Genomic DNA, 56781 nt, shown 5'->3' with positions numbered 1-56781 from the left:
CGGCGCCCTCCCCGACGACGTCCGCACCTCCGCCGAGCCGCCCGCCTTCCCCCCGATCGGCCAGTGCTTCGGACCCGAGGACGGGCCCGCTCCCGCTCCCGACGCCGACCAGCAGCCCATCGCCGAGCGGCTGATGCTCAAGCTCGACCCGTCGACCGTCGGCTGGGCGCTCGGACAGCCCTCCGGCAAGGGCGAGATGCGGGCCTGGTTCGGGCTCGCCGACGGCCGGGACGCCGACCCGCTCTCCCTGCTCCTCGCGGTGGACGCCCTGCCGCCCACCGCCTTCGACCTCGGCATCGCCGGCTGGGTCCCGACGATCGAGCTGACCGTCCACATCCGCTGCCGCCCGGCCCCCGGTCCCGTGCGCGTCTCCCTCACCACCCGCAACCTCGCGGGCGGGTTCCTGGAGGAGGACGGCGAAGTGTGGGACAGCGAGGGCCGGTTGGTGGCGCAGTCACGGCAACTGGCGCGCGTGCGCCTCGCGTGACGGTGCTCCCGGCCGACCGCGGTCCCGGGGCGATGTCTTGAGCCGGGCTTTGCCTGATTGACAGGAGACGGACAGAGGGGTCCCAAGGAAGGCCCAAACGCCGTTGGTTGAGTGGCGGTCTCAGGCCTTCCTCATCCTCTCTGGAGCTGTCTCTCATGAAGCGTGTGCCGACGATGCCGGTACGTCTCCTCCCCGCGGCCGCCCTGCTGGCGCTCACGCCGCTCGCCCTGGTGGCCTGCGGATCGGGCGACTCGACCTCCTCCGGCGACGGCACGTCCGGACAGGAGGCGTGTCAGCGGCCCAGCGGGATGCCCAGCGGAATGCCGAGTGGGATGCCCAGCGGAATGCCGGGCGGTGCGCCGTCGGGCGCGCCCACGGGGGCCGCCGCCTCGGGGGTTCCGACGGGTGCCCCCACCGGCACCCCGACGGGCGTGCCGACCGGCGTTCCCTCAAGCGTGCCGAGCGGCGGTCCCGGCGGGGGCGGACAGGGCGGTCCCGGCGGGGGACAGGGCGACGGCTGCGGCGGCGGGCCGGGTGGCGGTCAGGCCGGCGGACAGACCGGTGGCGGTCAGGGGCAGTCGACGCAGCAGGCGCAGCAGCAGGGCTGAGGCACGAGCGCGGGCGCGTTCACGAGGGCAGGGCGGGCACGGCGGGCAGGGCAGGCAGGGCAGGAACTCGGGGGCGGGCGGCCGCCCTGCCCGTTTGCGCATCCCCGCCCGAATCCCGCGCATCCCCGCCCGTATCCCGCGTATCCCGCGTGTCCCGCCGTCTCAGGAGTCGAGCCAGTGCCGGCGGCCGATGCTGATGAGCCGCATCTGGCGGGTCGCGAGCCGGACGACCCGGTCCAGGTCCCCGTCCGGGGCCCTGCCGGACTCCTGGGCCTCCCGTGCCTCCAGGAAGAGCGAGCCGGTGACGATCATCTGGTCGACGTAGAGGTGCGAGAGCATCAGCAGATCGTCCTCGCTCCACCCCTCGGCCTCGGCGTCCTTGGCCAGTTCCGTCCGCACCTCCTCGGCGAAGCGGCCGAGTTGATCCCGGATCGCCTCCCGGACCGGCTGGACACCGCCGTGTCGTTCCCGGGCGATGAACCGGACGTGCGCGGGGTACGCGTCGACGTGACGGGCGATCAGGTCGACGGCCCGTGCGATGCGTTCGTCGCTGGAGTCGGCCGCGGTCACCGTGGCCCCGATCGTGGCGTGCAGACTGCCCAGCGCCTCCTCGACCAGGGCCACGCCCAGGTCCGCGATGGAGCGGAAGTGCCGGTAGAAGGCGGTCGGGGCGACTCCGACGGCGCGGGTGACCTCGCGCAGGCCGAGGCTGCTCAGGCTCTGGTCCTCCAGCAGCCCCAGTGCGGCATCCAGGAGTGCCTGCCGGGTCTTCTGCTTCTGGGCCTGTCGGATGCCGAGGGTGTGACTCATGTCATCCAGTTAACAACTGTTCTCTGTAAATGCAAAGCGCGAGACGCGCTAGACTGGGTAGTCAGTGAACAACTGTAACTACAACTGTTCACCGGAACGTCACGAGAGACGGACGCGACAACCGTCCCAAAGGGGGATCCATCCCATGCTGTTCCTCGTCGCCGCACTTCTGCTGCTCGGCGTCGTCATGGGCACCGTGGCCCACGCGCCGCTCGGCTTCAGCCTCGCCGCCGCCGCCGTGATCGCCGCCTGGCTCGGCATCTTCGCGCTGCGCGAGCGCCACGGCCGCCGCCGCACCACGACCCGCTGACGGAAGGAACGATCGACATGCAGCTCACCGCACCGGCCACGCGCCCCACGGGCGTCCGGGACACCGACGGCATGGCCGTCGCGTCCTTCATCCTGGGCCTCGTCGGCCTCCTGGTCCTCAACGTCTTCCTCGGCCCGATCGCCATCGTCCTGGCCTCGGTGGCCCTGTGGCGGGGCACCGGGCGCCGGGGCCGCGCCGCCCTGGGCCTCACGCTGGGTGTGGCGGACCTCCTGGTCCTGGCGTTCTTCATGCAGGCGGACTCGACGGTGTCCTGGAGCTTCTAGGATCCCGGGCGGTTCGCGGTTCGCGGTTCACGGTTCACGGTTTGCGGTTCACGAGTCGCGGTCCGCGACCGCTGACCGGGCGGTGGCGGTGACGTGCCCCTCACGGGGCCGCCGGTGAAGCGGCGGCCCCGTGAGGGGGCGCGGCCGGACGGTGTCAGGCCCAGGGTGAATGCGCCGTGACCACCCATCGGGACCCCGCACACCGGGCCCCGTAGAATCGGCTCACCATGGCATACCTCGACCACGCCGCGACCACGCCCATGCTCCCGGAGGCGGCAGAGGCACTCGTCGCCCACCTGGGCGTCACCGGCAACGCCTCCTCCCTGCACGCGGCCGGCCGCCGGGCCCGCCGTACGGTCGAGGAAGCCCGCGAGACCCTCGCCGAAGCCCTCGGCGCCCGCCCCAGCGAGGTCGTCTTCACCTCCGGCGGCACCGAGGCCGACAACCTCGCGGTCAAGGGCCTGTACTGGTCCCGCCGCGACGCCGACCCCGCCCGCACCCGTGTCCTCGCCAGTCCCGTCGAGCACCACGCCGTCCTGGACGCCGTGCACTGGCTGGGCGAGCACGAGGGGGCGACGGTCGAGTACCTCCCCGTGGACGCCCACGGCAGGGTCCACCCCGACGCACTGCGCGAGGCCCTCGCCCGCAACCCCGACGACGTGGCCCTGGCCACGGTCATGTGGGCGAACAACGAGATCGGCACGGTGATGCCGGTCCGCGAACTCGCCGAGGTGGCCGCCGAGTTCGGCATCCCCCTGCACGCCGACGCCGTCCAGGCCTTCGGTCAGGTCCCCGTCGACTTCGCCGCCTCCGGCCTCGCCGCGATGACCGTCTCCGGCCACAAGATCGGCGGCCCCTACGGCATCGGCGCCCTCCTCCTGGGCCGCGAGCACACCCCCGTGCCCGTCCTGCACGGCGGCGGCCAGGAGCGGCAGGTCCGCTCCGGCACCCTCGACGTCCCCGCGATCGCCTCCTTCGCGGTCGCCGGCCGCCTCGCGGCCGAGCGGCGCGAGTGGTTCGCCGGGGAGATCGGCGCCCTGCGCGACGCCCTGGTCACCGCCGTCCGTACGGCCGTCCCCGACGCGATCCTCGGCGGCGACCCGGCACCGCAGGGCCGCCTCCCGGCCAACGCCCACTTCACCTTCCCGGGCTGCGAGGGCGACTCCCTGCTGCTGCTCCTGGACGCCCAGGGCATCGAGTGCTCCACCGGCTCCGCCTGCACCGCCGGCGTCGCCCAGCCCAGCCACGTACTGCTGGCCACCGGCACCGACCCGGACCTGGCCCGCGGCACCCTGCGCTTCTCCCTCGGCCACACCTCCACCGAGGCCGACGTGGAGGCGGTCGCCAAGGCCATCGGACCGGCCGTGGAACGGGCCCGCGCGGCCGGACTCACCTGAGCGAAGGTCACGCCGTGGCCGCGTGGGCCTCCCGCACCAGCCGCAGGTACCGGTCCCAGTCCCAGTGCTCACCGGGGTCGGTGTGGTCCGTCCCCGGCACCTCCACGTGCCCGATGATGTGCTCGCGGTCGACGGGTATGCCGTACCGCCGGCAGATCCCGGCCGCCAGCCGGGCCGAGGCGGCGTACATCGCGTCGGTGAAGTCCTCCGGGCGGTCCACGAAGCCCTCGTGCTCTATGCCGACACTGCGCTCGTTGTACGCGCGGTTGCCCGCGTGGAACGCCACGTCCAGCTCGCGGATCATCTGCGTGACCCGGCCGTCCTTGCCGACGATGTAGTGGGCCGCCGCCCGGTGGGCCGGGTCCTGGAAGACCTTCACCGCGCTCGCCAGACTGCCCTGGGTGACATGGACGACCACCATGTCCACCTCGTAGTCGTCAGGACGGTCCGCCCAGCGGAAGTTGCCCGTCGAGGCCGCCAGCCACCGCGCGCCGCGGAAATCGACAGCGCCCTGCACCCGCGCCTTCTCCACCCCCGGCATCCGCCACCACAGCCTCGCCAGCTCGTCCCGCGCCAGCACGCCCGTGCCCACCGCGGCGGCCACCCCGCCGACCAGCAGCGCACGCCGCCCGATCCGCCGGTCCCCGTCCTTCCTCCGCGCCCCCGACCCCACCCCGGCACCCGCCTCCGCACCCGTCCCCGAACCCGACGAACCCGTCCCCGAGCCCGTCCCCGAATCCGACTCCGCACCCATCTCCGCCCCGCCTTCCTCGCCCCTCGAGATCCACAACGGATACTCGCGGGCCCCGGTTCCCGGCGCCCCGTACCCTGGAAGGGTTATGACTGAGACCTCGCCGCGCCCCCTCCGCGTCCTCGCCGCCATGTCCGGCGGGGTGGACTCCGCCGTCGCCGCCGCCCGTGCCGCGGAAGCCGGCCACGACGTCACCGGTGTCCACCTCGCGCTCTCCGCGAACCCGCAGTCCTTCCGCACGGGCGCGCGGGGCTGTTGCACGATCGAGGACTCCCGCGACGCCCGCCGCGCCGCCGACGTCATCGGCATCCCGTTCTACGTCTGGGACCTCGCCGACCGCTTCCGCGAGGACGTCGTCGAGGACTTCGTCGCCGAGTACGAGGCCGGCCGCACCCCCAACCCCTGCCTGCGCTGCAACGAGAAGATCAAGTTCGCCGCCCTCCTCGACAAGGCCCTGGCCCTCGGCTTCGACGCCGTGTGCACCGGCCACTACGCCCAGGTGATCGTCCGCGAGGACGGCAGCCGCGAACTGCACCGCGCCTCCGACATGGCCAAGGACCAGTCGTACGTCCTCGGCGTCCTGGACGAGAAGCAGCTCGCCCACGCCCTGTTCCCCCTCGGCGACACGGTCACGACGAAGGACGAGATCCGCGCGGAGGCCGAGCGCCGCGGGCTCGCGGTCGCCAAGAAGCCCGACTCGCACGACATCTGCTTCATCGCCGACGGCGACACCCAGGGCTTCCTCGCCAAGCGCCTCGGCAGGGCGGAGGGCGACATCGTCGACGAGACCGGCACCAAGGTCGGCAGCCACGAGGGCGCGTACGGCTTCACCATCGGCCAGCGCAAGGGCCTGCGCATCGGCACCCCGGCCCCCGACGGCAAGCCGCGCTACGTCCTCGACATCTCACCCGTGAACAACACGGTGACGGTCGGCCCCGCGGCCGCCCTCGACGTCACCGCCCTCACCGCGATCAAGCCCCGCTGGTGCGGCACCGCACCCACCGCCCCCGGCACCTACACGGCCCAGCTCCGCGCGCACGGCGGCGAGACCGAGGTGAGGGCCGAACTCGTCGACGGCACCCTGGAGGTCACCTTCACCGAGCCGGTCCGCGGCGTGGCCCCCGGCCAGGCGATCGTGCTGTACGACGGCACGCGCGTGGTGGGCTCGGCGACGATCGCCTCCACGGTGCGGGCGAAGGCGGGCGTGGCCTGAGCAGCCCACGGCCGCACGTCCGGGGCCGCGCGACAGCGCGCCGGATGCCCTGCCGCAGTCGGCCCACCGGCAGGGCGACCTGCTGAGCGAAGCCGGAACCCGAGCCGGAGCCGCTGCGCCGAGGCGCGGCTCAGCCTCCGAGCCCCGCCTTCACACCCCGCACCAGCGCTCCCAGCACAGCCCGGTCCGTGTTCAGCACACGGGCCGGGCTCTCGCTCTCCCGGAGAGCTATGCCCTCGGGGCTCGGCGCGGCTATCTCGACGCAGGCATTGCCCGAGGCCTCCGAGTACGAGGACTTGATCCACTTCAACCTGGTCAATGGGCTCCTCTTACCGCTCTCTGGCAATCTCAAGGATGCGGTTCCTCGACTCATCCGGATTCAACGCCACCTGTTCGACCAAGTCCAGCCGCCGACGGAAGTTGGACAGCTGAGTCGGTGAGTCGAAGAAGACCGCACCGATGGGTGAGTCCACCTCGACCGTGTCGAGACGGGAGTTCGCGGCAGCGGCGTACATCATCGTGTCCCCGGCCATGGGAAAACCTTCGGCCGCGAGTGGAATCACCAGCAGCCGGACGTTGGGGCGTTCGCTCTCCTCCAGGAGACGGCTCAACTGGGCCTTGGCCACTTTGTCACCGCCGATCCGAAGGTGGAGGGCGGCCTCGTAGATCAAGCCCACGTACGGTACGGCGAGGTTGCCTGCCACCACGTCATGCCGTGCCAGGCGATGGGCCACACGCAGCTCAACCTCCAGTCGTGGCAATGCGGGGACGAAGAGGTCGAACAATGCGCGGGCGTGCTCCTCGGTCTGGAACAGGCCGGGGATGTGTGCAGTCTGAAGAGTGCGCAGGCTTGTGGCGTGGTGTTCGAGCTCGGACACGTCCAGAAAGTCCGGCGGGATCTTGCCGCGGTACTCGTCCCACCAGCCCCTCGTGCGTCCTCCCGTCATGTCGGCAAGGGCGTCGATCAATGTGCTGTCGTCGCACTCGTAGATGCTTGCCAGTCGGCGTAGGCGTTCCTCGCTGATGCCGAAGCGGCCCGACTCGATGTTGGAGATCATCGTGCGGTCCACTCCCAGCCGCTCGGCGGCGACGGGGGCGGACATACCGGCAGAGTCACGAAGCCGACGAAGCTCAGCGCCGAAGCGTCGCTGACGAATTGTGGGTGCGTGTCGTGGGGCCATAGCTCAACTCCTTCTTCGCGCGCACAGTTTGGCGATCCAGAAGAGCCGCCGTCCATGGAAACCCTAGAGGTAATCCGTTTTAGTGAACGAGGTAGCACCCGTTTTAGCATCGTGGTTAACCTGTGACTCAGGCCACTCCCTCCTGCCCACTCTGGCGGAAGTGCACCGGACCTCACCGCCCATCCGGAAGGCGGCAGGTGTCCCGGCAGAGACACCGCGCAGGGCACGGAACGGGAGCGCGCTGCCACGCCGTGCGCGACTCACATCCGCGCACTCACCACACGACCTCGCACCAGCGGAGGTGCTGCATGACACGTCCCCCCACAGTCCTCACCCCTCACGCCGATGATCCCGAACCCCTTCCCCATCCAGCGCCCCTCCCCTTCACCGCCCCCTGGAGCTACGAGCTCCACTTCCCCTGCGACCCCCGCGCCCCCGGCATCGCCCGCCTCACCCTCCGGGCCGTCCTCACCGCACACGGCCTCGCCGAACTCGTCGAGCGGGCGGAACTGCTGACGTCCGAACTCGCCACGAACTCGGTACGGCACACCAAGGGGCCCGCGTTCGTCCGCCTGCACTGGCTGGACCCCGTACTCCGTGTCAGCGTCTGGGACATGGCCCCCGACCTGCCGCCGATGGTCTCGTCCCCGGTCGTACCGACGTGCGCCGACGGAGGGCGAGGCCTGCTGATCCTCGACCTCCTCGCGGACCGCTGGGGCGGCTGCGGCACGGGCGAGGGCCCGTACGGCCCCGCAGGCAAGACGATCTGGTTCGAACTCGCCCTCACCCCAGGGCTTCCGCCCACCCTCGCGGCCTGACGCCGAGAGCCGTCGAGAGCCTGCGAGCGGAAGGCGACAACGTCTCGACGGCAAGCGAGAGGCGGAGCCGTGCACTACACACGCCAAGGAGCGCCCGGTCATGCCGACAGCAGACGGTGAGGCCCTGTCGCCCGGCGAGGAACAGCCGTTCCAGGCCTGCATCACGGGCCCGGACACGACGGCCGGCACCCTGCACGACCTCGCCGCCCTCGACGGACGGAATCCCCGGGAGCTGGCCATTGAACACGCGGCGGGAAGCCTTGTGATCCCCGAGAGCACAGTGGGCGACGCGATCGGAGACTGGGGCCTCTTCGACGGCCCTCCCCACCTCGCGAGCCGAGTTCGCGAACATCTGCGGGGTGGGGAGGCCGTGTGACTGGTCCTATAAGCCCTCGTCGGGGCCATCCCTATGGGTACAGGGAGCGGCCCTTGAGGTTGACCTTCGCGGTCCGCGAGTAGGGACCATCCCCGCGGGTGCGGGGAGCCGTCTGCGGTGTAAGGGATGACGAGGAAGGTGACGGGGCCATCCCCGCGTGTGCGGGGAGCAGTGCAGCGGCATGTGGTGCATGTCGACGGTGACGGGATCATCCCCACGGATGCGGGGAGCAGACACCGCCCACGGTGTTCGGAACGCTGCGGTCGGGGCTATCCCCGCGGGTGCGGGGAGCAGGCCGTACCTAATCAGGCATGGCGTCGCAATGTGGGACCATCCCCGCGGGTGCGGGGAGCAGGCATCAACCTGGAAACCCCCAGGTCAGAGCCGGGGACCATCCCCGCGGGTGCGGGGAGCAGACTGTACGACCTGGGGTTTTATCTCGGGGTGGGCTGGTTTTGGAGGACTTTCGCGGAAACCGGCAATTGCCTCAAAGCGGTATCGGTGCTCATTGGCCTCGTCCGAAGCGGCGGCGTTTGGCCGCCTTGCTCCAGCCTGAAGGCGTAGGCGTCGGGCCGTTCGATTCTGAGGGCGGTTTCGGGGCGGGGCGATGGATCAGCGTGACGCCCTCGTGGTCGATCGGGTGCCATGCGTGGTCGTGGGTGAGGAAAGTGAAGCCCTGCTCGTTGTTCGTGGTGTGTGCCAGCAGGGCGCGGCCTTGGCCGGCGTACTGCTGGACCTCGTTCCAGAGTGCTTCGCGGATGCGGGCCGATGGATTGCCCACGAATACGCCGGCGGAGATCTCGAGCAGCCAGCGCGTCAGGAAACCGCGTAGCCCTACGGGGCAGTTGGTGAGGACGATGACGGTCACCAGCTCACCCGCTCGTAGTCGTCACGCCCGTCGTCGTGGTTGAGCCCGGAGGGCACCTCGCGGCCGCCGTCGCTCTGGAGCGTGACCACGTCCCGGTCGTCGCCTGTGCCGCTCCGGTCGTCCCCTGCGGGCAGGAGCAGGCGTTTGATGTCGTCGACGCAGCGGTCGAGCAGACGAGTCTCGTGGATGCGGTCCCGCAGGGCGCGACGTGTTCGGGAGCCGACGTCCTCCGCGCCCTGTGCCGCGACGTCGAACGCCAGGGGGATGCCGATCTCGGTCTTGTAGAGGTCGGCGATGTCGAGCACGAAGGAGAGTTCGTGACCGGAGTGCACGAAGCCGAGGGCCGGACTGCACCCCAGGGAGGCGACGACGGCGTGGGCCGTCCCGTACATGCACTGGGCGGCCGCGGTGATGGCCTGGTTGACCGGGTCGCCGCTGCCGAAGTCGCCGGGGACGTACTGGCGGCCCCGCCACGGGACGCCGGTACGGGCGGCCTCGGCCCGGTAGCAGGCCTTGACGCGGCGTCCCTCGCGGCCCAGGAGCTCGTGGCGGGTCAGACCGGCGGGGTCCTCGTCGGGGAAGCGCATCCGGTACATCGTCCGGGCCACGGCCAGTCGGGTTCGCGCGTTGGCCCACTGCCTGGCCTGCGCCTCCATGAGGGTGGAGGAGCGGCTGAGCGCGCGGCCCGCCGCGTAGTGGCGTACACCGTGCTCGCCGACCCAGCACACGGCCGCGCCCGTCTCCGCGAGGACGCTCATCGCCTGGTGGGTGATGCGCGTTCCGGGCCCCAGAAGAAGGGTGCCGATGGTCGCGGAGGGGATGTGGGTGGTGCCCTCCGCGTCCTGCGCCGTGATGGCGTTGGCGTCCCGGTGGACGGTGCACCGCTCCAGGTAGATGAAGGAGACGCGCTCGGCGGCGCGGGTGAGATGCCGTGGGGTCAGCGCCGTGCGCTGCGAGACCGTGGTCATGGTGCCTGCTGTGCGCGCGGGGTGAGCGGCGCGAGGGTGATGAGGCCGCAGCCGTAGGCCTTCGCGCGGCCGATGCCCTGGGTGAGGGTGCGGCGCAGCGCGTCCGGGTCCGTGACTTCGAGCCGACCGTCGAAGGTCATGGTGACCAGGGTGACCGGCTTGCCCCGCCGGTTGCCGCTCGCGCTGCGCGACTTGTCGAAGGAGAGGTTCTGCTGGGCACCGACGGACAGTTCGTACCGGTCGCCGTGGTGCTCGTGCTTGCCCTGGTGGGTGGTGCCGCCGGGCAGCAGACGCTCGGCGCCGGGCTTTTCCAGGATGCGGAAGCCGCAGGAGTCCTGGCGTTGCAGCAGCCAGTCCATCTGGTGGACGGGCGTGAGGTGGGCGGTGATCTTGCGGGGTTCGCCGTCGGTGCGGCGGATCGTGTGGACGGGGTTGGCGGTCAGCCGGAAGGCCCATCGGTCGCCCGTGGCCAGCCGTTCCAGGAGCGGGCCGTACGGCCGGGTCTGCCAGCCGGGCTCCTGTGGGCCGGCCACGGCCGGCCAGCCGGCCTGCTCGACCAGGTGGGTCAGGTCGGGGCGGTCGGGGCTGACGATGTAGAGCAGCACCTCGGCGCGCGCCTGGTGGTCCAGGCGCCACAGCACGCGCGGCGCGTCCGGGCTCGGGACATCACCGGGCAGCAGGCCGGGGAACGAGGACATGACCGCCGCGTGCATGGTCTGCGGCGACGACAGCAGACGGCGGGCGCCGGGCCGCGCGGTGTTCACGCGGAAGCGGGAGAGGAACATCAGCTGCTCTCATCCTCCAGAGCATCGAATGGGTCGTGCCGTGCCACGTTCACCACCGCAGCTTCCGGCTGGGGAACGGGCACGGTGCCGGTCACGACGGTGCGCAGGGCGTGGCGGCGGTGCGCGGCGGCGAAGCTGAGCGGCTGATCGCGCAGGACGTCGGCGGTGCCGCGCTCGTCGGCCGCCGCCTCGCGCAGCACGGTCAGCCCGTCTGGGCGCTGGTTGCGCAGCCTTCTGCGGTACCAGGCGGACGCCTGCCACGGCACGCTCTCCAGCACCGACTCCAGCCGGGTGTCCTGGTACAGGCCCAACTCGAGCGGTGCGGCCGGCGGGCAGGAGCGCCGGCCCAGGAACGGCGGATACACCGGTGTCCGCACCGCGGCGTCCAGTTCGGCGAGCAGCATGTGCTCGCCCTCGAGAGCGGCGACGAAGACGGCGTCCGCGAGGTAGAAACGTTCTGACAGTGGCATCGACTTACCGGTGACACCGTGATGCGCGGTCTGGAAGTCCCTTACACGGGTGCCGGGTTGGTCGATCCGTACGCCGAACCGCAGTGCGGCCAGAGGCGCGAGGCGCGCGTCGTCGCCCCGCTGAATGCCGGCGGCGCCGGCGAGGAGTCCGACGACACCGCTCTTGGTGGGTGCGGACTCGGTGGTCCGGCGGGTGAAACGCGAGGATGCGCCCCACGACTGCAGGGGCCCGGCCAGGCGCAGGAGGAGCACACTGCTCATGCCGGCTCGTCCAGCCGTTCCGCGACCGCCCGGCCGACGGCGGTGACGAGGTCGCCCAGGGCGTCGACCTCGGTGCCCACGTCGGCGAGCTTGAGCGTGTTGGGGCCGACACGCAGCACCCAGGTGAGTGTGGACTCCGCGTCGCCGTAGGCACGTTCGATGTCGGGGATGTAGGCGGCGAGCCGGTCGCAGGCGTCGCGCACGTGGCCGCCCTGGTCGCCGCGGACGGGGTCCTCGAAGGCGGCGACGAAGCTGATCGGCCGGGTCGTGCGCAGCTTGACGACGACGGCGTCGGGCAGGGTGTGGTGCCCGAACGTATTGATCTTCCCGGTGGGCAGCGAGGCGACGAAGCCGTGCACGAACGCCTCGACGGCACGGCGCACCGGCTCGGTGCGCGGCTCGTCGTCACGCAGGCCCTGGCCGAGGTTGGCGGCGAGCTGGTGCACGCCGAGGGCGGCGTACCGGTACAGGGTCGCCGAGTTGAAGTCGACCGTGCCGATCATGCCGGCGCCGGTTTCCTCGTCGGTGTTCCGGTCGTCGACGGCGGTGTAGTAGTCGGACTCGTTCTCCACCCGGTGCACGCTGATGGCGTGCGCGACCTGCACGGCCGCGTCCACGCTGTAGTCGGCGGCGTCGGCAACCATCCGTCCGAACAACGCGATGTCGACGGAGTGCCGGCTGTCCGCGATCTCTTTGACCTTCTCCTTGTTCTTCTTCTCCTTCAAGAACGCCGCGATGTCGGCGGCACCCTCGACGGCGAGGCGAGCCAGGCCATCGAGCTGCCGTGCGCTCAGGAAGACCAGGTACTTCGCCTCCGGCGCCGCGGCGACTCCCGTCTCCTTCGCCGCGTCGGCCTTCCGCTTGGGCACCTCGGTCTTCAGCCCGGCTGCCCTCACCGTCTCGTCCGCGAGGGCGAGCGCCGTCTCCTCCCCGAGAGACGGGTCGAGAGCGATGATCCGTTCGGCGAGCACCTCCACGACCTTCTTAGTCCGCACGCCGAGCTCACCGGGCTCCAGCAGGTGCTCGTCGTCGAAATAGGTGCGGGTCGCCCGCTTCCACGCCTGACTGGAGACCCGCGCACGCGGTACGCCTCCGTACAGGGCCGTCTTCGGCGCGCCCGTGTCGTCGCGGTTGATGTTGCTGGGCGGGACGGTCTGCAGGGCGTGCACGTCCAGGAAGATGCGGGTCACGAGGCGTCCTTGTCGCTGTCGAGGGGCCGGGCGGGGTGGGTGTCGGTGGCGGCACTGTCGCCGGAGGCTTGCTCGGCCGGCTGCTGCCAGGAGTGGAAGGAGCGGCCCCACTCGCGGCGGACGATGTCGCCGCCGCCGGGCGTCTGCCACGTGTAGAGCTGCCCGGCGAGCAGGCCGTAGTCGAGCGGAACGTCCTGGCGGCGCAACAGCACGACCAGCTCACGCAACCGCTGGGACAGGCTGGTCAGGTCGGCCGCGGTGCCGGCGCGTACCAGCCGCTTGCGCACCGCTTCGTCGATGTCGTTCGGCGGCATCAGGCGCCGCACCGCCGCACCCAGCCCGGCCGGCCGCTGCGGGGTGTGCGGACGGTGCATACGCGCACCGCGGGACTGCTGGTGTACCGCCCACAGGGTGAGGGCTGCGTGCAGTGCATTCTCCGCACGTACCAACTCCGCCTCGCCCAGAGGTCGCACGCCCTCCGGACGGATGTGCAGCGGGCCGGTGTCGACCAGTGTCCACAGGTCCGGAAGCGCACTGGGCTCGCGGCCTGCGCCGCGGCGCAACCGGGCAAGGGCCGCGACGTCCCCGGGACGGTCCTTCAGATAGCCCTCCTGCCATCCGGTGATCCGCGTCGAGGCAAGATCGGCGACTCTTGAGCGGACGGTCGACGGGGCTGAGACGGTGGTCATGCGGGCACCTCCGAGTCGGTCACCAAGGGATCGGGCGTCGCGGGGCCGGGACCGCCCGGCGGGCCGCCTTCGGCAGGGCCGTCGCCGGGCTGCTCATCCCGCCTGCCGTGCGGATCTCCCAGCGCTCTGGACAGCCGCCCACGGAACCATTTGTCGGCCAGGCCCGCGTTCAGCCACTGCGTGCCCTTCTTGCCGGCGACGGTCCGGCCCTGCCAGGCGGCATCACCGGCCTGGCCGATGAGACGGTCGCCGATGCGGCTGACGATCCGGTGCACCTCGCGCTGCCAGGCGCGGCGCGCCTCGAACGGGTCACCGACCTCCGCGAGGGCGACCAGCCACGCCCGGTAGGGGTTCTCCAGCTCGGTGAAACCCACCTCACGGGCTGCCGATCGCGGCCCGTCCCCCTCGATCCCGGCCGCCCGCGCCAGGTCAGTGGCGAGGTCACCCAGGGCCCGCACGGCGAGGTCGGCGTCCTCGGCCGCGCTGATCGCCTGCCGCGCACAGACGCGGTCCTGCCGGTGCAGCAGCACCACCGGCATCGTGACGTGGTCGTCGACGACCTCGTCGATCACCGACTGCTGCGTCCCGTACCGGGCCCCGACGACCCGGGCCCTGACCAGAGAACCGCGCGGCAGCGCTCCCTCGGTGACCAGGCGAGCCACCCAGTCCAGAACACCGGGCCGCAGATAGGCGGCGGCCTCCGTACCCTGTGCGGTCTCGGAGCGGTCGGCGACGAGCGAGGCGACACCCCGCCAGGCAGACCGCGCCGGATCGTGCTCACGGGGCAGATAGACCGGCGACCGACGCAGCTTCTTCTCCTGCGTCGGGCTGCGCCGCCACGCGGTCATCGGTTCGCGCCGGTGCATGTTCCGGGAGGCGAGCGGGTCACCGTAACCGAGGACGACGCCGGTGACGCCCTCCTCGTCGTGGTGGAGGCGCAGCCGGCGCGTCTGCCACGTGTACAGGTCACGCACACCGGTGGGAGTGCGTTCGGCCCCTCCCGGTGGACACGGCGCGCGCCGCCAGGCCGGCCGGTCACCCGGCGTCCACTCCAACGTGTCGGTGTCGGCGGCCACCAGATTCAGCAGCAACGTCTCCCGCAGCGTGTCACCCTCGGCAAAGACACCGCCCAACGCCCCGGCCCAGCCGGTACCCAGCGGGTACACCTTGCCGCCCTTCACGCGGTCGTCCCCGACCACACCGGACTTGATCCCGGAGGTGTCGTAGGCGTGGGAGTGCACGACCCAGCGGGCCGCCTCGGCGAAGGAGAGCCGCTCCGCTGTCGGCATCCGGGCGGTGAAGAACGGCTCCCCGTTGGGGACGTCGGCCACGATCCGGGCGAGGGAGAACACCTCGTCCTTCGCCGTCCGCAGCCCGGCCGTCTGAAAGAACGGCGTGACGGGGTGGAGCAGATCGAACCGCTCACGGTGGGAGTCCAGATACGCCCCGACCCCGTCGAAGCACTCGGGATCCGCCCACAGCTCGCCCCACCGCTCGAGGTCCTCGGGACCGTCCAGGGCATCGTGGGCGATGGCCAGCAGCAGCCGCATCAGGGCGAACTCCTGCGTCGGCAGATCCCCCACGACGCGCCGCACTTCGTCGGCCTGAGCGAACACCTGACGCAGCGACAACTCCGTCTGGGTGCCGTCCCGCATGAGGACCCCGACCCACGGCTGGTCGGTCAGATCGAATAAGGGGACACAGGGCGCGCTGCTTCCAGTGGGTTCAGGCACGGGTCACCTCCAGGCCGTCCAACGGGCTGTATCGGAGTGAAAATCCTGCCAGCAGGGTCTGACAGTCCTCGTCGAGCGCGAGAATCAGCTGGTCGGACAGCCACGGGCTGTCCTTGCACTGCCACGCCGGTACGTACAGCTGCTCCAGCTCCGTGATCGCGCGGTCCAGCGTCTCGGCGTAGGAGAACTGCATCGGCAGCCGCAGCCCGCAACTCGCCGCCGTACGCGCCGCGAACGGCGTCGGCACCTGGTCCTGCGGCAGGACGAGCCCACCGCACTGTCGGCCCTTCCGGTCCGGGCTCAGCCAGGGCAGCGTCGTCAGACTGCCGTCGGCACGGCGTTGCACCACGACCACTTCCAGGCTCTCCCGGCTGTCACGGACCTGAGCCCGCCCGGTCCGGGTGTCGTCCGCGTCACCGACCCCGGCCGCCACCCACCCGAACAACGCCCGCCCCGGCCGTCCCACGTCACCGAGACGGAACACGGCGGCCCGCTCGGCCTGACCGGCCCGAAAGCGGTCGAACCTCGCCCGGGCGTCTTCGAAGGACTCGGCCCAGGACGGCGGTCCCACTGGGGCTTCCCCGTAGGCGCCCTGCACCAGCGGGCTGATGTCCGAAGGCAGCCGCACGGGGCGTGCCGACCCGCCATCGAGGTGCGGTCCGAGCACCGCTGCGGATCGCAGCAGCGCATAGGCCCCGTACACGGCGACCGACCCCCGCACCGGGACGGGCACATCGGACTGCCAGTCCACACCGGTCAGCAGGCATCTGGCCGTACGCAGCCGCGCGGGCCGCCCTTCCTGGTTCTCGCCGCGCCAGTGGCGGTGCAAGCGGCCCATCCGCTGCAACAACAGGTCCACCGGGCACAAGTCGCTGACCAGCAGGTCGAAGTCGACGTCCAGGGACTGCTCGGCCACCTGACTCGCCACGACGATGTGCCGCCCGGAGGGCCGCCCGGTCGCCCTGCCGGGCGGACCGAACCGTCTGAGGAGATCGCTGTCCTTGGCCGCACGGTCGACATCGACGAAGCACGAGTGCGCCACCGTGACCGCGTCCTCGCCGAACCTGTCCCGCAACACCCGGGCGGCCTCCAACACCCGTCCGACCGTGTTCCGCACGACGAGGGCACACCCGCCGTCCGCCAGCTCCGCCTCGAGCCTGTCCGCGAGGACGTCCAGACCGTCGGACAGCCGCTCCACCCGGACATCCACAGCCCGGGCCGACGCCTCCGGGCACCGCACCACCGGCACCCCACCCGGAGCGACCGCGGTCAGCAACGGGTACTCCCCGTCCACCCATACGCTCTCCGCCCCGGTGACGGTCACTCCGGCGTACGCCTCGACCATCTCGCGGCGACGGGCCGCAGGAAGGGTCGCGGACAGCACGACCACCGGAACGCGGTAGGCGCCCAGCCAGGCCAGTACCCGGTCGAGGTAGACGCTCATGTAGGTGTCGTAGGCGTGTGCCTCGTCGATCACGACGACTTTTCCGGCCACCGCCAGATGACGCAGCGCCAAGTGGCGACTCTTCAAGCCCGCGAACAGCAACTGGTCGACGGTACCGGCCACGAACGACGCCAGCATCGCCTTCTTGCGGCCCCGCAGCCACGAGTGCGCCACCAGCTCGCCGCTCGCGACCCGCCCGTCCCCGCCCGGCCGCGGCACGGGAGCCACAGCATCCACGTCGACCGCGGCCACCCGCCCGCCACGGGCCAGCAGACCGGCGAACTCCTCGTTGAGAGCCGCCTTGGCATGCGCCAAGTGCACGGAACGCCGAGAACCGCCGCCACCGGGCAGCCGCTCCAGCCACTCCAGCAACCGCGGGAACATCGCATTGCCCGTCGCCATCGTGGGCAGAGCGAAGAACACCCCACCCGCTCCGGAGCGCGCAGCGAAGATCTCGGCCACAGCGAGCGCGGCCTCGGTCTTCCCCTCTCCCATCGGGGCCTCGACGACCATCAGCCCCGGCACCTCCATCGCACGGGCCAGCTCTACGGCCGCTTCCTGAACCGGGCGGACCTTCGTGCCTGCCGGAAGCCCGAACCGCGCCCGGAACAGTTCCTGCGCATCCCCGACCGGATCGTCCGCCCACCACGGCGCCGGTAGATCCAACCCCCGCCATGCAGCAGCCAAACGTTCCTCGCCCGTACGCGCCGCACCTTCCGGGAAGTACGGGAAAAGGTCGGGATTACTGGCGATCCAGTCCGAGACGATGACCACCGCGCTCAGCAGCACCTGGACGGTCTGGGGCAGTTTCACCGCTTTCCAGGATCCGCCGATCCTGTCCTGCACGCCGAAGTGCTCGGCACACGTATCCAGCAGCTCCGTCTGCGTCTGACGCCACACGCTGTTGCTGCGGCCCGGAGTCCGTAGCAACTCCTCATGCTCGTAGAGGGCCTTGACCTGGCTGTTCTCCGGCGGCACCCCATGGTGTCCGCCCACGGCGACAGCGAACTGGCCGCATTGCCTCGCTGCCCAGCCGTGCCGCTCCTCCAACCATTCGGCAAGCAGCACCTGACCCGCCAGTCCGTGTGGCGCCAACCGCCGGTCCGGCCCCATGGCCTGGCGGGAGCGCATCTCCAGGCCCGCGTCGCGCATGACGTCGGCGAGTTGGTCGACCTGGCAGGCGAAGGCGGGAGTGGCCTTGCCGATGTCGTGAACCCCCGCAAGCCAGACGACGAGCCTGCGCCCGTCCGACTCCCCACCGGGCAACACCTCGGAAATCAGCGTCCGCACGCCGGCCGGCAGCCACTCGTCCCACAGCAGGCCCGCGACAGCGGCGCTGTCCTCCATGTGCCGCCACAGGGGCAGCCACCCATCAGCATCCCGATCATGCTTCGCCCACACCGACCTCGCCGGCGCCCGAAGACGCGGCAACAGGCCAGAGCGGGAGGTCCCCCCACTGGTCATGGCAAAGACCTACAGCCAAATCACAAGGGAGCTGGCAGATTTCGGAAAATCAGCCTGCACTGTGGCCAACGTGAGGATGATGCGCTCCGCCGACTTGCCGAGCGCATGCGGTGATCTGTTCACCGCCCAGCGGACCGCTCTGAAATGTATGCTTATGCACCATGCGTCGGAATCAGTGAAAGTGTGGAAAACTCGCTTCCGCAAGCACCAAACCTGCAGCTCAAAGAGTCTGCTCCCCGCACCCGCGGGGATGGTCCCGGGTTCTTCGACGCGGACCGCGCCGCCGTCCGCTGCTCCCCGCACCCGCGGGGATGGTCCCATCCCCAAGGGACTCACCCACCGCACCACCCTCTGCTCCCCGCACCCGCGGGGATGGTCCCTCGGGGAAGTCCAGGCTGAAGTCCTCGGATGACTGCTCCCCGCACCCGCGGGGATGGTCCCTCCGCCCGACAGGAAGCGACCCGGGCGCTCGACTGCTCCCCGCACCCGCGGGGATGGTCCCTACTTGCAGGGCCGGCCGCTGTCGTCGGATCACTGCTCCCCGCACCCGCGGGGATGGTCCCTCCTGCGCCTTCACCTGCGGCGCCGCCTGGATCTGCTCCCCGCACCCGCGGTGATGGTCCCAAGCTCGACCCGTCGATCTACAACGACGTGATCTGCTCCCTGCATCTGCGGGGATAGCCTCCGCTGTCGGACGGGGGCGGCACTTGTCGCTGTTCTCCGCGGTCGCGGGGATGATCCCCAGTGCTTCGGTGGTAACGCCAAGAGCGCGTACTTCTCCTTTTCTGGGTGGATATGGGTAACCGGCGGGGAGTGCCTGGTTTGGGTGGAGTGCAGTTGGAGTGGCGAAGATCAAGGAGACGCTCGCTGGCTGAGGGCGTTGATCCTCCCGACCTCGTGTGCCGGGTCCGTGACACCTGCGGGGCCCGGTGTGCGGGTGGTCGGGGTAGCGGGGTGGGGTGTACACCGTCGGGGCGGGTTCTCGTGCCTGCCCCGACGGGGGCGTCCAACCTGATCGACGGGCACTGGGATGACTTACCAGCGCGAGCCGTCCGCCCTACGCCGTGAAGAACTCCGCCAGCACAGGCGCCAGTACGTTCGGGTCCACCATGTGGGTCTGGTCCTCCAGGGTGCGGTGGGTGCCCTCGGGCGCGGCCTCCGCGATCGCGCGGGCGGCCCGGCGCAGCCAGTCCGGGCTGGCCGAGCCGGCCATGGACAGCACCGGCACGGTGATCGAGGCCAGCCGTTCCCGGGGGACCAGGCCGTCGCCGAGTACGGCGTCGTCGTAGGCGAGGGTGGGGGCGATGGCCTCCATGGCGGTCCACATCGGGGACTGGCGGGCGCCCCGGATCATCTCCTCCGCCAGGCCCGTCAGGCGCAGGAACAGTTCCACGGCGTCCCCGCGGCGGCCCTGCCCGAGCGCCTCCGTCAGGTGTTCGGTGTACGCGGCGCGTTCCTCGGCGCCGCCCTCGGAGAAGTCCGCGAACGGCGCCTCGTACACCGCCACCCGGCTCACCGGCAGCCCGGCGGCCGCCGCCTCCAGGGCCAGCGCGCCGCCCGAGGAGACGCCGTACAGGGCCGCCTCCCCGCCCGCCGCCTCGATCAGCGCCGCCAGGTCCTCGACCTCGCGCTCCACCGCGTACGGCGCCGTGTCGCCGCTCTCGCCGCGGCCCCGGCGGTCGTACCAGTAGGCGGTGCAGTGCCGGGCGAGGAGTCCGGCCAGGGGCGCCACCGTGCCGCCCGTCGACATCGCCCCGCTCACCAGGATGGCCGCGGGGCCCTGCCCGGCGCGGGCGTACGCGAGGGAGGTGCCGTCACGGGAAAGGGTCTTCTTGTCCATGCCTGTGCAGACTGCCCCAGGACACGGGAGTTATCGGCCTACGACACTTCCGGTTCGTAGAAGCACAGGTGGTCCCTGATCTGTTCGACGTCCGGTTTCGGGTCGGGATACGCCCACACGAGGTCGGGCGCGTCCGGCAGCGACCAGTAGGACGCCGTGCCCTTGAACGGGCAGTAGGTGTGGGTGTCGGAGGGGGTGAGGAGGTCCAGGCGTACGTCCTCGGCGGGGAGGTAGTACCGCACCGGGCAGCCGGTCTCCCTGAGGATCAGGGGCCGGTCCGTCTCGGCCAGCACCTGGTCCCCGTGGACGACCCGCACGTGCCGGGTGCCCTGCTCGATCGTGATCGTGTGTCCGTCAGCCATGAAGGGGACAGCGCGCGCGGGCCGCCGGTTCTTCCCGCGTACCGTGACCGCATGCGTATCTGTGTCTTCCTCTCCGCCGCCGACCTCGACGACCGCTACACCCGGCCCGCCCGCGAGTTCGCCGAACTGCTCGGCAAGGGCGGGCACACCCTCGTGTGGGGCGGCTCCGACGTGGGGCTGATGAAGGTGGTCGCCGACGGTGTGCAGGAGGCGGGCGGCCGGCTGTGCGGGGTCTCCGTGGGCTTCCTCGCGGCCAAGGCCCGGCCCGGCGCCGACGAGATGGTCGTCGCCGGTGACCTGGCCGAGCGCAAGCGGCTGCTCCTGGCGAAGGCCGACGCGGTGGTCATCATGGTCGGCGGGACCGGAACGCTGGACGAGGCCACCGAGATCCTGGAGCTGAAGAAGCACGGCCACACCGACATGCCCGTCGTCCTGCTGAACACCGCCGGCTTCTACGACGGCCTCAAGGAACAGTTCCGGCGCATGGAATCCGAGGGATTCCTGCCGCGGCCCCTCACGGACCTGGTGTTCTTCGCGGAGGAGCCGGTCGCGGCGCTCGCCTACCTCGAGGAGAGCCAGGGCGTCCGCTGAACCGGCGGTGATGCGAGCATGGCGGGCATGGCTACTCATGTGATCACCGGGGCGGGCTCCGGCATCGGCGCGGCCGTCGCCCGCCGGCTCCACGCGCGCGGGGACGACCTCGTGCTGCACGCGCGGGACGCGGGGCGGGCGAAGGAACTGGCGGCGGACTTCCCGGGGGCGCGGACCCTGGTCGGCGACCTCGCGGACCCCGACAGGCTCAGCTGGGCCTTCTCCCACCAGTCGCTGCCGGAGCGGGTGGACTCGCTGCTGCACATCGCCGGCGTCGTCGACCTCGGGCCGGTCGGTGAGCTGACCCCCAAGTCGTGGCGCCATCAGCTCAACGTCAACCTGATCGCCCCCGCCGAACTCACCCGGCACTTCCTGCCGCAGCTGCGGGCGGCCCGCGGGCACGTGGTGTTCGTCAACTCCGGGGCGGGGCTGCGGGCGAGCGCCGACTGGTCGGCCTACGCCGCCTCCAAGCACGGGCTGAAGGCGCTGGCGGACTCACTGCGCGCGGAGGAGCACGGGAACGGGGTGCGGGTGACGTCCGTGTACCCCGGCCGTACGGCCAGTCCCATGCAGGCCAGGGTCCACCAGCAGGAGGGGAGGGCCTACGACCCCGGGGAGTGGATCGATCCCGAGTCGGTCGCGACGACGATCCTCATGGCGGTCGATCTCCCGCGGGACGCGGAGGTCAACGACCTGACGGTGCGGCCGGGCCGGTAGCGGGCGTCTCCTCACCACGGGGTGCGTGGGAGCCACGGGGGTGCGTGGGGGCCACGGGGGTGCGTGGGGCCGCCCCCGGAGTACGTAGGCTTCCGCCCGTGAACGCACACTTCAGGTTCGGGCCCGCGACGGGGATCGGTTCGATGCCCGGCGGTGACGCCAGGGAGGCCGCCAGGACGGTCGCCGGGTCCTTCGAGGACTTCCCCTTCCTCGCCGAACTGCCCGCCAGAGGCCCCGGCGCCGACATGATCGGCCGCACCGCCGGCATGCTCGTCGAGTTGTACGCGCGCGTGGAGCCCAGCGGCTGGCGCCTCGGTGACCGTCCCGGCAGGGACACCCGGCGGGCCGTGTCCTGGCTGCGGGAGGACCTCGACGCCCTGGAGGAGGCCACCCAGGGCTTCGAGGGACAGCTGAAGGTGCAGGCCGTCGGCCCGTGGAGCCTCGCCGCCGCCCTGGAACTGCGGGGCGGCGAGGCCGTCCTCTCCGACCCCGGTGCCTGCCGCGACCTCGCCGCCTCCCTCGCGGAGGGCCTGCGCCTGCACCTCGCCGAGGTGCAGCGCCGGGTCCCGGGCGCCCAGGTCGTCCTCCAGCTCGACGAGCCCTCCCTCACCGCCGTACTGCGCGGCCGCGTCAGGTCCGCCAGCGGCTACCGCACCTACCGCGCCGTGGACCGCCAGGTCGTCGAGGCCACGCTCCGCGAGGCCGCGGGGGTCCACGACGGCGGCCCCGTCGTGGTGCACTCCTGCGCGCCGGACGTCCCGTTCGCCCTGCTGCGCCGGGCCGGTGCGACGGCCGTCTCGTTCGACTTCTCGCTCCTGACCGAGCGTGACGACGAGGCGATCGGCGAGGCGGTGGAGGCGGGCACCCGGCTGTTCGCCGGTGTCGTGCCGGGCACGGACACCGCGTTGTCGGACCCTGCCGGTAGCGTCATGGGTGTCAGGACGCTGTGGCGCAGGCTGGGACTGCGACCGGACCTCCTCGCGGAGGCCGTGACGGTCACTCCGGCGTGCGGCCTCGCGGGGGCTTCCCCCGCGTACGCGCGGCAGGCCCTCGCCCACTGCGTCCGGGCGGCGAGATCCCTCGCGGACAACCCAGAGTAACGGAAGGACGACACGGTGGCCGGCGACAGGCAAGCGGAGACGACGGTGCCCACGGAGGCACGGGAGCAGCACGCGCAGCTCGCTGAGCAGATCGAGGAGCACCGCTTCCGGTACTACGTGAAGGACGCCCCCGTCATCAGCGACGCGGAGTTCGACCGCCTGCTGCGCTCCCTGGAGGCGGTGGAGGAGCGGTACCCCGAGCTGCGCACCCCCGACTCGCCCACCCAGAAGGTCTCGGGCGCGTACGAGACGGAGTTCACCGCCGTCCAGCACCGCGAGCGCATGCTCTCGCTGGACAACGCCTTCGACGACCTGGAGCTGGCCGCCTGGGCCGAGCGCGTCCACAAGGACGTCGGCGCCTCCGCCCACCACTTCCTGTGCGAGCTGAAGGTCGACGGCCTCGCCGTCAACCTGACGTACGAGAACGGGCGGCTCACCCGCGCGGCCACCCGCGGCGACGGCCGCACGGGCGAGGACATCACGCCCAACGTGCGCACCATCGCGGACATCCCCGACCGGCTGACCGGCGACGGTGTCCCGTCCCTCGTCGAGATCCGCGGCGAGGTCTACTTCCCGATGGAGAAGTTCGAGGAGCTGAACGCCCGTCTGGTCGAGGCCGGCGACAAGCCCTTCGCCAACCCGCGCAACGCGGCGGCCGGTTCCCTGCGCCAGAAGGACCCGCGCGTCACCGCGGGCCGCCCCCTGCACATGGTGGTCCACGGCATCGGCGCCCTGGAGGGGTACGAGGGCCTCGCCCGCCTCTCCGAGGCGTACGACCTCCTCAAGTCCTGGGGTCTGCCCACCTCCCGGCACAACAAGGTGGTCGACGGCCTCGACGGCGTACGGGAGTTCATCGCGTACTACGGCGAGAACCGGCACTCCGTGGAGCACGAGATCGACGGTGTCGTCGTCAAGCTCGACGAGATCCGGCTCCAGGGGCGGCTCGGTTCCACGGCCCGTGCGCCGCGCTGGGCGATCGCCTACAAGTACGCGCCTGAGGAGGTCAACACCAAGCTCCTCAACATCCGGGTGGGCGTGGGCCGCACCGGCCGCGTCACGCCGTACGCGCAGGTCGAGCCGGTGACCGTGGCCGGTTCCGAGGTCGAGTTCGCGACCCTGCACAACCAGGACGTCGTCAAGGCCAAGGGCGTCCTCATCGGCGACACCGTGGTGCTGCGCAAGGCGGGTGACGTCATTCCGGAGATCCTCGGACCGGTCGCCGACCTGCGGGACGGCAGCGAGCGCGAGTTCGTGATGCCGTCCGAGTGCCCCGAGTGCGGCACACCGCTGCGGCCGATGAAGGAGACCGACGTCGACCTGCGGTGCCCCAACGCCCGTGCGTGTCCCGCCCAGTTGCGCGAACGGCTCTTCTACCTCGCGGGCCGCAAGGCCCTGGACATCGACCACTTCGGGTACGTCGCCGCCGCGGCCCTCACCAAGCCGCTGGAGCCCGGGGAACCGCCGCTCGCCGACGAGGGCGATCTGTTCGACCTCACCATCGAGCAGTTGCTGCCGATCAAGGCGTACGTCCTCGACCAGGACAGCGGTCTGCCCAAGCGGGACCCGAAGACCGGCGAGGAGAAGATCGCCACCGTCTTCGCCAACCAGCAGGGCGAGCCGAAGAAGAACGCGCTCGCGATGCTGGACACCATCGCGGCCGCCAAGGAGCGCCCGCTGGCCCGCGTCCTCACCGGCCTGTCCATCCGGCACGTGGGTCCGGTCGCGGCCGAGGCGCTGGCCCGCGAGTTCCGCTCCGTCGACCGCATCGAGCAGGCGACCGAGGAGGAGCTGGCCGGCACCGACGGCGTCGGCCCGATCATCGCGGCCTCCCTCAAGGAGTGGTTCGCCGAGGACTGGCACCGCGAGATCCTCCGCAAGTGGAAGGCCGCCGGCGTCCGCATGGAGGAGGAGGGCTCCGGCGAGGACGAGGGTCCGCGTCCGCTGGAGGGCCTCACCGTCGTGGTCACCGGCACCCTGGAGCACTTCACCCGGGACGGCGCCAAGGACGCCCTCCAGAGCCGCGGGGCGAAGGTGACCGGATCGGTGTCGAAGAAGACCTCGTTCGTCGTTGTGGGTGACAGCCCCGGATCGAAGTACGACAAGGCGATGCAGCTCAAGGTTCCGGTGCTGGACGAGGACGGCTTCACGGTCCTGCTCGAACAGGGGCCGGAGGCGGCCGCCGAAGTCGCCCTGCCCGCCGACGGGTCGTGAAAACCGGCGGCCGAAGACCACCCGATCGGCGCATACCGGATGCTTACGGGTGCCGGGGGCGCATTCGGGCAACCGTCGACGACCGCTGCCCGTGCGGGCCCTCCGCGGCCTACTGTTGAGAAGTGCGCCCGCCGTGCCCCGCCGGGGTCGGGGCATCACCCCGCTCCTGACGAGCGGGGGCAAGGGTCTTCCAACGCGGCGCCCGCGAAAGGCCGTCGGGCAGCGGACCGCGTGGCGTGGGCACCGCCGGCTGTGAGAGGGACGGGAATGGAACCGACCGAGAGCGCCGCCCCGGACACTGGGCTGCCCCGGCGCCGGGTCACCGACGCCTGGTGGGGCAGCCGGTGGGTGGCGTGGTCAGAGCGGCCCCCGGGTGAACCGGCCCGCGCCGGCGACCCGCTCACCCGGACGGACCTGCGCGCCCCCGCCCCGTTCCCGCCCGGCACCGGCCCCTCCGGACCGTACGGCGCCGACGCGGAACGGCACCTGTCCTGGCCCGCGCTCCCGGCGGCCGTCGTCGCGGTTGCCGGATTCGCCCTCGGCGCCGCCTTCTACCGGGCCTTCACCAGCAGCCACGCGCTGTTCCCGTCCGGCACCGTCGGCTGGTCGCTGGCCGTGCTGACCGGCGTCGTCGTCGGCCACCTCGTCCTGCTCGGCCGGGCCCGCTGGTGGGGCGGCACCGGCTCCGGAGCCGCCCTCACCCTCGCCGTCCTGCTGCTCTACGGCTGGCTGCCCGCCGGTCTGGTCAGCCTCACCGTCGTCGTCCTGGTCGGCATAGCCCGCCGCCACCGCTGGCGGCAGGGCACACTGCACGGCGCGGTGGACATCCTCGGCATCGGCGCGGGCGCCCTGCTGCTGGCCGCGTGCGGGCGGGTGCCGTCCGTCGAGCGGCCCTGGACCCCCGACACCTGGACGCTCTACACCGCGCCCCAGGTGATGCTGGTCGCCGTCGCCTACCTCGCCGTCACCCGCGTCCTGCTCTGGTACCTGCACAACCCCCGCGCCAGCAGCCTGCCCACCGCCGTCCGCACGGCCCTGCTCAGACAGGGCCTGGTCGCCGTCGCCCTGCTGGGCATAGCCCCGCTGGTGTGCGTCGTCGCCGTGGCCGAGCCGGTCCTGCTGCCGCTGTTCGCCATCCCGCTCATCGCCCTCGACTCCACACTGTGGATGGCCCGCGCCCGCGCCGAGGAGCAGTTGCGCGACCCGCTCACCGGACTGCCCAACCGGCAGTGGCTCGGGGAGCGGATCTGGACCGCCCTCGACGACGCCGAACGCATCGGCGCCCGCGCGGCGCTCATGCTGATCGACCTCGACCGGTTCCGGTCGGTCAACGACACGCTCGGCCATCTCGCCGGGGACCGGCTGCTGCTCCAGATAGCCGACCGGCTCCGCCTCGCCCTCCCGCGCGGGGCCGAGGTCGCGCGGCTCGGCGGCGACGAGTTCGCCGTCTTACTGCCCGTCGCCGACTCCACGACCTCCGCGACCCGCGTCGCCCGCGGACTCGTCGCCGACCTCGGCTCACCGCTCGACCTCGACGGGCTCACCCTCGTCCTGGAGGCCAGCGCCGGAGTCGCCGTCTTCCCCGACCACGCACTCGACGCGGAAGGGCTGCTGCGGCGGGCGGACGTGGCGATGTACCAGGCCAAACGGGACCGTACGGGCGTCGAGGTCTACGAGTCCAAGCGCGACTCCAACACACCCGACCGGCTCGGCCTGCTGGGCGACCTGCGCCGCGCGCTCGACGCGCACGAGGTCCAGCTCCACTACCAGCCCAAGGTCCGCTTCGACGGACAGGTCGCCGGACTCGAGGCGCTGGTGCGGTGGGTCCACCCCGAGCGGGGGAAGGTGCCGCCGGACGAGTTCATCGCGATCGCCGAGTCCTCCGGGCTGATGCCCCGCCTCACCGAGTACGTGCTGGACACGGCCCTCGCCCAGGTCGCCCGGTGGCGGGCCCAGGGCCTGCACGTGCCCGTCGCGGTCAACGTCTCCCCGCGCGACGTGCACACCCCCGGCTTCGCCGGCTCCGTCGCGGCGCGGCTCGCGCGGCACGGGGTGCCCGCGGCGGCGCTCCAGCTCGAGATCACGGAACACGTCCTCCTGGAGGACCCGCAGCGCGCCGCCGACACCCTCAACGCGCTCACCGGACACGGCGTGAAGATGTCCCTCGACGACTTCGGCACCGGCTACTCCTCACTGGTCCATCTACGGCGCCTGCCCGTGAGCGAGCTGAAGATCGACCGGTCCTTCGTGGCCCGGCTGGCGGTGGACACCGAGGACGCGGAGATCGTGCGCTGCACGGTCGACCTCGCGCATTCCCTCGGGCTGCTCGTGGTCGCGGAGGGCGTCGAGGACGACGAGACGTGGGAGCGGCTGCGCGACCTCGGCTGCGACGCTGTGCAGGGATGGCTGGTCGCGGCGGCGATGCCGCCTGAGGAGACCACGGCGTGGCTGCGGGCCCGCGGGTCGCGGGGCTGGCAGCGGCCCGCGGCGGCGGCGTTGCCCGCGGCGTCCGAGGAGTGATCCCACCGGCTTGTCCCTCCGGCCGATCGAGGGGCGGCCCGCTCCGGCCGTGACGTCCCGCCGCCGGCGTCCCCGCCCGGCCGCCGGCGCGCTCAGCCGCCGGCCCGTCCGCGTCCCGTTCCGCCAGGCCTCCGCGACGCCCTTCCCGGCCGAGTCCCGGCCTCCGCGGCCTCGCCCGGCCGAATCCCGGCCGGGTCCCGGTAGACCGTCGGCTGACCCTCGGCACCGGTCACCCCTCGCCCGGCCGAACCCCGGCCGCCCGTCGGCCTCCGTCCCCCCTCGCCCCGCCGACTGCTGCCGGCCTCCGTGATCCCGCCGCCCGGATCCCGGCCCCGTGCCGCTCCGGTCCGCCCCGGGCCGCAGTCCCGGGCCGTGCCCGCCGCGAAGTGGTCGGTCAGCAGCCGGAGCCTCTGTTCGTGGGCTCCCTCCGGGAGGCGACCGCTGCGCATCAGGGTGGTGAGGCCGTGGAGGCCGGCCCGGCAGGTCTGCGTCAGCGGGCCGGGGTCCTCGCCGTCCGGGCCCCGCGCACCGGCCGTTTCCCGCGCGGCGGGGCCCGCGACGGCCGCCGCGACGAGGGCCGCCCGGCGAACCGTTTAACGGGGACGCGCCGCCGCCCCATAGGATTGGGGCCCGAAGCACACTCACTCACCCAGAGGAACGCTGCATGCCTGGCATCACGCGCGAGGAGGTCGCCCACCTCGCCCGGCTGGCGCGTCTGGAGCTGAAGCCCGAAGAGCTCGACCACTTCGCGGGACAGCTGGACGACATCATCGGCGCGGTCGCCCGCGTCAGCGAGGTCGCCGACCAAGACGTACCGCCGACCTCGCACCCGCTCCCGCTGACCAACGTCATGCGCGCGGACGAGGTCCGTCCGTCGCTCACCCCCGAGCAGGCGCTCTCCGGCGCCCCGGCCCAGGAGCAGCAGCGTTTCAAGGTGCCGCAGATCCTGGGGGAGGACTAACCGCAATGACGGCCAAAAACATCGAACACTGCATCAAGCTCACCGCGGCCGAGATCGCCGCGAGGATCGCCTCCGGCGACCTCACGGCCGTCGAGGTCACCGAGGCCCACCTGGCCCGCATCGAGGCCGTCGACGAGAAGGTGCACGCCTTCCTGCACGTCGACCGCGAGGGCGCGCTGGCCCAGGCCCGCGCCGTCGACGAGAAGCGGGCCCGCGGCGAGAAGCTCGGCCCGCTCGCCGGCGTTCCCCTGGCGCTCAAGGACATCTTCACCACCGAGGGCATCCCGACGACCGTCGGCTCGAAGATCCTCGAGGGCTGGATCCCGCCGTACGACGCGACGCTCACCAAGCGGCTGAAGGCCGCCGACGTGGTGATCCTCGGCAAGACCAACATGGACGAGTTCGCCATGGGGTCCTCGACGGAGAACAGCGCGTTCGGCCCCACCGGCAACCCCTGGGACCTCACCCGCATCCCCGGCGGCTCCGGCGGCGGTTCCTCCGCCGCCCTCGCCTCCTACGAGGCCCCCCTCGCCATCGGCACCGACACCGGCGGCTCCATCCGCCAGCCGGCCGCCGTCACCGGCACGGTCGGCGTGAAGCCGACGTACGGCGCGGTGTCCCGTTTCGGCATGGTCGCCTTCTCCTCCTCCCTCGACCAGGGCGGGCCCTGCGCCCGCACGGTCCTGGACGCGGCCCTGCTGCACGAGGTGATTGCCGGGCACGACCCGCTGGACTCGACGTCGATCGACGCACCCGTCCCGCCGGTCGTCGAGGCCGCCCGCAACGGCAGCGTGGCGGGGATGCGCGTCGGCGTCGTCAAGCAGTTCCGCGGCGAGGGCTACCAGGCCGGCGTCATCCAGCGGTTCGACGAGTCCGTCGCGCTGCTGAAGGAACTGGGCGCCGAGATCGTCGAGCTGGACTGCCCGTCCTTCGACCTGGCCCTGTCGGCGTACTACCTGATCGCGCCCTCCGAGTGCTCCTCCAACCTGGCCCGCTTCGACGGCCTGCGCTACGGCGTGCGCACCGGCGACGACGGCACGCGCTCCGCCGAGGACGTGACCTCCCTCACCCGTGAGGCGGGCTTCGGCCCCGAGGTCAAGCGCCGCATCATGCTCGGCACGTACGCCCTGTCGAGCGGCTACTACGACGCCTACTACGGCTCGGCCCAGAAGGTCCGCACGCTCATCACGCGCGACTTCGAGAAGGCCTTCGAGCAGGTCGACGTGATCGTCTCGCCGACCACGCCCACCACCGCCTTCCCGATCGGCGAGCGCGCCGACGACCCGATGGCGATGTACCTGGCCGACCTGTGCACCATCCCCACCAACCTGGCGGGCAACGCGGCCATGTCGCTGCCCTGCGGTCTCGCCCCCGAGGACAACCTCCCCGTCGGCCTCCAGATCATCGCCCCGGCGCTGAAGGACGACAGGCTGTACAAGGTCGGCGCCGCCGTCGAGGCCGCCTTCGTGGAAAGGTGGGGGCACCCGCTGCTCGAGGAGGCTCCGTCGCTGTGAGCAAGACCCTGTCCAAGGCCAAGGGCTTCAAGAAGTCCAAGTCCGGTCTCTACGTCTCGATGGCCACGTCGGCCTTCGGCGCGATCGGCGTCGTCAAGCAGATCAGGAAGGCCCGGACCGACAGCGACACGCTGCGGTTGCTGGACGCCGTCGTGACCGGCGCGGCGGTCGTCACCAACCTGGCCATTCTCTACCGCGAGCTGAAGCGGCTGGGCGACGACGACGTCCTGCTGGGCTGAGAGGGAAGTTTCACCGTGACCACCACGACCGACCTGGTGTCGTACGAGGACGCACTGGCGTCCTACGACCCCGTCATGGGCCTCGAGGTCCATGTCGAACTCGGCACCAAGACCAAGATGTTCTGCGGCTGTTCGACCGAGCTGGGTGCCGAGCCCAACTCGCAGACCTGCCCGGTCTGCCTCGGTCTGCCCGGCGCGCTCCCCGTCGTCAACGCGACCGGCGTCGAGTCCGCGATCAAGATCGGTCTCGCGCTGAACTGCGAGATCGCCGAGTGGTGCCGTTTCGCCCGGAAGAACTACTTCTATCCGGACATGCCGAAGAACTTCCAGACCTCCCAGTACGACGAGCCGATCGCCTTCAACGGCTACCTCGACGTGCAGCTGGAGGACGGCGAGACCTTCCGGGTGGAGATCGAGCGCGCCCACATGGAGGAGGACACCGGCAAGTCGACCCACGTGGGCGGCGCGACCGGCCGCATCCACGGCGCGTCCCACTCCCTGCTGGACTACAACCGTGCCGGCATCCCGCTCATCGAGATCGTCACCAAGCCGATCGAGGGCGCCGGGGAGCGTGCCCCCGAGGTGGCCAAGGCCTACGTCCGTGAGCTGCGCGAGGTCATCAAGGCGCTCGGCGTCTCCGAGGCCCGCATGGAGATGGGCCAGATGCGCTGCGACGTGAACCTGTCGCTGCGCCCGCACGGCACCGAGAAGTTCGGCACCCGCTCGGAGACGAAGAACGTCAACTCGCTGCGGTCCGTGGAACGCGCGGCCCGCTTCGAGATCCAGCGGCACGCCGCCGTACTGGGCGGCGGCGGGACGATCGTGCAGGAGACCCGGCACTTCCACGAGGACACCGGGTCGACGACCTCGGGCCGCGTGAAGGAGGAGGCCGAGGACTACCGGTACTTCCCGGAGCCGGACCTGGTGCCGGTGGCCCCCTCGCGCGAGTGGGTCGAGGAGATCCGCGCCGGTCTGCCCGAACTGCCGCTGGTCCGCCGCAACCGCCTGGTGGCGGAGTGGGGCATCTCGGCTACGGACATGCAGGCCATCCTCAACGCCGGTGCGCTGGACCTGATCGTCGCCACCATCGACGCCGGTGCCGACGCCGCCTCCGCCCGCAAGTGGTGGATGGGCGAACTGGCGCGCAGCGCCAACGAGTCCGGCACGGCGCTGGACGAACTGGCCATCACGCCCGAGCAGGTCGCCCGCGTCGCCGAACTGGTGAGCAGGGGCGACCTGAACGACAAGCTGGCCCGTCAGGTCATCGAGGGCGTCCTCGCGGGCGAGGGCACCCCGGACGAGGTCGTCGACAAGCGCGGGCTGAAGGTCGTCTCCGACGACTCGGCGCTCGGCACGGCGGTCGACGAGGCCATCGCCGGCAACCCGGGCGTCGCCGACAAGATCCGCGGCGGCAAGGTGGCCGCGGCCGGTGCCCTGGTCGGCGCGGTCATGAAGGCCACGCGCGGCCAGGCCGACGCGGCCCGCGTCAAGGAGCTGATCCTGGAGAAGCTGGGCGTCAGCGAGGGCTGAGCCCGGACCCCGGCACCCAGGGGGATGCGCCGACCTCGGCGCATCCCCCTTCTCCGTCTCCGGGACCGAGGCGCTACGCTCGCCCGCCATGAGTGGACGTACCGACTCCGACACCCGGGACGGCATACGGACCGACGCGACCGAGGTGCACGGCACGGACGACATGCTCCGTCCCGACCCGCTCGCCGAGGGCACCGGCGTGGACGGTCCCGACCCCCGGGAGCACGACGACGGGCACGACGAGCACGACGAGCGAGACGACGAGTACGACGAGCGAGACGACGAGCACGACGACGAGTACGACGAGCACGACGACGAGTACGCCGGTGAGGACGCCCGGCGGGCCCGCTGGACGGCGGCCGGCACCGGCGCCCTGCTCACCCTCGCCGGGTTCGCCGCGGCCCTCCTGCGCCTCACCGGCTCCGCCCCGGCCCTGGTCCCCGCCGCCTACGCCCTGGGCGCCGCCGTGTGCGCGCTCGCCGCGCTGCTGGGCTCCCGCGGCCGCACCCGGCGCGCGCTGTGGCTGCTGATCGTCGGGGTGATGGTGATGGCCGTCGGCGACCGGTCGGACTGACGGGGCGCGGTACCGGCCGGGTCCGCGGGACCTCGCCGGACGGCGGGCGTGCGCCGGAGTGTGCCGCTGCCTGCCTGTGATATTTCTCGGGCCGCTGTGAATAAGCCCACGAACCGCTCAAACGATCATCTGCGCCTGCAAGAGTGACCTCACTTTGCTCATGCGTTCTTTGCGGGCTGTTCCTTTCGTGTGCGGATGTTCCCGGTCAAAGATCCTCATAGTCCCCGGGAGCACGTTTCGTGGCAGCCCTTGCACAATGGTGTGTCCGGCGGCGCCTCGTCGCGGTCCTGCTCTGGCTCCTCGCCCTCGGCGGGACGGCCGGCGCCGCCGTGATCACGGGATCGTCGTACTCCAACGACTACGACGTCCCCGGCACCGAGTCCGGCCGGGCCGCCCGGCTGCTCGCGGAGGGTTTCCCCGGCCTCGGCGGTGACAGCGACACCGTCGTCTGGCACACCGACTCGGGCACCGTCCGCGCCGCCGCCGTCGAACAGACCATGACCCGCACCCTCGCGAGGATCGCGGACCTCCCCGGCGTCGCCTCCGTCGCCGGCCCCTACGACGACCGGGGCGCCGACCGGATCAGCGGCGACGGCCGCACCGCGTACGCCACCGTCACCTTCGAGGACAGCGCCGAGGACATCGACCGGGACGAGGCGCGGGCGGTCGTCGACACCGCCGCGTCCGCGCGGACGGAGGGGCTCCGGGTGGAGCTGGGCGGCAGCGCCGTCGCGCTCACCGAGTCCTCCGGCGGGCACCTCGCCGAGGTCGTCGGCGTGGCCGTCGCCGCCGTCGTGCTGTTCCTCGCCTTCGGCTCGCTCGCCGCCTCGCTGCTGCCCATCGCCACCGCCCTGGTCGGCGTCGGCACCGCCTACGCGGGGATCGTGCTGCTGGGGCACGCCATGACCGTCGCCGACTTCGCGCCCATGCTGGGCATGCTCGTCGGCCTCGGTGTCGGCATCGACTACGCGCTGTTCATCGTCACCCGGCACCGGCGCGGCCTCAAACGCGGGCTGCCGGTCGCCGAGGCCGCCGCGAACGCCGTCGCGACCACCGGACGGGCCGTCGTCTTCGCGGGTGCGACCGTGTGCATCGCACTGCTCGGCATGCTGATCCTGCGCCTGGACTTCCTCAACGGCGTGGCGATCGCCGCCTCCCTCACCGTCGTCCTGACGGTCGCCGCCTCCGTCACCCTGCTGCCCGCCCTGCTGTCCTTCATCGGCCCGCGCGCCCTCAGCCGCCGCGAACGGCGCCGTCTCACCGAACACGGGCCCGAGCCCGAGCTGCCGACCGGCTTCGCCGCCCGCTGGTCGGCGTTCGTGGAGCGTCGGCCCAAGCTGCTCGGCGCGCTGGCCCTCACCGTGATCGCCGGGCTCGCCCTGCCCACGCTCTCCCTCCGCCTCGGCACCTCCGACCAGGGAAACCGCCCCGAGTCCACCACCACCCGCCAGGCCTACGACCTCCTCTCCGAAGGCTTCGGCCCCGGTGTCAACGGCCCGCTGACCCTGGTCACCCGCGTCGCCGGCGCCGAGGACCGGCTCGCCCTGGACAACCTCGACGCCACCCTGCGCGGCACCGAGGGCGTGGCGGCCGTGACCCCGGTGACCTACGGGGCGGGCGGAGACACCGCGTACCTCACCGTCGTACCGGAGTCCTCGCCGCAGTCGGGGCGGACCAGCGACCTGGTCGACCTGCTGCGCGGCGAGGTGCTGCCGCGGGCCGAGGCGGGCACCTCCCTCGACGTGCAGGTGGGCGGGGTGACCGCCGGCTACGACGACTTCGCCGAGGTCATCGTCGGCAAGCTGCCGCTGTTCGTCGGTGTCGTCGTCGGCCTCGGCTGTCTGCTGCTCCTGCTCGCCTTCCGCTCCGTCGGCATCCCGGTCAAGGCCGCCGTGATGAACGTGGCCGCCGTCGCCGCCGCCTTCGGTGTCGTCGTCATGGTCTTCCAGTGGGGCTGGGGGAGCGAGGCGCTGGGCCTGGGCCGGGCCGGACCGATCGAGCCCTTCCTCCCCGTGATCATGGTCTCGGTGCTCTTCGGACTCTCCATGGACTACCAGGTCTTCCTGGTCAGCCGGATGTACGAGGAGTGGCTGGAGACCGGCGACAACCGGCGGGCCGTGCGCGTCGGGCTCGCCGAGACCAGCCGGGTGATCAACTCCGCCGCGATCATCATGATCTCCGTCTTCCTCGCCTTCGTCCTCAGCGGCGACCGGGTGATCGCCATGTTCGGCATCGCGCTGGCCGCCGCCGTCGCCCTCGACGCGTTCGTCCTGCGCACCCTCCTCGTGCCCGCGCTGATGCACCTGCTCGGCGCCGCCAACTGGTGGCTGCCCCGCTGGCTCGACCGACGGCTGCCGCGGATCAGCATCGAGCCTCCCGAGTGCCGGGCCGCCCATGAGAGGCTCACCGAGGCCGTGGCGGAACTGGAGAGGGAGCGACAGCCGGATGTACGCGATACCACTGGATGACGGGGCCGAACTGCGCCCCCTGGAGCCCTGGCACGACGAGGAGTTCCTGACGCACCTGGAGCGCGGGCGGGACTTCATCAACCAGTACATCCCGTTCGCCGCCAAGGCCACCGACGTGCCCGGGGCGCGCGAGGTGCTCCAGCGGTACGCCGACATGCGCGCCGCCGACACCGGTTCGCTGCACGGCATCTGGCTGGCGGGCGAGCTGGTCGGCGGCGTGCTCTTCCTGAACTTCGACGCCGGGCAGGCGAACTGCGAGGTCGGCTGCTGGCTCGAGCCCGCCGGAACCGGGCGCGGCCTCGTCACGCGCGCGATGCGGGTGCTCATCGACCACGCCGTCGAACAGCGCGGCATCCACCGCGTCGAGTGGGTCGCCTCCGCGGGCAACGCGCCCAGCCTCAACGTCGCCCGGCGGCTCGGATTCACCCGCGACGGCGTGCGCCGCGAGGCCTACCCCCACCGTGGGGTGCGCCACGACCTGGAAGTGTGGTCCGTGCTGGCCCACGAGTGGCGGGCCGCACGCGCGCGTGCCGCTCACAGCGATCATTAAGGAACGTCTCAGAAAGCGTCCGTACGGTGCGGGGCATGGGAACCAGGACAGTTGACGAGGCCGCTGCCGGCACGGGCGCCGAGGCCGCCGGGACGAAGCGCGACGAGGAGACGGTGGACGTCACCAGGGCCGACGCGAAGGACGAGGTGACGCCGGCCTCCGAGGACGCCGACGCCGTGCGGGACAGCGACGACGGCGACGACGGCGGCGGCGACGACGGCGGGGCCCGCGAGGAGAGCGAGGACGGCGCCGTCGTCGAGGAGAGCCGCCCGGCCGTCGGCCTGGGCGCCGGCGCCGTCGTCTCCGCCGCGCTCGGCCTGGTGTCGCTCAGCGGCGGCTGGATCGGGACCGTCGCCTCCGCGCGCCAGACCCTGGTCGGCCAGCTGGAGACGTCGTCGACCGCGAGCGTCGCCCAGCAGGTCCAGGCCGTCTACGGCGACGCCTGGCAGACCACCGCCCTGTGGGCCGGCCTGTTCGCGCTGGCCGCGCTCGTCACCGGCGTCGTGGTGCTGGCCCGGCCCGCCTTCGGAGCCCCCGGCAGGGTGCAGGCCCCCTGGATCAAGTCCGTCGCCTGGGCGGGCGTCACGCTGGGCGTGATCGGCCTGCTCCTGGCCGTCCTCAAGTACACCGACGCCCTGCTCGGACTGCCGTCCGCCGGTTGAGCCGGCACGGTTCACGAGGGGCCTCGGGAACGGCGGGTAAGCACCTTACGGCCGTACCAAAGGCCCCTTCTCGCGGCCCACCTCGGCGCCCGCCCGCTCGGCGAAGCCGTCGGCCGGCTCGCCCGGCTGCCCCTCACTCCCGGTCCCCGCCTGGCCCCGGCCGCCACCGACCCCGTCGAGGCGCTCGGCCTCACCGGCCGGGAGCGCGACGTCCTGCGCCTGGTCTCGGCCGGCCGCACCAACCGGCAGATCGCCGAGGAACTCTTCATCTCCCCGAAGACGGCGAGCGTGCACATCTCCAACATCCTGGCCAAGCTCGGTGTCTCCGGACGGGGCGAGGCGGCGGTGGCGCACCGGCTGGAACTCTTTTCGGCCGACGCCCTCCAGGCGCCGCCCGCGAGGTGAGGCGTACGCCGGCGCGAACCGGCAGGGGAGGCGCCCTTTCCACCATGTTCGGGGAACTGTTCGCACCCGGCCGGGTGCGGGGCACACCCGCGACGAGCGGAACCGCCTGGAGCCGACCAGGCAGGACGTCGGCGACGCCGCCCCCGGACACGGGCCGATGGACCTCGCGTCCGGAAAGGTCGTCGTGCGACCGCCCGATCCCGCGGACGAGGCGGGCGCGGCCCCGACGGAGGAGCCCCGCGGCCGAGAGCGGGGTTTCCCGGCGCCCGTACGCCTCAGCTCACCTTCAGCTCCAGGATCCGGTCGTCGCCCTTCTCCGGCGTGCCCCGGCCGTCGGTGTTGCTGGTCGTCACCCACAGCTTGTCGCCGCCCGCCGCCACCACGGTCCGCAGCCTGCCGTACTCACCCTCCAGGAACGCCTGCGGGGCGGCCGACGCCGCCGTGCCCTTCAGCGGGACGCGCCACAGGCGCTGCCCGCGCAGACCCGCCAGCCACATCGAGCCCTCGGCGTAGGCGACACCGCTGGGCGAGGCGTCGTCGGTGCTCCACTGGGCCACCGGGTCGCGGTACTTCGCGTCGCCGGCCTTGCCCTCGGCCTCCGGCCAGCCGTAGTTGCCGCCCGGCACGATCGCGTTCAGCTCGTCCCAGGTGTTCTGGCCGAACTCGGCGGCGAACAGGCGCTGCTTCGCGTCCCAGGCGAGGCCCTGCACATTGCGGTGGCCGTACGAGTACACCGGGGAGTCGGGGAAGGGGTTGCCCGTGGCCGGCTCGCCCTCCGGGGTCAGCCGCAGGATCTTGCCGCCCAGGGAGTCCTTGTCCTGGGACAGACCCTGCTGTCCGCTCTCGCCGGTGCCCACGTACAGCATCCGGTCCGGGCCGAAGGCGATGCGTCCGCCGTTGTGGATCATGCCCTTGGGGATGCCCCGGAACACCGTGTCCGGCGCGCCCAGCTGGTCGCCGGCGGGCCGGTCGGCGTCGTACAGCATGCGCACGACGCGGTTGTCGGACGCCGAGGTGAAGTAGGCGTAGACCATGTGGTCCGAGGCGTAGTCCGGGGAGAGGGCGATGCCGAGCAGGCCGCCCTCGCCGGCCGCCGAGACGCCCGGTACCTCGCCCAGCTCGGTCTTCCCGCCGCCGTCCGTGTCGACCAGGGTGATCGTCCCCCGGTCGCGGGAGGCCACGAGCAGGCCGCCCTCGGGGAGCGGCGCGAGGCCCCAGGGGGTGTCGAGGCCCTCGGTGACGGTACGCACCACCTCGACCGTGCCCTTCGCGGGCGGGGTCTCCTCGGCCGCCGGTGAGGAGCCGGCGGCCGAGGGGCTCGCGGACGGGCTCGGGGCGGCCCTCGGGGACCCTCCGTCGTCCGAGGAGCAGCCCGCCGTCAGCAGGAGCACACTCGCGGCCACTACGGCCGTCACTGCGCGACGTTGCACGATCTTGGTCCCTTCGACGCGGCGGTCCAGCGGCAGGTTCTCCTTGTCATACACCGCCCACGCCCCACGGGTTCCCGATCCCCGGAACCCGACGCGGCGGCGCCCCCGCCTCCTGTGAGCTCCCGGCTCGCGCGCGACCCCGCCCGCTCCGCGGCAGGCGTCACGGCCTCAGTCCCACGAGCCCCGGGCCGCCGGCAGCGCCGCCACCTCGGCCAGGTCCCGCCCGGTCAGCCGCAGCCGGGCCGAGCCCGCGTTCTGCGCCACCCACCGTTCCTGCTTGGCCCCCGGTACCGGCACCACGTGCCGACCCTGCGCCAGCACCCAGGCCAGCGCCACCTGCGCGGCCGTCACGTCCTCGCCGTGCCGGGCCGCCACCCGGCGCAGACCGGCGACGATCGGCTGGTTCGCGGCCGTCATCTCGGCGGTGAACCGGGGGTGCCGGGCCCGCATGTCGTCTCGTTCGAAGCCCTCGCCGGGGGTCAGCGTGCCGGTGAGGAAACCATTCCCCAGGGGCATGGCCGCGAGGAAGCCGATGCCGCGCGACTCGCACCACGGCAGCAGCGCGTCCAGTGCCTCCGCGGACCACACCGACAGCTCCGCCTCCACCGCGCTCACCGGGAAGACCTGCTGCACCCGCAGCAGCTGCCGGATCGTCGCGTCGTACAGCCGGCCGCCCGCACGGCGCCCGCCGCGCGCGCCCACCGCGCACAGCCCCAACGCCCGCACCTTGCCCGCCCGGACCAGGTCGGACATCGCGCCCCAGGTCTCCTCGACCGGGACCTCGGGATCGGCACGGTGCAACTGGTAGAGGTCGATGACGTCCGTCTGGAGCCGCCGCAGAGACGCGTCGCACGCCCGTCTCACGTACCCGGGGCGGCCGTTGGCCACGATGTGCTGGTCGCCGACCAGCAGCCCCACCTTCGTCGACACGAACGCGTCCCCGCGCCGCTCCTTCAACACCCGCCCCAGCAGAAGCTCGTTGGTGAACGGCCCGTACATGTCGGCGGTGTCCAGCAGGGAGACACCCAGGTCCAGCGCCCGGTGCAACGCCCGCAGCGACTCGTCGCCCCGCTGCCGCGACCCGCTGTACCCCCAGCTCATCGGCATGCACCCGAGTCCGACGGCCCCCACCGCGAGCGCCGCCGCGCCGATCGTCCTGCGCTCCACCTGCTCGTGACCCTCCCTCGCCCGGCCCACCAACCTAACCTCTGCACGCGCGCGTGCCTGACATAGCCTCCTGACCATGACTGCTGACGTGTGGCTGCCCATCCCGCCGGACGAGATCGAAGGACTCCCCGAGGGGCTCAACCCCCTCTTCTGGGACGGGGGCCCCGACGGAGAGCAGCAGTTCCCCGGCGACCCCGCCGACTGCGTCTTCTACGTGGTGCCCTACATGAAGCGGCAGTCCGTGAAGGTGCGTCCGCTGGCGGAGCTGCGCCGGGTCCGGGTCGTCCAGACGCTCACCGCCGGCGTCGACGACGTCACCGAGAGCCTGGCCGACCTCCCGCCCGGCGTGCGGTTGTGCAACGCGCGCGGGGTGCACGAGGCGAGCACCGCCGAGCTGGCGCTCACCCTCACGCTGGCCTCCCTGCGAGGCATCCCGAAGTTCGTGCGCGCCCAGGAACAGGGCCACTGGCAGGGCGAGTTCCACCCCGCGCTCGCCGACCGGAACGTCCTCGTCGTCGGGTACGGCGCGATCGGCTCGGCGATCGAGGACCGGCTCGTGCCGTTCGAGGTCGCGCGGGTGGCGCGCGTCGCGCGCTCCGCGCGCGCTACGGAGCGCGGCCCCGTGCGCCCATTCACCGAACTGCCCGCACTGCTGCCCGAGGCGGACGTCGTCATCCTCTCCACGCCCCTGACCGAGACCACGCGCGGTCTGGTGAACGCCGACTTCCTCGCCCGGATGAAGGACGGCGCGCTGCTCGTCAACGTCGCCCGCGGCGCGGTCGTCGACACCGAGGCCCTGCTCACCGAGCTGGAGAGCGGCCGGCTCACCGCCGCCCTGGACGTCACCGACCCCGAACCCCTGCCCCCGGGCCACCCGTTGTGGCAGGCGCCCGGCGTCCTGATCAGCCCGCACGTCGGCGGGCCCACCTCCGCCTTCCTGCCGCGCGCCAAGCGGCTGCTGGCCGACCAGTTGGGCCGATTCGTGAACCGGGAGCCCCTGCGCAACGTGATCCTCACGACGGGCGCCGCCGACCAGGCATGAGGACCACGGCCCGCACGCGACGCGTTCCGGGCACCCTCCGCAGTCCCCCGGACGCGTTCCGTACGGGCACAGTCGCTGGTCGTCACTGAGCGTAGAGAAGCTATGTCCCTGAGTGACGATCCTGGTGTATCGTCCCGACAGGGGCTGCGCCGCGCACCGTTCGGCGCCGGGGTTGGACATCTCAGACTGTGAGGGGGGCGACGGGCGATGCACGGCCTATGGACGAACGACCCGACGCGGCGGAGCCGCCGCCGACGACCCTGTTGCACGGCCAGGCGCGCGGGCGATGGCCCCACCGGTCACCGAAGTCGGCACGGCGGTCGTCACCGCCGCGGGCACAGCGGCCGCCGCGATCACGCGCACCCGGCGCACCGGGGCGTGCGGGACGCGGGAGCGGCACGGACCGGGAGGCCCCGGTGAGTTCGCCACCGACCTCCACGACCCTCCTCGACGGAGCGCCGCGGACGCAGGCCCCGAAGGGAACGCCGCCCGCCAGGCCGCCGTCCCCCGGCAGCCCCGGCTCGAACACCGTCCACCAACTCCTGCTGGCCCTGATCTGCGCGGGATACGCCGTCGGTTCCGCGCTCGGCTGGGGCTCCGACCGCGCCGCGCTCATCATGGGCGACTTCGGACTGTCCGCGGCGGCGGCCGCCGCCTCCGTGTCCTGCTTCCTCTACGCGCGCACCCGCCGCGTCCGCCTGCGCCCGGCCTGGCTGCTGTTCTCGTTCTCGTCGGCCATGGCGGCTCTGGGCAATCTGGTCTGGGGGTGGTACGAGGTCGTCCTGGAGCGTCCCGTGCCCAGCCCCAGCTACGCCGACGTGTTCTTCCTGTGCTTCGCGCCGCCCGCGATCGTGGGCCTGCTGGTGCTCGCCGCCCGGCCCGTGACCAAGGCCGGCTGGGTCTGCCTCGCGCTCGACGCCTGGCTGATCGCCGGCTCGCTGCTCACCCTCTCCTGGAGCCTCGCGCTCGCCCAGGCCGCGGAACTCGACGGACCCGGCGTGGCGCACGCCGCGCTCACCCTGGCGTATCCGCTGCTCGACATCGCCCTGGTCAGCATGGTGCTCGTGCTGCACTTCCGGCGCTCACCCGTGAACCGCACGCCGGTCAACACCGCCGTCAGCGCCCTCGCGCTGACCGTGATGTGCGACGCCCTGTTCACCTCCCCGCTGATGCACAACAACTACCGCTCGGGCCAGCTCCTCGACGCCGGCTGGTTCGCCGGCTCCCTGCTCCTCGCCTACGCCCCCTGGGCCGCCGGCCGGCACCACCGGGCGAGGGCCGCGGGGCACACGCGCGTGGTGCACGAGCACCTGCCCGGACAGCGCACGGCCGGCCGGCCGCCCCGGCCGCCCGTGCGGACCCCCGCGCGGGGAGCCGACCCGAGCCGCTTTCCGGGCACCCGCCCCATCACCGGCTCCCTCGCCGCCCTCACGCCCTATCTCGCCGCCGCCGTCTGCACCCTGGGGATCCTCTACAACGTCCTCAACGGCCGCAGCGTCGACCGGGTCGTCCTCCTCACCGGCGGCGCCGTGGTGCTGGCCCTCGTGGTGCGCCAGGGCATCATGCTGCTCGACAACATCACCCTCACCCAGGAACTGGCCCAGAAGGAGAACCACTTCCGCTCCCTGGTGCAGGGCTCCAGCGACGTCATCATGATCGCCGCCCCCAGCGGTGTGCTGCGCTACGTCTCCCCGGCCGCCGCCGGTGTCTACGGACGCTCCGCCGAGGACCTGGTGGGCACCGAGCTGGCCGACCTCATCCACCCGGAGGACCTGGGGTGCGTGGTGCACGAGGTGCGCCGCTTCCTGGCCGCCAGCCCCCAGGAGGAACCCACCACCCGCATCGAGTGCCGTTTCCGCTCCGGCGACGGGGGCTGGCTGAACGTCGAGTCCACCGTCAACCGGCATTACGGCGGCCTGATCTTCAACAGCCGGGACGTGACCGAGCGGGTGCGCCTCCAGGCCCAGCTCCAGCACAACGCCGAGCACGACCCGCTCACCGACCTGCCCAACCGCTCCCTGTTCACCCGGCGCGTGCAGCAGGCGCTCTCCGGCCGCCGCAGCTCCGACCGGGGCACCGCCCTGCGCAACACCGCGGTCCTCTTCATCGACCTCGACGGCTTCAAGGCCGTCAACGACACCATCGGCCACCAGGCCGGCGACGAACTCCTCGTCCAGGCCGCCCGCAGGCTCCAGGAAGCCGTCCGGCAGGGGGACACCGCCTCCCGGCTCGGCGGTGACGAGTTCGCCGCCCTGATCGTCGGCGACGGCACCCGCGACCGCGGCGCCCGCGAGGGCCACATACTGGAACTCGCCGACCGGCTGCGGATCACGCTCTCCCAGCCCTATCTGATCGACGGCAACGAGGTGCGGGTCGCCGCCTCCATCGGGGTGGCCTTCGCCGAGGCCGGGTTCGGCGCCGGCGAACTGCTGCGCAACGCCGACCTCGCGATGTACCGGGCCAAGGCGGCCGGCAAGGGCCGGGTCGAGCTGTACAAGCCGCAGATGCAGCAGGACGTCGTACGGAAGGCGGCGCTGGCGACGCGGTTGCGGGCCGCGTTGCACGACGGCGAGTTCGCGCTGCTGCACCAGCCCGTGGTGCGGCTGGAGGACGGCCGGATCTCGTCGGTCGCGGCGCAGCCCCGATGGCGGTCCTCCCAGGGCGTGCTGTTCACCCCCGCCGAGTTCCTCCGGGTGGCGGACGAGGGCGACCGGACCGCCGAGCTGGGCCGCTGGGTGCTGGAGCAGGCCGTCGAGCAGGCCGCCGACCGCACCGCGAGCGGGCTGAACGTACCGGTGGTGATCCAGGTGGGTGCCCGGCGGCTGCTGGACCGCTCGCTGCCGCCGGGGTCCGTCGAGGCGCTGCTCACCCGGCACGGGCTGCCGTCCGGGGCGCTGGTGATAGAGCTGTCCGACATCGATGCCGCAGTGGCACTGGACGAGCTGGAGCGCCGGCTCGCCGCGCTCAGGCGCCTCGGTGTCCGGATCGCGCTGGACGGCTTCGGCGGCGGCGTGGCCATAACGGCCCTGCGTCGGCTCCCCGTGGACATACTGAAACTCGACCGCGCCCTGGTCGAGGGGGTCGTGGAGTCCGCGCGGCTGCACAAGATCACCAGTGGGCTGCTGCGGATCGCCGGCGACCTGGGGCTCCAGTCCGTGGCCGAGGGCGTGGACCTGCCCGAGCAGGTCGTCGCCCTGCGCGCGATGGGCTGCACACACGGGCAGGGCATGGCGTTCGCCGGGCCGCTCGACGAGTACCGGCTGCGCAGGGCGCTCGGCCGGGGCAGCTGTCCGCTGCCGCACGGGCCCGCCGAGCCCGCGTTCGCCGGGGGCGGCGCGGGGGTGTGCACCGGGGGTGTGCCGGCGGTCCTGGGAGGCGGCGGCCTCGGTGGTGGCACGACCCTCCGTTCACATAATGAGACCCCCGTCCCACCCACTTGACAGTCGGTGCGTGCCGGGGGGAGGGTCAATGCCATGCGCACCCGAATTCTCGTACTTGGACAGCGCGTCGGCTGAGCTGGGAACCACCGGAGGACGATCCGGAATCCCCAGCGACCACACCGGCGCGCTCCCCTCGCTTGCCTTTTGGCACGAGGGGTTTTTTGTTGCACCAGCACCTGTCGTCCAGCAGTCCGACACCGCACGAACCTCGCAAAAACCCTCAGCATCGAGAAGAGAATGCCGATGACCGAGCAGGCCACCGGGGCCCATCACCCGCAGCCGCGGCCCCGATCCGGAGGACAGCACTCCGCGTCCGTCGAGCACGTGACGGGTGCGCAGTCCCTCATCCGTTCTCTCGAGGAGGTCGGCGCCGACACGGTATTCGGCATTCCCGGCGGTGCGATCCTTCCCGCCTACGACCCGCTGATGGACTCGACCAGGGTCCGGCACGTCCTGGTCCGTCACGAGCAGGGCGCGGGCCACGCCGCCACCGGCTACGCGCAGGCCACCGGCAAGGTCGGCGTCTGCATGGCGACCTCCGGCCCCGGCGCCACCAACCTGGTCACCCCGATCGCCGACGCGCACATGGACTCGGTGCCGCTGGTCGCGATCACCGGCCAGGTCGCGTCCAAGGCGATCGGCACGGACGCCTTCCAGGAGGCGGACATCGTCGGCATCACCATGCCGATCACCAAGCACAACTTCCTCGTCACCAAGGCCGAGGACATCCCGCGGATCATCGCGCAGGCGTTCCACATCGCCTCCACCGGCCGCCCCGGCCCGGTCCTGGTCGACATCGCCAAGGACGCCCTCCAGGCGAAGACCACCTTCTCCTGGCCGCCCACCATGGACCTGCCCGGCTACCGCCCGGTGACCAAGCCGCACGCCAAGCAGATCCGCGAGGCCGCCAAGCTGATCACCGCCGCCAAGCGGCCGGTCCTCTACGTCGGCGGCGGTGTCCTCAAGGCCGGTGCGACCGCCGAGCTGAAGGTCCTCGCCGAGCTGACCGGCGCGCCCGTCACCACCACCCTGATGGCGCTGGGCGCGTTCCCCGACACCCACCCGCAGCACCTGGGCATGCCCGGCATGCACGGCTCGGTGGCCGCCGTCACCGGACTGCAGAAGGCCGACCTGATCGTCGCCCTCGGGGCCCGCTTCGACGACCGCGTCACCGGCAGGCTCGACAGCTTCGCGCCGTACGCCAAGATCGTGCACGCGGACATCGACCCGGCCGAGATCGGCAAGAACCGCGCCGCCGACGTGCCGATCGTGGGCGACGCCCGCGAGGTCCTCGCCGACCTGATCCAGGCCGTGCAGAAGGAGCACACCGAGACCGGTCCGGGCGACTACAGCGCCTGGTGGAAGGACCTGAGCCGCTGGCGCGAGACCTACCCGCTGGGCTACGACCAGCCCGCGGACGGCTCGCTCTCCCCCCAGCAGGTCATCGAGCGCATCGGGCAGCTCGCGCCCGAGGGCACGGTGTTCGCGGCGGGCGTCGGCCAGCACCAGATGTGGGCCGCGCACTTCATCAAGTACGACAAGCCCGCCACCTGGCTGAACTCCGGCGGCGCCGGGACGATGGGCTACGCGGTCCCGGCCGCGATGGGCGCCAAGGCGGGCGTCCCCTCGAAGACCGTCTGGGCGATCGACGGCGACGGCTGCTTCCAGATGACCAATCAGGAACTGACCACCTGCGCCCTGAACAACATCCCGATCAAGGTCGCCATCATCAACAACGGCGCCCTCGGGATGGTCCGCCAGTGGCAGACCCTCTTCTACAACCAGCGCTACTCCAACACCGTGCTGCACAGCGGCCCGGACGCGGACGGCGCCGCGGCGCCGAACGCCGGCACCCGCGTCCCCGACTTCGTGAAGCTGTCGGAGGCCATGGGCTGCCACGCCATCCGCTGCGAGTCCCTGGACGACCTGGACAAGGTCATCGAGGAGGCGAACTCGATCAACGACCGCCCGGTCGTCGTGGACTTCATCGTCCACGAGGACGCGATGGTGTGGCCGATGGTCGCCGCCGGCACCTCCAACGACGAGATCATGGCCGCACGGGACGTCCGCCCCGACTTCGGCGACAACGAAGACGACTGAGCGAGGAAGACCCAAGAGACATGTCCAAGCACACGCTCTCCGTCCTGGTGGAGAACACGCCCGGCATCCTCGCCCGGATCGCCGCCCTGTTCTCCCGCCGCGGCTTCAACATCGACTCGCTCGCGGTCGGCGTCACCGAGCACCCCGAGATCTCGCGCATCACCATCGTGGTGAACGTGATCGAGGAACTGCCGCTCGAACAGGTCACCAAGCAGCTCAACAAGCTCGTCAACGTGCTGAAGATCGTCGAGCTGGAACCCGGATCGGCCGTCCAGCGCGAACTCGTCCTGGTGAAGGTGCGTGCCGACAACGAGACGCGCTCGCAGATCGTCGAGATCGTCCAGCTGTTCCGCGCCAAGACCGTGGACGTCTCCCCGGAAGCCGTGACCATCGAGGCCACCGGCGGCAGCGACAAGCTCTCCGCCATGCTCAAGATGCTGGAACCGTACGGCATCAAGGAGCTGGTCCAGTCCGGCACGATCGCGATCGGCCGCGGCTCCCGTTCGATCACCGACCGCTCCCTGCGCGCACTCGACCGGTCGGCGTAACGACGGAACACGGGCGGCCGACACCGGCCGCCCGTATACCGAGACCCCGAAACTTCCCTTCCCCCCGCCGTCATACGGTGGGACGCAACACCTGCACACCAAGGAGAGAACCCAAAGTGGCCGAGCTGTTCTACGACGCCGACGCCGACCTGTCCATCATCCAGGGCCGCAAGGTCGCGGTCATCGGCTACGGCAGCCAGGGCCACGCCCACGCCCTGTCGCTGCGCGACTCCGGTGTGGACGTGCGGGTCGGTCTGCACGAGGGCTCCAAGTCGAAGGCCAAGGCCGAGGAGCAGGGCCTGCGCGTGGTGAGCCCGGCGGAGGCCGCCGCCGAGGCCGACCTCATCATGATCCTGATCCCGGACCCGATCCAGGCCCAGGTCTACGAGGAGTCCATCGCCCCGAACCTGAAGGACGGCGACGCCCTGTTCTTCGCGCACGGCTTCAACGTGCGCTTCGGCTTCATCAAGGCCCCGGCCGGCGTGGACGTCGCCCTGGTCGCCCCGAAGGGCCCGGGTCACCTGGTCCGCCGCCAGTACGAGGAGGGCCGCGGCGTCCCCGCGATCGCGGCCGTCGAGCAGGACGCCACCGGCAGCGCCTTCGCCCTGGCCCTGTCGTACGCCAAGGCCATCGGCGGTACCCGCGCCGGTGTCATCAAGACCACCTTCACCGAGGAGACCGAGACCGACCTGTTCGGTGAGCAGGCCGTGCTGTGCGGCGGCACCTCGGCGCTGGTCAAGGCCGGCTTCGAGACCCTGGTCGAGGCCGGCTACCAGCCGGAGATCGCCTACTTCGAGTGCCTGCACGAGCTGAAGCTGATCGTGGACCTCATGTACGAGGGCGGCCTGGAGAAGATGCGCTGGTCGGTCTCCGAGACCGCCGAGTGGGGCGACTACGTCACCGGCCCGCGCATCATCACGGACGCCACCAAGGCCGAGATGAAGCAGGTCCTCGCCGAGATCCAGGACGGCACCTTCGCCCAGCAGTGGATGGACGAGTACCACGGCGGTCTGAAGAAGTACAACGAGTACAAGACGGCCGACTCCGAGCACCTGCTGGAGACCACCGGCAAGCAGCTCCGCAAGCTGATGAGCTGGGTCGACGAGGAGGCGTAAGCCTCACGCCGGGGGCCGGAGCGGATCGCTCCGGCCCCTTCGGCCGGGACCTGTCCGGCGGGATCCGGCGGACAGGCCCTGACCCCGGGTAACGCCGTGTGCCACGGTGTTGTCCAACCCGTCCAGCCACGGACGGGTGATCCTTCCGCAGAGGCGCAAGGCGCTCCTCGCCGCGGCACTACACTGCTGCACTAATACGCGTCAGGCCCACAGCGTCGTGCGTCTTCCACGCGGCTAGCCCCTCCTCCGCCTGCGGCCGTCGGGACGGCCGTCCGCACGCGCCCCCATAGCCTGGAGGGCATGGGAGGTGCCCCCATGACTTGTGAGGACTCACGTGAGCTCGAAACCTGTCGTACTCATCGCTGAAGAGCTGTCGCCCGCGACCGTGGACGCGCTTGGACCGGACTTCGAGATCCGGCACTGCAACGGAGCGGACCGAGCCGAACTGCTCCCGGCCATCGCCGACGTCGACGCGATCCTGATCCGCTCCGCCACCAAGGTGGACGCCGAGGCGATCGCCGCCGCGAACAAGCTGAGGGTCGTCGCACGAGCCGGCGTCGGCCTGGACAACGTGGACGTCTCCGCCGCCACCAAGGCCGGCGTGATGGTCGTCAACGCCCCCACCTCCAACATCGTGACCGCCGCCGAGCTGGCCTGCGGTCTCCTGCTCGCCACCGCCCGCCACATTCCGCAGGCCAACGCCGCGCTGAAGAACGGCGAGTGGAAGCGGAGCAAGTACACCGGCGTGGAGCTGGCCGAGAAGACCCTCGGCGTCGTGGGCCTCGGCCGCATCGGCGCGCTCGTCGCCCAGCGCATGTCCGGCTTCGGCATGAAGGTCGTCGCCTACGACCCCTACGTGCAGCCCGCGCGGGCCGCGCAGATGGGCGTCAAGGTCCTGTCGCTGGACGAGCTGCTCGAGGTCTCCGACTTCATCACCGTCCACCTGCCCAAGACCCCTGAGACGGTCGGCCTGATCGGCGACGAGGCGCTGCGCAAGGTCAAGCCGAGCGTGCGGATCGTCAACGCGGCCCGGGGCGGCATCGTCGACGAGGAGGCGCTGTACTCGGCGCTGAAGGAGGGCCGGGTCGCCGGCGCCGGCCTCGACGTGTACGCGAAGGAGCCCTGCACGGACTCCCCGCTCTTCGAGTTCGACCAGGTCGTCGCCACCCCGCACCTCGGCGCCTCCACCGACGAGGCGCAGGAGAAGGCCGGCATCGCCGTCGCCCGCTCGGTGCGTCTCGCCCTCGCCGGCGAGCTGGTCCCGGACGCGGTGAACGTCCAGGGCGGCGTCATCGCCGAGGACGTCAAGCCGGGCCTGCCCCTCGCGGAGCGCCTCGGCCGCATCTTCACCGCCCTCGCCGGTGAGGTCGCCGTCCGCCTGGACGTCGAGGTCTACGGCGAGATCACCCAGCACGACGTGAAGGTGCTGGAGCTGTCCGCCCTCAAGGGCGTCTTCGAGGACGTCGTCGACGAGACCGTGTCGTACGTCAACGCCCCGCTGTTCGCCCAGGAGCGCGGCGTCGAGGTGCGGCTGACGACTAGCTCGGAGTCGGCCGACCACCGCAACGTCGTCACCGTGCGCGGCACGCTCGGCAGCGGCGAGGAGGTGTCGGTGTCCGGCACGCTGGCCGGCCCCAAGCACCTGCAGAAGATCGTCGCGGTCGGTGAGTACGACGTGGACCTCGCGCTCGCCGACCACATGGCGGTGCTGCGCTACGAGGACCGTCCGGGTGTCGTCGGCACCGTCGGGCGCATCCTCGGTGAGGCGGGCATCAACATCGCCGGCATGCAGGTCGCCCGCGCGGCCGTCGGTGGCGAGGCGCTCGCCGTGCTCACCGTGGACGATGCGGTGCCCGCCGGGGTCCTCGGCGAGGTCGCCGCGGAGATCGGCGCGACGTCCGCGCGTGCGGTGAACCTGGTCTGACGTGCGCGCGAGGGTCCGGGGCCGCCGTCCCCGGACCCTCGCCCCGTCCCCGGCCCCTCGCCCCGTCCCCGGACCGGGGCCTCGTCCTCAGGCTTCCCCGGACCGGCCGGGCGCGCTCGGCAGGTCCGGGGTTTCGCATGTCCGCTCGCGCACCTCGGCCCGCCGCAGCGTGACCGCCGCCGGCACCGCGGCACCCGCCAGCAGCACGGCCCCCGTGACCGCCGCCCCCTGCATCCCGCGGGTGAACGCCTCCCGGGCGGCCGTGGCGAGGCCCGGCACCCGGTCGGCCACCGCCAGACGCCCGACCACGGACCAGCCCCCCCGGTCCGCGAAGTGCCGTACCACGGAGCGGTCGTGACGGACGGACAGGTGGCCGGGACCGGTGCGGTCGAGGAGCGCGGCCGCGCGATCCCGGACGGGTGTGGGCTCAGAGCCGCCGCGCCTTGAGGGCCATGTGCAGCAGCAGCCGGTCCTCGCCGTCGTCCAGGTCCAGTCCTGTCAGCTGCTCCACCCGCGACAGCCGGTAGTACAGCGTCTGCCGGTGGATCCCCAACTCGGCCGCCGTGCGCCCCGCCTGGCCCGCGCAGTCCAGGTACGCCTCGGCGGTGCGGGCCAGTTCACGGTGGGCCGGCGTCGACAGGGCCCGTACGGCGGGGTCGTGGGCGGAGCCGGGCGGCAGCGAGGTCAGCAGCCGGTAGGGCCCGATCGACGCCCACGCGGCGGTCGGGCCGAGGCGCGGCTCCGCCAGCGCCGCCCGGGCCGCCGCCGACGCCTCCCGCCAGGCCGCCCCCAGCTCCGCGAGGCCCGCCCGCCCCGCCGCGACCCCGGCGGCGGCCGCCCCGCCGGCCCGCTCCAGCAGCCGTCCCGCCACCGAGGTCGCCGGGGCCGGGGCCTCGGCCGAGCGCAGCCGGACCAGCACCGCCAGGCACTGACCGTCCACCCCCCACGGCACCGTGCACAGGGCCTCCGCGCCGGGCAGCGTGCGCAGGGACGGCGCGTCGTCGGGGTCGGCCGAGGGCCAGGGCGCCACGCACACCACCGTGTGCGGGCCGTCCGCGCGGGCGCCGAGCGCGGTGCGCAGTTCCGCCACCGCCATGTCCCGCTGCCAGCCCCGGTCGGCGGCCAGCACCGCCCGCAGCTCGCGGGTGAGGTCGGCGCCGTGCTGGGCCTCGTCGGCCAGCAGTGCGCCGATCCGTCCCGCCACCTCCATCGCGCCCGCCAGCTGGTCGTCGGAGGGCCCCGGGTCGCCGTCCAGCAGCCAGACGTAGCCGAGGACCACCCCCCGGTGGCGCACCGGGAGGCAGACGCGGCCCCGGTGGACGCCGGCCTCCGGGGTCGGCGGGATGCGGACCGGGGCCGTGGCGCGGGTGATGCCGAAGCCCTCGAACCAGGACCGGACCGCCGGGGTGGAACGCCGGGTGAGGATCGAACGGGTGCGCACCGGGTCCAGGGCGGCGGCGTCCAGCTCGTCCTCGCTGTCGTAGGCGCCGAAGGCGATCAGTTCGAAGTCGCGGTTCTCCAGGGTCGCCGGGGCGCCGAGCAGCTCCGAGATCTCGTCGACCAGCTCCTGGTACTCACCCTTGAAATCCGCCGTCACCCGGTCATTCTCCCGCATCCCCGCGAACGCTTCATACATCTGTCTGAGATCTGCGGCACGGATGCGTGACAGCTGTCGATGGCCGACGATCGGAGGGATCCTTAGGTTTCACGGTGGTTCTCCGTGCCGTTCCCGAATCGTCGGGAAGCGGCCTCGTATGGGTTGGTATGTGGAGGTGCCCCGTGCTGGGTCCCGTGATTCTCGCCGCGTCGCGCAGCGACCGGATGCGACGCCTGATCTCGGCGGCCCCGGTGACGAAGCAGGTCGTGGACCGCTTCATCCCCGGCGAGACGGTGGACGACATCGTCCCGATCGTCGAGGAGCTGACCGCCGGGGGCCTGGAGCTGACGATGGACGTCGTCGGCGAGGACATCACCACCCCCGGACAGGCCGCCGCCGCCCGCGACGCCTACCTGGAACTGGTGGACCGCCTCAAGGACCTCGACCTCGGCGAGAAGGTCGAGATGTCCGTCAAGCTGTCCATGTTCGGCCAGGCGCTGGAAGGCGGCCACGAACTGGCCCTCGCCAACGTCCGCCCGGTCGTCGAGGCCGCCGCCGCCATCGGCACGACCGTCACCCTGGACGCCGAGGACCACACCACCCTCGACTCGATGTTCGCCATCCACGAGGAGCTGCGGAAGGACTTCCCGCGGACCGGCTGCGTCATCCAGGCCTACCTCTTCCGCACCGAGGCCGACGCCCGCCGCCTCGCGCAGAGCGGCAGCCGCGTCCGGCTCGTGAAGGGCGCCTACAAGGAGCCCGCCGAGGTCGCGTACCAGAACAAGCACGAGATCGACAAGGCGTACGTCCGCATCCTGAAGACCCTGATGGACGGCGAGGGCTACCCGATGATCGGGTCGCACGACCCCCGCCTGATCTCCATCGGCCAGGAACTCGCGCGCAAGGCCGGGCGCAAGCTCGACGAGTACGAGTTCCAGATGCTCTACGGCATCCGCGGCGACGAGCACCTGCGCCTGGCCGCGGAGGGCCACCGCATGCGCGTCTACACCGCCTACGGCACCGACTGGTACGGCTACTTCATGAGGCGTCTCGCGGAGAAGCCGGCCAACCTGCGGTTCTTCCTGCGGAGCATGATCGGCCATGGCTGACGCGATGAGGCCGTGCCGCGGCTCCGGCCGGGGGTCCGGGGGTTGTCCCCCGGGGAGACGCAGCATGAGGCGTCTCGCGGAGAAGCCGGCCAACCTGCGGTTCTTCCTGCGCTCGATGGTCAGCAAGGGCTGAGACGGTTCCCCCTCCCGCCCGCCTCCACGCAACACCCGCTCACGTACAAGGAGTTACGGATCCCATGGACGCTGTGACCCAGGTCCCCACCCCCGTCAACGAGCCGGTGCACGGCTACGCACCCGGCTCGCCCGAGCGTGCCAGGCTGGAGGCCAGGCTCAAGGAGCTGGCCGACAATCCGATCGACCTGCCGATGACCATCGGCGGCGAGAAGCGGATGGGCGGCGGCGAGCGCTTCGACGTCGTGCAGCCGCACAACCACAAGGCACGCCTGGGTACCTACGCCAACGCCACCCGGCAGGACGCCCAGGACGCCATCGACGCGGCCCTCGCCGCCGCGCCCGCCTGGCGCGCGATGTCCTTCGACGACCGCGCCGCGATCATCCTGCGCGCCGCCGAACTACTGGCCGGCCCCTGGCGCGAGACCCTCGCGGCCTCCACCATGCTCGGCCAGTCGAAGACCGCCCAGCAGGCCGAGATCGACACCCCCTGCGAACTGGTCGACTTCTGGCGCTTCAACGTCGCCTACGCCCGCCAGATCCTCGCCGAGCAGCCCCCGGCGAACTCCCCGGGCGTGTGGAACCGGCTGGACCACCGTCCGCTGGAGGGCTTCGTCTACGCGATCACGCCGTTCAACTTCACGGCGATCGCGGGCAACCTGCCCACCGCGCCCGCGCTGATGGGCAACGTGGTGGTCTGGAAGCCGTCCCCGACGCAGACCCACGCCGCGGTGCTGCTGATGCGGCTCCTGGAGGAGGCCGGGCTGCCCAAGGGCGTCATCAACCTCGTCACCGGTGACGGCATCGCGGTGTCCGAGGTCGCCCTCGAGCACCGGGACCTGGCCGGCATCCACTTCACCGGCTCGACGAAGACCTTCCAGTACCTGTGGAAGACGGTCGGCGCCAACATCGAGAAGTACCGCTCCTACCCGCGCCTGGTCGGCGAGACCGGCGGCAAGGACTTCGTCGTCGCCCACCCGAGCGCCGACCCGGCCGTGCTGAAGACCGCCCTCACCCGCGGTGCCTTCGAGTACCAGGGCCAGAAGTGCTCCGCGACCTCGCGCGCCTACATCCCGGCGTCCATCTGGAACTCGGGCTTCAAGGAGGAGTTCGCCGCCGAGGTCGACTCCCTCACCATGGGTGACGTGACCGACCTGTCGCACTTCATGGGCGCGGTCATCGACGAGCGGGCCTTCGCCAAGAACAAGGCCGCGATCGACCGCGCCGAGGCGGACCCGGCCTGCACGATCGTCGCGGGCGGCAGCTACGACGACTCGGTCGGCTACTTCGTGCGCCCGACCGTCGTCGAGTGCACCGACCCGGAGAACGAGGTCTTCACGACCGAGTACTTCGGCCCGTTCCTCGCCGTCCACGTCTACGAGGACGACCGGTACGACGAGATGCTCACCCAGATGGAGTCGGTGTCCGACTACGCCCTCACCGGGTCGGTCATCGCGAACGACCGTGCCGCGGCGGCCCACACGATGGAGAAGCTGCGCTACGCGGCCGGCAACTTCTACATCAACGACAAGTCGACCGGCGCCGTCGTCGGCCAGCAGCCCTTCGGCGGCGGTCGCGCCTCCGGCACCGACGACAAGGCCGGCGCCCCGCAGAACCTGATGCGCTGGACCCTGACCCGCGCCATCAAGGAGACGCTGGTCCCGCCGACCGACTACACGTACCCGCACATGGGCTGACGTCCCCCGCACCCGCCCCGACGGGCCAGGTCCTTTCGACCTGGCCCGTCGGCGTGCCCGGGCGAGCGCTGATCGCTGACGAACGCGCAGGTCGGAGCGGTGTGGCCAGGAGGCCGTCTCAGATAGTAGGAAGTCCGAGTAATTGTGGAGACAGGCGCGTGCTCCTCCCTTAGTTTTGTAGGAGCCGAACGTCTCGCTCGACCAAGCGAATGGCGGTCGTGAGCCGGGCCCGTGCAGGCAACCCCTGCGGCACCGCTCCCCGGCCCATCTGGGGGCACCTCCCACGCCCTTGAGGCAGTGGGGGAGTCGCGCACCCCGCCGAACTTCCTGGTTCCGCGAATGGAGTCGATTTCCCATGGCCGAGAAGACCGTCCGCCGCCGCGTCCGCCACGCCTCCCGTACGAGCGAGTCCGACCGCAAGAACGCCGCCGCGGCTCTCCAGCGCGCCCTCGACCGCCGTGACAACGGCGGCGAGACCGGCCACTGACCGGCCGCCGACCGCTCACCGGCCGGCTCCGGCCGGCCCGTTCCCCGCAGTCCGGGAGCCGCATCCGGTGCCGGGGTGCGGCGCGGGTTCCGAACGGGACTTCGCGACCCGCGCCGCACACCCGGCCGTGTCCGCATCGCGGACGGTCCATGTCATTCCATGGGACGCCGAGTAGGGTGCTCACATGTCTCGCAGCATCAATCTCGCAGTGATCCCCGGTGACGGCATCGGCCAGGAGGTCGTGGCCGAGGGTCTCAAGGTCCTCTCCGCCGTCCTTCCGCAGGATGTGAAGCTGGAGACCAAGGAGTTCGACTTCGGTGCCCGCCGCTACCACGCCACCGGTGAGACCCTCACCGACGCCGACCTCGACGCGCTGAAGAAGCACGACGCGATCCTGCTCGGTGCGATCGGCGACCCGTCGGTGCCGTCCGGCGTGCTGGAGCGCGGCTTCCTGCTCAAGCTCCGCTTCGCCTTCGACCACCACGTCAACCTGCGTCCGTCGAAGCTCCTGCCGGGCGTCGCCACCCCGCTGGCCGGTGAGCCGGAGATCGACTTCGTGGTCGTGCGCGAGGGCACCGAGGGCCCCTACACCGGCAACGGCGGCACCATCCGCAAGGGCACCGAACACGAGGTCGCCACCGAGGTCTCCGTGAACACGGCCTTCGGCGTCGAGCGCGTGGTGCGGGACGCCTTCGCCCGCGCCCAGGCCCGCCCCCGCAAGAAGCTCACGCTGGTCCACAAGAACAACGTGCTGACCTTCGCGGGCCACCTGTGGACGAACATCTTCAACAAGGTCGCCGCGGAGTTCCCCGAGGTCACCACGGACTACATTCACGTGGACGCCGCGACGATCTACCTGGTCACGGACCCCGCCCGCTTCGACGTGATCGTCACCGACAACCTCTTCGGCGACATCATCACCGACCTCGCCGCGGCCGTCTCCGGCGGCATCGGCGTCGCCGCGAGCGGCAACATCAACCCCGCCGGCGACTTCCCGTCCATGTTCGAGCCCGTGCACGGCTCGGCCCCGGACATCGCGGGCCAGGGCAAGGCCGACCCCACCGCCACGGTCCTGTCCGTCGCCCTCCTGCTGCGTCACCTCGGCCACGAGTCCGAGGCCGCCCGCATCGAGGACGCCGTCTCCGCCGACCTGGCGGAGCGCACCGGCAAGCCGGCCCGCAGCACCACCGAGATCGGCGACGCGCTCGCCGTACGAGTAGCCGGCTGACGCCCGCGCCACCTCGAAACCATTCGAAGCCGCCGGGTCGCATCCGCACCCGGCGGCTTTCGCATGTCCCCCGCCGGGTGCCACCATCGACCCCGGGTCGCGTTTCACCCCGTTTCTTCCACCGCCGACCTCGCGCGATAATCGAACGCGGAGCCGCGGAATGAGGGAATGCTCGGACGTCCCAGCACTGGGCGTACAGGAACGAAAGCGGCCCGTCACTACAACACCGGTGAAGGACAACCACTCATGACGACGCCCACGATCGAGCTCAAGCCCTCCGCCAGCCCGCTCTCCGACGCCGAGCGCGCGGCGATCCTGGCGAACCCCGGGTTCGGCCGCCACTTCACCGACCACATGGTGACGATCAAGTGGACCGAGGGCCGCGGCTGGCACGACGGCCAGCTCGTCCCGTACGCGCCGATCCCGCTCGACCCGGCGACGAACGTCCTGCACTACGCCCAGGAGATCTTCGAGGGCCTCAAGGCCTACCGCCGCCCCGACGGCTCCGTGGCCACCTTCCGCCCGGACCAGAACGCCAAGCGCTTCCAGCGCTCCGCCCGCCGTCTCGCCATGCCCGAGCTGCCGGTCGAGACGTTCGTCGAGGCCTGTGACGCGCTGATCCGCCAGGACGAGGCCTGGGTGCCCGCGCACGGCGGCGAGGAGTCCCTCTACCTGCGCCCCTTCATGATCGCGACCGAGGTCGGTCTGGGGGTGAAGCCCGCGAACGAGTACCTGTTCCTCGTCATCGCCTCGCCGGCCGGCGCCTACTTCGCCGGCGGGGTGAAGCCGGTCTCCATCTGGGTCTCGGAGGACCGCGTGCGTGCCGTCCCGGGCGGCATGGGCGACGCCAAGACCGGCGGCAACTACGCGGCCTCCCTGCTCGCCCAGGCCGAGGCCGCCGCCGAGGGCTGCGACCAGGTCTGCTACCTCGACGCGGTCGAGCACCGCTGGGTCGAGGAACTCGGCGGCATGAACCTGTACTTCGTGTACGGCGACAAGATCGTCACGCCGACCCTCACCGGCTCCATCCTGGAGGGCGTCACCCGCGACTCCCTCCTGCAGGTCGCCCGCGACCTCGGGTTCGAGTCCGAGGAGCGCCGCGTCTCCCTCGAACAGTGGCAGGGCGACGCCGCGAACGGCACCCTGACGGAGGTCTTCGCCTGCGGCACGGCCGCGGTCATCACCCCCGTGGGCACCGTCAAGCGCGCCGGCGCCGACTGGCAGCACTCCGGCGGCGAGCCCGGCCCGGTCACCGTGAAGCTGCGCGAGGCGCTTCTCGACATCCAGCGCGGGAAGACCGAGGACCGGCACGGCTGGATGCACACGATCGGCTGACCACCCCCGTCCCCGCCAGGGCCGCCCCGGACACGAGTCCGGGGCGGCCCTTTCGCATGCCCTCGCACTGCTCGCCCTC

At 71.9% G+C, this 56781-nt stretch carries 49 protein-coding genes, 3 pseudogenes and 1 CRISPR repeat array (1 of these 53 only partly in view); of the genes and pseudogenes, 34 read left to right on the top strand and 18 right to left on the bottom strand.

The features are described from left to right. Both ACIP5W_RS25655 and ACIP5W_RS25650 read left to right on the top strand, forming a co-directional pair. A protein-coding gene (locus tag ACIP5W_RS25655) for a thioesterase family protein (protein ID WP_401477967.1) crosses the window boundary here: on the top strand, positions 1-487 show its 3' portion. The gene continues 371 nt to the left of window position 1, outside the view; the window shows 487 of its 858 coding nt (coding positions 372-858); its start codon lies beyond the left edge, outside the window; its stop codon occupies positions 485-487. Between the two features lie 155 nt (positions 488-642). Further along, positions 643-1095 (top strand): hypothetical protein, encoded by a 453-nt coding sequence (locus ACIP5W_RS25650; RefSeq protein WP_401477964.1) that lies wholly within the window; start codon positions 643-645, stop codon positions 1093-1095. A gap of 162 nt (positions 1096-1257) precedes the next feature. Here ACIP5W_RS25650 and ACIP5W_RS25645 read toward each other — a convergent pair whose 3' ends face one another. Beyond that, positions 1258-1905, bottom strand: coding sequence for a TetR family transcriptional regulator (locus tag ACIP5W_RS25645; protein ID WP_401477961.1), 648 nt, complete (start codon positions 1903-1905; stop codon positions 1258-1260). A 145-nt stretch (positions 1906-2050) separates the two neighbouring features. Here ACIP5W_RS25645 and ACIP5W_RS25640 point away from each other — a divergent pair, with 145 nt between their 5' ends. The 3 genes from ACIP5W_RS25640 to ACIP5W_RS25630 all read left to right on the top strand — a co-directional run bounded on the left by ACIP5W_RS25640 (position 2051) and on the right by ACIP5W_RS25630 (position 3896). Continuing rightward, positions 2051-2215, top strand: a complete 165-nt coding sequence (locus ACIP5W_RS25640) for a hypothetical protein (RefSeq protein ID WP_363091835.1) — start codon at positions 2051-2053, stop codon at positions 2213-2215. Positions 2216-2232: 17 nt separating this feature from the next. Next, a complete protein-coding gene (locus ACIP5W_RS25635; protein WP_401477958.1) occupies positions 2233-2499 on the top strand; it encodes a DUF4190 domain-containing protein in 267 nt (88 codons plus the stop codon). A gap of 227 nt (positions 2500-2726) precedes the next feature. Beyond that, positions 2727-3896 (top strand): cysteine desulfurase family protein, encoded by a 1170-nt coding sequence (locus ACIP5W_RS25630; protein ID WP_401477955.1) that lies wholly within the window; start codon positions 2727-2729, stop codon positions 3894-3896. Between the two features lie 7 nt (positions 3897-3903). Here the strand turns inward: ACIP5W_RS25630 and ACIP5W_RS25625 are convergent, their stop codons facing one another. Beyond that, complete coding sequence (locus tag ACIP5W_RS25625) at positions 3904-4650, bottom strand: N-acetylmuramoyl-L-alanine amidase (protein WP_401477952.1); 747 nt, start codon at positions 4648-4650, stop codon at positions 3904-3906. 85 nt (positions 4651-4735) lie between these two features. Between ACIP5W_RS25625 and mnmA the strand changes: the two genes are divergently transcribed. Beyond that, positions 4736-5860: a tRNA 2-thiouridine(34) synthase MnmA gene (mnmA, locus tag ACIP5W_RS25620; protein WP_401477949.1), complete on the top strand. Its 1125-nt coding sequence runs from the start codon at positions 4736-4738 to the stop codon at positions 5858-5860. Between the two features lie 130 nt (positions 5861-5990). On the opposite strand, the gene ACIP5W_RS25615 is transcribed toward mnmA, so the two are convergent. Beyond that, positions 5991-6179 carry a DUF397 domain-containing protein gene (locus tag ACIP5W_RS25615; RefSeq protein WP_401477946.1) on the bottom strand — a complete coding sequence of 63 codons (189 nt, stop codon included), beginning with the start codon at positions 6177-6179 and terminating at the stop codon, positions 5991-5993. A gap of 10 nt (positions 6180-6189) precedes the next feature. Next, positions 6190-7041: a helix-turn-helix domain-containing protein gene (locus ACIP5W_RS25610; protein ID WP_401477943.1), complete on the bottom strand. Its 852-nt coding sequence runs from the start codon at positions 7039-7041 to the stop codon at positions 6190-6192. Positions 7042-7349: 308 nt separating this feature from the next. On the opposite strand from ACIP5W_RS25610, the gene ACIP5W_RS25605 reads away from it, so the two are divergent. Together ACIP5W_RS25605 and ACIP5W_RS25600 are read left to right on the top strand one after the other, a co-directional pair. Next, positions 7350-7859, top strand: a complete 510-nt coding sequence (locus tag ACIP5W_RS25605; protein WP_401477940.1) for an ATP-binding protein — start codon at positions 7350-7352, stop codon at positions 7857-7859. Positions 7860-7959: 100 nt separating this feature from the next. Beyond that, positions 7960-8235 carry a hypothetical protein gene (locus ACIP5W_RS25600; protein ID WP_401477938.1) on the top strand — a complete coding sequence of 92 codons (276 nt, stop codon included), beginning with the start codon at positions 7960-7962 and terminating at the stop codon, positions 8233-8235. Positions 8236-8740: 505 nt separating this feature from the next. Here ACIP5W_RS25600 and cas2e read toward each other — a convergent pair. The 10 genes from cas2e to ACIP5W_RS25550 all read right to left on the bottom strand — a co-directional run bounded on the left by cas2e (position 8741) and on the right by ACIP5W_RS25550 (position 20309). Next, positions 8741-9103: a type I-E CRISPR-associated endoribonuclease Cas2e gene (gene cas2e / locus ACIP5W_RS25595; RefSeq protein ID WP_401477935.1), complete on the bottom strand. Its 363-nt coding sequence runs from the start codon at positions 9101-9103 to the stop codon at positions 8741-8743. Then, the gene (gene cas1e, locus ACIP5W_RS25590; RefSeq protein WP_401477932.1) at positions 9100-10071 is read right to left on the bottom strand and encodes a type I-E CRISPR-associated endonuclease Cas1e; all 972 of its coding nucleotides are present in this window, start codon (positions 10069-10071) and stop codon (positions 9100-9102) included. Before cas1e ends, cas2e begins: the two co-directional genes overlap by 4 nt. Continuing rightward, positions 10068-10856, bottom strand: a complete 789-nt coding sequence (gene cas6e, locus ACIP5W_RS25585) for a type I-E CRISPR-associated protein Cas6/Cse3/CasE (RefSeq protein WP_401477929.1) — start codon at positions 10854-10856, stop codon at positions 10068-10070. Before cas6e ends, cas1e begins: the two co-directional genes overlap by 4 nt. Further along, on the bottom strand, positions 10856-11587 hold the full coding sequence (cas5e, locus tag ACIP5W_RS25580; RefSeq protein WP_401477926.1) for a type I-E CRISPR-associated protein Cas5/CasD: 732 nt from the start codon (positions 11585-11587) through the stop codon (positions 10856-10858). The genes cas6e and cas5e overlap by 1 nt, the downstream gene beginning before the upstream one ends. Continuing rightward, positions 11584-12777, bottom strand: a complete 1194-nt coding sequence (cas7e, locus tag ACIP5W_RS25575) for a type I-E CRISPR-associated protein Cas7/Cse4/CasC (protein WP_401477923.1) — start codon at positions 12775-12777, stop codon at positions 11584-11586. The genes cas5e and cas7e overlap by 4 nt, the downstream gene beginning before the upstream one ends. Next, on the bottom strand, positions 12774-13466 hold the full coding sequence (gene casB / locus ACIP5W_RS25570; RefSeq protein ID WP_401477920.1) for a type I-E CRISPR-associated protein Cse2/CasB: 693 nt from the start codon (positions 13464-13466) through the stop codon (positions 12774-12776). The genes cas7e and casB overlap by 4 nt, the downstream gene beginning before the upstream one ends. After that, on the bottom strand, positions 13463-15121 hold the full coding sequence (gene casA / locus ACIP5W_RS25565) for a type I-E CRISPR-associated protein Cse1/CasA (RefSeq protein WP_401477917.1): 1659 nt from the start codon (positions 15119-15121) through the stop codon (positions 13463-13465). Before casA ends, casB begins: the two co-directional genes overlap by 4 nt. A gap of 70 nt (positions 15122-15191) precedes the next feature. Further along, positions 15192-17990 carry a CRISPR-associated helicase Cas3' gene (gene cas3 / locus ACIP5W_RS25560; RefSeq protein WP_401477914.1) on the bottom strand — a complete coding sequence of 933 codons (2799 nt, stop codon included), beginning with the start codon at positions 17988-17990 and terminating at the stop codon, positions 15192-15194. A 346-nt stretch (positions 17991-18336) separates the two neighbouring features. Further along, positions 18337-18792: direct repeats of the CRISPR family, unit length 29 nt; unit sequence CTGCTCCCCGCACCCGCGGGGATGGTCCC. Between the two features lie 372 nt (positions 18793-19164). Continuing rightward, a complete protein-coding gene (locus tag ACIP5W_RS25555) occupies positions 19165-19947 on the bottom strand; it encodes an alpha/beta fold hydrolase (RefSeq protein WP_401477911.1) in 783 nt (260 codons plus the stop codon). Positions 19948-19985: 38 nt separating this feature from the next. Further along, positions 19986-20309: a DUF427 domain-containing protein gene (locus tag ACIP5W_RS25550; protein WP_366058161.1), complete on the bottom strand. Its 324-nt coding sequence runs from the start codon at positions 20307-20309 to the stop codon at positions 19986-19988. A gap of 51 nt (positions 20310-20360) precedes the next feature. On the opposite strand from ACIP5W_RS25550, the gene ACIP5W_RS25545 reads away from it, so the two are divergent. The 15 genes and pseudogenes from ACIP5W_RS25545 to ACIP5W_RS25475 form a co-directional block, all read left to right on the top strand. Continuing rightward, positions 20361-20900, top strand: coding sequence for a TIGR00730 family Rossman fold protein (locus ACIP5W_RS25545; RefSeq protein WP_401477908.1), 540 nt, complete (start codon positions 20361-20363; stop codon positions 20898-20900). Positions 20901-20918: 18 nt separating this feature from the next. Then, on the top strand, positions 20919-21617 hold the full coding sequence (locus ACIP5W_RS25540; protein WP_401477905.1) for an SDR family oxidoreductase: 699 nt from the start codon (positions 20919-20921) through the stop codon (positions 21615-21617). Positions 21618-21715: 98 nt separating this feature from the next. Further along, positions 21716-22717, top strand: a complete 1002-nt coding sequence (locus ACIP5W_RS25535; RefSeq protein WP_401477902.1) for a methionine synthase — start codon at positions 21716-21718, stop codon at positions 22715-22717. A gap of 15 nt (positions 22718-22732) precedes the next feature. Further along, entirely contained in the window at positions 22733-24928 is a 2196-nt protein-coding gene (gene ligA / locus ACIP5W_RS25530) for an NAD-dependent DNA ligase LigA (protein ID WP_401477899.1), read from the top strand. Between the two features lie 267 nt (positions 24929-25195). Continuing rightward, positions 25196-27448 (top strand): putative bifunctional diguanylate cyclase/phosphodiesterase, encoded by a 2253-nt coding sequence (locus ACIP5W_RS25525; protein WP_401477896.1) that lies wholly within the window; start codon positions 25196-25198, stop codon positions 27446-27448. A 664-nt stretch (positions 27449-28112) separates the two neighbouring features. Next, entirely contained in the window at positions 28113-28409 is a 297-nt protein-coding gene (gatC, locus tag ACIP5W_RS25520; RefSeq protein WP_018531282.1) for an Asp-tRNA(Asn)/Glu-tRNA(Gln) amidotransferase subunit GatC, read from the top strand. 5 nt (positions 28410-28414) lie between these two features. Then, entirely contained in the window at positions 28415-29923 is a 1509-nt protein-coding gene (gatA, locus tag ACIP5W_RS25515; protein WP_401477893.1) for an Asp-tRNA(Asn)/Glu-tRNA(Gln) amidotransferase subunit GatA, read from the top strand. Continuing rightward, entirely contained in the window at positions 29920-30162 is a 243-nt protein-coding gene (locus ACIP5W_RS25510) for a hypothetical protein (protein WP_382793859.1), read from the top strand. Before gatA ends, ACIP5W_RS25510 begins: the two co-directional genes overlap by 4 nt. A 15-nt stretch (positions 30163-30177) precedes the next feature. Continuing rightward, positions 30178-31692, top strand: a complete 1515-nt coding sequence (gene gatB, locus ACIP5W_RS25505) for an Asp-tRNA(Asn)/Glu-tRNA(Gln) amidotransferase subunit GatB (RefSeq protein ID WP_401477889.1) — start codon at positions 30178-30180, stop codon at positions 31690-31692. Positions 31693-31780: 88 nt separating this feature from the next. Continuing rightward, a complete protein-coding gene (locus ACIP5W_RS25500) occupies positions 31781-32266 on the top strand; it encodes a hypothetical protein (RefSeq protein ID WP_401477886.1) in 486 nt (161 codons plus the stop codon). Positions 32267-32505: 239 nt separating this feature from the next. Next, positions 32506-34734 (top strand): MMPL family transporter, encoded by a 2229-nt coding sequence (locus tag ACIP5W_RS25495; protein WP_401477883.1) that lies wholly within the window; start codon positions 32506-32508, stop codon positions 34732-34734. Continuing rightward, positions 34712-35284: a GNAT family N-acetyltransferase gene (locus tag ACIP5W_RS25490; RefSeq protein ID WP_401477880.1), complete on the top strand. Its 573-nt coding sequence runs from the start codon at positions 34712-34714 to the stop codon at positions 35282-35284. The genes ACIP5W_RS25495 and ACIP5W_RS25490 overlap by 23 nt, the downstream gene beginning before the upstream one ends. 35 nt (positions 35285-35319) lie before the next feature. Beyond that, positions 35320-35946, top strand: coding sequence for a hypothetical protein (locus ACIP5W_RS25485; RefSeq protein WP_401477877.1), 627 nt, complete (start codon positions 35320-35322; stop codon positions 35944-35946). Between the two features lie 69 nt (positions 35947-36015). Continuing rightward, positions 36016-36351, top strand: a pseudogene (locus ACIP5W_RS25480) (LuxR C-terminal-related transcriptional regulator); the annotation flags it as partial. Then, positions 36266-36484 (top strand): annotated as a pseudogene (locus tag ACIP5W_RS25475) (hypothetical protein); the annotation flags it as partial. The pseudogenes ACIP5W_RS25480 and ACIP5W_RS25475, both read left to right, overlap by 86 nt. Before the next feature lie 142 nt (positions 36485-36626). On the opposite strand, the gene ACIP5W_RS25470 reads toward ACIP5W_RS25475, so the two are convergent. Further along, positions 36627-37781 (bottom strand): PQQ-dependent sugar dehydrogenase, encoded by a 1155-nt coding sequence (locus ACIP5W_RS25470; protein WP_401478026.1) that lies wholly within the window; start codon positions 37779-37781, stop codon positions 36627-36629. 168 nt (positions 37782-37949) lie between these two features. Beyond that, complete coding sequence (locus ACIP5W_RS25465; RefSeq protein ID WP_401477874.1) at positions 37950-38948, bottom strand: aldo/keto reductase; 999 nt, start codon at positions 38946-38948, stop codon at positions 37950-37952. Positions 38949-39024: 76 nt separating this feature from the next. Here ACIP5W_RS25465 and ACIP5W_RS25460 point away from each other — a divergent pair, with 76 nt between their 5' ends. The 6 genes from ACIP5W_RS25460 (at position 39025) to serA (ending at position 49117) form a co-directional block, all read left to right on the top strand. Further along, on the top strand, positions 39025-39990 hold the full coding sequence (locus tag ACIP5W_RS25460) for a 2-hydroxyacid dehydrogenase (RefSeq protein WP_401477871.1): 966 nt from the start codon (positions 39025-39027) through the stop codon (positions 39988-39990). A 416-nt stretch (positions 39991-40406) separates the two neighbouring features. Beyond that, positions 40407-43430, top strand: a complete 3024-nt coding sequence (locus ACIP5W_RS25455; RefSeq protein WP_401477868.1) for a putative bifunctional diguanylate cyclase/phosphodiesterase — start codon at positions 40407-40409, stop codon at positions 43428-43430. 243 nt (positions 43431-43673) lie between these two features. After that, positions 43674-45530 (top strand): acetolactate synthase large subunit, encoded by a 1857-nt coding sequence (locus ACIP5W_RS25450; protein WP_401477865.1) that lies wholly within the window; start codon positions 43674-43676, stop codon positions 45528-45530. A 20-nt stretch (positions 45531-45550) separates the two neighbouring features. Further along, on the top strand, positions 45551-46078 hold the full coding sequence (gene ilvN / locus ACIP5W_RS25445; protein WP_356562102.1) for an acetolactate synthase small subunit: 528 nt from the start codon (positions 45551-45553) through the stop codon (positions 46076-46078). Positions 46079-46194: 116 nt separating this feature from the next. Next, positions 46195-47193, top strand: a complete 999-nt coding sequence (gene ilvC / locus ACIP5W_RS25440; protein WP_401477861.1) for a ketol-acid reductoisomerase — start codon at positions 46195-46197, stop codon at positions 47191-47193. 334 nt (positions 47194-47527) lie between these two features. Next, the gene (serA, locus tag ACIP5W_RS25435) at positions 47528-49117 is read left to right on the top strand and encodes a phosphoglycerate dehydrogenase (protein WP_401477858.1); all 1590 of its coding nucleotides are present in this window, start codon (positions 47528-47530) and stop codon (positions 49115-49117) included. Between the two features lie 87 nt (positions 49118-49204). On the opposite strand, the pseudogene ACIP5W_RS25430 reads toward serA, so the two are convergent. After that, positions 49205-49420, bottom strand: a pseudogene (locus ACIP5W_RS25430) (MFS transporter); the annotation flags it as partial. A 124-nt stretch (positions 49421-49544) separates the two neighbouring features. Then, positions 49545-50732 carry a PucR family transcriptional regulator gene (locus ACIP5W_RS25425; RefSeq protein ID WP_401477855.1) on the bottom strand — a complete coding sequence of 396 codons (1188 nt, stop codon included), beginning with the start codon at positions 50730-50732 and terminating at the stop codon, positions 49545-49547. Between the two features lie 164 nt (positions 50733-50896). Between ACIP5W_RS25425 and ACIP5W_RS25420 the strand changes: the two genes are divergently transcribed. From ACIP5W_RS25420 to ACIP5W_RS25400, 5 genes are all read left to right on the top strand, one after another. Beyond that, the gene (locus ACIP5W_RS25420) at positions 50897-51823 is read left to right on the top strand and encodes a proline dehydrogenase family protein (protein ID WP_401477852.1); all 927 of its coding nucleotides are present in this window, start codon (positions 50897-50899) and stop codon (positions 51821-51823) included. A gap of 197 nt (positions 51824-52020) precedes the next feature. Further along, a complete protein-coding gene (gene pruA, locus ACIP5W_RS25415) occupies positions 52021-53652 on the top strand; it encodes an L-glutamate gamma-semialdehyde dehydrogenase (protein WP_401477849.1) in 1632 nt (543 codons plus the stop codon). Positions 53653-54007: 355 nt separating this feature from the next. Further along, positions 54008-54139: a hypothetical protein gene (locus ACIP5W_RS25410; RefSeq protein WP_401477846.1), complete on the top strand. Its 132-nt coding sequence runs from the start codon at positions 54008-54010 to the stop codon at positions 54137-54139. A 184-nt stretch (positions 54140-54323) separates the two neighbouring features. Then, positions 54324-55367 carry a 3-isopropylmalate dehydrogenase gene (locus tag ACIP5W_RS25405; RefSeq protein WP_401477843.1) on the top strand — a complete coding sequence of 348 codons (1044 nt, stop codon included), beginning with the start codon at positions 54324-54326 and terminating at the stop codon, positions 55365-55367. Between the two features lie 246 nt (positions 55368-55613). Further along, positions 55614-56702: a branched-chain amino acid aminotransferase gene (locus tag ACIP5W_RS25400; protein WP_401477840.1), complete on the top strand. Its 1089-nt coding sequence runs from the start codon at positions 55614-55616 to the stop codon at positions 56700-56702. The last annotated feature ends 79 nt before the right edge of the window (positions 56703-56781 follow it).

Source organism: Streptomyces sp. NPDC088766 (assembly GCF_044750845.1).
Classification (GTDB): Bacteria; Actinomycetota; Actinomycetes; order Streptomycetales; family Streptomycetaceae; genus Streptomyces.
Note: the sequence above shows the minus strand (reverse complement) of the source record. Positions and strands in the feature narration are given on the sequence as shown.

Bases quoted from the DNA above. Each gene is read 5' to 3' on its own strand.
- ACIP5W_RS25650 (WP_401477964.1), top strand. From the start codon at position 643: ATGAAGCGTGTGCCGACGATGCCGGTACGTCTCCTCCCCGCGGCCGCC.
- ACIP5W_RS25645 (WP_401477961.1), bottom strand. From the start codon at position 1,905: ATGAGTCACACCCTCGGCATCCGACAGGCCCAGAAGCAGAAGACCCGG.
- ACIP5W_RS25640 (WP_363091835.1), top strand. From the start codon at position 2,051: ATGCTGTTCCTCGTCGCCGCACTTCTGCTGCTCGGCGTCGTCATGGGC.
- ACIP5W_RS25635 (WP_401477958.1), top strand. From the start codon at position 2,233: ATGCAGCTCACCGCACCGGCCACGCGCCCCACGGGCGTCCGGGACACC.
- ACIP5W_RS25630 (WP_401477955.1), top strand. From the start codon at position 2,727: ATGGCATACCTCGACCACGCCGCGACCACGCCCATGCTCCCGGAGGCG.
- ACIP5W_RS25625 (WP_401477952.1), bottom strand. From the start codon at position 4,650: ATGGGTGCGGAGTCGGATTCGGGGACGGGCTCGGGGACGGGTTCGTCG.
- mnmA (WP_401477949.1), top strand. From the start codon at position 4,736: ATGACTGAGACCTCGCCGCGCCCCCTCCGCGTCCTCGCCGCCATGTCC.
- ACIP5W_RS25610 (WP_401477943.1), bottom strand. From the start codon at position 7,041: ATGGCCCCACGACACGCACCCACAATTCGTCAGCGACGCTTCGGCGCT.
- ACIP5W_RS25605 (WP_401477940.1), top strand. From the start codon at position 7,350: ATGACACGTCCCCCCACAGTCCTCACCCCTCACGCCGATGATCCCGAA.
- ACIP5W_RS25600 (WP_401477938.1), top strand. From the start codon at position 7,960: ATGCCGACAGCAGACGGTGAGGCCCTGTCGCCCGGCGAGGAACAGCCG.
- cas1e (WP_401477932.1), bottom strand. From the start codon at position 10,071: ATGACCACGGTCTCGCAGCGCACGGCGCTGACCCCACGGCATCTCACC.
- cas6e (WP_401477929.1), bottom strand. From the start codon at position 10,856: ATGTTCCTCTCCCGCTTCCGCGTGAACACCGCGCGGCCCGGCGCCCGC.
- cas5e (WP_401477926.1), bottom strand. From the start codon at position 11,587: ATGAGCAGTGTGCTCCTCCTGCGCCTGGCCGGGCCCCTGCAGTCGTGG.
- casB (WP_401477920.1), bottom strand. From the start codon at position 13,466: ATGACCACCGTCTCAGCCCCGTCGACCGTCCGCTCAAGAGTCGCCGAT.
- casA (WP_401477917.1), bottom strand. From the start codon at position 15,121: ATGCGGGACGGCACCCAGACGGAGTTGTCGCTGCGTCAGGTGTTCGCT.
- cas3 (WP_401477914.1), bottom strand. From the start codon at position 17,990: ATGGAGGACAGCGCCGCTGTCGCGGGCCTGCTGTGGGACGAGTGGCTG.
- ACIP5W_RS25555 (WP_401477911.1), bottom strand. From the start codon at position 19,947: ATGGACAAGAAGACCCTTTCCCGTGACGGCACCTCCCTCGCGTACGCC.
- ACIP5W_RS25550 (WP_366058161.1), bottom strand. From the start codon at position 20,309: ATGGCTGACGGACACACGATCACGATCGAGCAGGGCACCCGGCACGTG.
- ACIP5W_RS25545 (WP_401477908.1), top strand. From the start codon at position 20,361: ATGCGTATCTGTGTCTTCCTCTCCGCCGCCGACCTCGACGACCGCTAC.
- ACIP5W_RS25540 (WP_401477905.1), top strand. From the start codon at position 20,919: ATGGCGGGCATGGCTACTCATGTGATCACCGGGGCGGGCTCCGGCATC.
- ACIP5W_RS25525 (WP_401477896.1), top strand. From the start codon at position 25,196: ATGGAACCGACCGAGAGCGCCGCCCCGGACACTGGGCTGCCCCGGCGC.
- gatC (WP_018531282.1), top strand. From the start codon at position 28,113: ATGCCTGGCATCACGCGCGAGGAGGTCGCCCACCTCGCCCGGCTGGCG.
- gatA (WP_401477893.1), top strand. From the start codon at position 28,415: ATGACGGCCAAAAACATCGAACACTGCATCAAGCTCACCGCGGCCGAG.
- ACIP5W_RS25500 (WP_401477886.1), top strand. From the start codon at position 31,781: ATGAGTGGACGTACCGACTCCGACACCCGGGACGGCATACGGACCGAC.
- ACIP5W_RS25490 (WP_401477880.1), top strand. From the start codon at position 34,712: ATGTACGCGATACCACTGGATGACGGGGCCGAACTGCGCCCCCTGGAG.
- ACIP5W_RS25485 (WP_401477877.1), top strand. From the start codon at position 35,320: ATGGGAACCAGGACAGTTGACGAGGCCGCTGCCGGCACGGGCGCCGAG.
- ACIP5W_RS25460 (WP_401477871.1), top strand. From the start codon at position 39,025: ATGACTGCTGACGTGTGGCTGCCCATCCCGCCGGACGAGATCGAAGGA.
- ACIP5W_RS25450 (WP_401477865.1), top strand. From the start codon at position 43,674: ATGACCGAGCAGGCCACCGGGGCCCATCACCCGCAGCCGCGGCCCCGA.
- ilvN (WP_356562102.1), top strand. From the start codon at position 45,551: ATGTCCAAGCACACGCTCTCCGTCCTGGTGGAGAACACGCCCGGCATC.
- ACIP5W_RS25425 (WP_401477855.1), bottom strand. From the start codon at position 50,732: ATGCGGGAGAATGACCGGGTGACGGCGGATTTCAAGGGTGAGTACCAG.
- pruA (WP_401477849.1), top strand. From the start codon at position 52,021: ATGGACGCTGTGACCCAGGTCCCCACCCCCGTCAACGAGCCGGTGCAC.
- ACIP5W_RS25410 (WP_401477846.1), top strand. From the start codon at position 54,008: ATGGCCGAGAAGACCGTCCGCCGCCGCGTCCGCCACGCCTCCCGTACG.
- ACIP5W_RS25405 (WP_401477843.1), top strand. From the start codon at position 54,324: ATGTCTCGCAGCATCAATCTCGCAGTGATCCCCGGTGACGGCATCGGC.
- ACIP5W_RS25400 (WP_401477840.1), top strand. From the start codon at position 55,614: ATGACGACGCCCACGATCGAGCTCAAGCCCTCCGCCAGCCCGCTCTCC.